The sequence below is a fragment of the Blastococcus sp. SYSU DS0753 genome, from assembly GCF_054051175.1.
The window spans coordinates 1-54,527 of record NZ_JBJHAT010000034.1; the positions used below are offsets into that span (position 1 = coordinate 1).

Annotated in this window: 61 protein-coding genes; 25 read left to right on the forward strand and 36 right to left on the reverse strand. The window is 75.0% G+C overall.

Annotation, left to right across the window (positions count from 1 at the left end; translation table 11 throughout):
- The first annotated feature begins 162 nt into the window (after positions 1–162).
- On the forward strand, positions 163–1,392 hold the full coding sequence (locus tag ACI799_RS19160; RefSeq protein ID WP_456589712.1) for an MFS transporter: 1,230 nt from the start codon (positions 163–165) through the stop codon (positions 1,390–1,392).
- 257 nt (positions 1,393–1,649) lie between these two features.
- On the opposite strand, the gene ACI799_RS19165 is transcribed toward ACI799_RS19160, so the two are convergent.
- Complete coding sequence (locus ACI799_RS19165; protein ID WP_456589713.1) at positions 1,650–2,483, reverse strand: ABC transporter permease; 834 nt, start codon at positions 2,481–2,483, stop codon at positions 1,650–1,652.
- On the reverse strand, positions 2,480–3,469 hold the full coding sequence (locus ACI799_RS19170) for an ATP-binding cassette domain-containing protein (protein ID WP_456613708.1): 990 nt from the start codon (positions 3,467–3,469) through the stop codon (positions 2,480–2,482). Before ACI799_RS19170 ends, ACI799_RS19165 begins: the two co-directional genes overlap by 4 nt.
- 235 nt (positions 3,470–3,704) lie before the next feature.
- Between ACI799_RS19170 and ACI799_RS19175 the strand changes: the two genes are divergently transcribed.
- Positions 3,705–4,844: a globin domain-containing protein gene (locus ACI799_RS19175; protein WP_456613709.1), complete on the forward strand. Its 1,140-nt coding sequence runs from the start codon at positions 3,705–3,707 to the stop codon at positions 4,842–4,844.
- A complete protein-coding gene (locus ACI799_RS19180; RefSeq protein ID WP_456589716.1) occupies positions 4,841–5,614 on the forward strand; it encodes a DivIVA domain-containing protein in 774 nt (257 codons plus the stop codon). Before ACI799_RS19175 ends, ACI799_RS19180 begins: the two co-directional genes overlap by 4 nt.
- A 40-nt stretch (positions 5,615–5,654) precedes the next feature.
- Here the strand turns inward: ACI799_RS19180 and ACI799_RS19185 are convergent, their stop codons facing one another.
- On the reverse strand, positions 5,655–6,548 hold the full coding sequence (locus ACI799_RS19185) for an ATP-grasp fold amidoligase family protein (RefSeq protein ID WP_456613710.1): 894 nt from the start codon (positions 6,546–6,548) through the stop codon (positions 5,655–5,657).
- A 206-nt stretch (positions 6,549–6,754) separates the two neighbouring features.
- On the opposite strand from ACI799_RS19185, the gene ACI799_RS19190 reads away from it, so the two are divergent.
- Complete coding sequence (locus ACI799_RS19190; RefSeq protein WP_456613711.1) at positions 6,755–7,840, forward strand: glycosyltransferase family protein; 1,086 nt, start codon at positions 6,755–6,757, stop codon at positions 7,838–7,840.
- Here ACI799_RS19190 and ACI799_RS19195 read toward each other — a convergent pair.
- The gene (locus ACI799_RS19195) at positions 7,837–8,400 is read right to left on the reverse strand and encodes a sugar O-acetyltransferase (protein ID WP_456589719.1); all 564 of its coding nucleotides are present in this window, start codon (positions 8,398–8,400) and stop codon (positions 7,837–7,839) included. The two genes, ACI799_RS19190 and ACI799_RS19195, sit on opposite strands and share 4 nt — an antisense overlap.
- Before the next feature lie 66 nt (positions 8,401–8,466).
- Between ACI799_RS19195 and ACI799_RS19200 the strand changes: the two genes are divergently transcribed.
- The 6 genes from ACI799_RS19200 (at position 8,467) to ACI799_RS19225 (ending at position 13,842) form a co-directional block, all read left to right on the forward strand.
- Positions 8,467–9,081: a DUF4178 domain-containing protein gene (locus ACI799_RS19200; RefSeq protein WP_456589720.1), complete on the forward strand. Its 615-nt coding sequence runs from the start codon at positions 8,467–8,469 to the stop codon at positions 9,079–9,081.
- Positions 9,078–9,587 carry a DUF2617 family protein gene (locus ACI799_RS19205; RefSeq protein ID WP_456589721.1) on the forward strand — a complete coding sequence of 170 codons (510 nt, stop codon included), beginning with the start codon at positions 9,078–9,080 and terminating at the stop codon, positions 9,585–9,587. Before ACI799_RS19200 ends, ACI799_RS19205 begins: the two co-directional genes overlap by 4 nt.
- A gap of 5 nt (positions 9,588–9,592) precedes the next feature.
- Complete coding sequence (locus ACI799_RS19210) at positions 9,593–9,991, forward strand: DUF4247 domain-containing protein (RefSeq protein WP_456589772.1); 399 nt, start codon at positions 9,593–9,595, stop codon at positions 9,989–9,991.
- Between the two features lie 49 nt (positions 9,992–10,040).
- Positions 10,041–10,505 carry a DUF350 domain-containing protein gene (locus ACI799_RS19215; protein WP_456613712.1) on the forward strand — a complete coding sequence of 155 codons (465 nt, stop codon included), beginning with the start codon at positions 10,041–10,043 and terminating at the stop codon, positions 10,503–10,505.
- A 4-nt stretch (positions 10,506–10,509) separates the two neighbouring features.
- Positions 10,510–12,087, forward strand: coding sequence for a polyamine aminopropyltransferase (locus tag ACI799_RS19220; RefSeq protein ID WP_456589723.1), 1,578 nt, complete (start codon positions 10,510–10,512; stop codon positions 12,085–12,087).
- 126 nt (positions 12,088–12,213) lie between these two features.
- Entirely contained in the window at positions 12,214–13,842 is a 1,629-nt protein-coding gene (locus ACI799_RS19225) for a peptide chain release factor 3 (protein WP_456600349.1), read from the forward strand.
- Between the two features lie 10 nt (positions 13,843–13,852).
- Here the strand turns inward: ACI799_RS19225 and ACI799_RS19230 are convergent, their stop codons facing one another.
- Positions 13,853–14,725 carry an alpha/beta fold hydrolase gene (locus ACI799_RS19230; protein WP_456613713.1) on the reverse strand — a complete coding sequence of 291 codons (873 nt, stop codon included), beginning with the start codon at positions 14,723–14,725 and terminating at the stop codon, positions 13,853–13,855.
- Positions 14,726–14,909: 184 nt separating this feature from the next.
- Here ACI799_RS19230 and ACI799_RS19235 point away from each other — a divergent pair, with 184 nt between their 5' ends.
- The 3 genes from ACI799_RS19235 to ACI799_RS19245 all read left to right on the forward strand — a co-directional run bounded on the left by ACI799_RS19235 (position 14,910) and on the right by ACI799_RS19245 (position 16,632).
- A complete protein-coding gene (locus tag ACI799_RS19235) occupies positions 14,910–15,383 on the forward strand; it encodes a hypothetical protein (protein ID WP_456589726.1) in 474 nt (157 codons plus the stop codon).
- Between the two features lie 72 nt (positions 15,384–15,455).
- Positions 15,456–16,220 (forward strand): SDR family oxidoreductase, encoded by a 765-nt coding sequence (locus tag ACI799_RS19240; protein ID WP_456589727.1) that lies wholly within the window; start codon positions 15,456–15,458, stop codon positions 16,218–16,220.
- Positions 16,221–16,269: 49 nt separating this feature from the next.
- Positions 16,270–16,632, forward strand: coding sequence for a DUF1330 domain-containing protein (locus ACI799_RS19245; protein ID WP_456589728.1), 363 nt, complete (start codon positions 16,270–16,272; stop codon positions 16,630–16,632).
- 12 nt (positions 16,633–16,644) lie between these two features.
- Here ACI799_RS19245 and ACI799_RS19250 read toward each other — a convergent pair whose 3' ends face one another.
- Genes ACI799_RS19250 through ACI799_RS19265 form a run of 4 tightly spaced genes read right to left on the reverse strand, consistent with a single transcriptional unit; the run spans position 16,645 to position 20,190 of the window.
- The gene (locus tag ACI799_RS19250) at positions 16,645–18,291 is read right to left on the reverse strand and encodes a thiamine pyrophosphate-binding protein (RefSeq protein WP_456613714.1); all 1,647 of its coding nucleotides are present in this window, start codon (positions 18,289–18,291) and stop codon (positions 16,645–16,647) included.
- A complete protein-coding gene (locus tag ACI799_RS19255; RefSeq protein WP_456613715.1) occupies positions 18,288–19,064 on the reverse strand; it encodes a cyclase family protein in 777 nt (258 codons plus the stop codon). Before ACI799_RS19255 ends, ACI799_RS19250 begins: the two co-directional genes overlap by 4 nt.
- A gap of 59 nt (positions 19,065–19,123) precedes the next feature.
- Entirely contained in the window at positions 19,124–19,306 is a 183-nt protein-coding gene (locus ACI799_RS19260) for a PspC domain-containing protein (protein WP_456589731.1), read from the reverse strand.
- A 50-nt stretch (positions 19,307–19,356) separates the two neighbouring features.
- Positions 19,357–20,190, reverse strand: coding sequence for an alpha/beta fold hydrolase (locus tag ACI799_RS19265; RefSeq protein WP_456600354.1), 834 nt, complete (start codon positions 20,188–20,190; stop codon positions 19,357–19,359).
- A gap of 104 nt (positions 20,191–20,294) precedes the next feature.
- Here ACI799_RS19265 and ACI799_RS19270 point away from each other — a divergent pair, with 104 nt between their 5' ends.
- Positions 20,295–20,489 carry a hypothetical protein gene (locus tag ACI799_RS19270; protein WP_456600355.1) on the forward strand — a complete coding sequence of 65 codons (195 nt, stop codon included), beginning with the start codon at positions 20,295–20,297 and terminating at the stop codon, positions 20,487–20,489.
- Positions 20,490–20,496: 7 nt separating this feature from the next.
- On the opposite strand, the gene ACI799_RS19275 is transcribed toward ACI799_RS19270, so the two are convergent.
- The gene (locus ACI799_RS19275) at positions 20,497–21,855 is read right to left on the reverse strand and encodes an alpha-amylase family protein (protein ID WP_456613716.1); all 1,359 of its coding nucleotides are present in this window, start codon (positions 21,853–21,855) and stop codon (positions 20,497–20,499) included.
- Between the two features lie 258 nt (positions 21,856–22,113).
- On the opposite strand from ACI799_RS19275, the gene ACI799_RS19280 reads away from it, so the two are divergent.
- Positions 22,114–22,317 (forward strand): cold-shock protein, encoded by a 204-nt coding sequence (locus ACI799_RS19280; protein WP_236826100.1) that lies wholly within the window; start codon positions 22,114–22,116, stop codon positions 22,315–22,317.
- A gap of 557 nt (positions 22,318–22,874) precedes the next feature.
- Here ACI799_RS19280 and ACI799_RS19285 read toward each other — a convergent pair.
- Together ACI799_RS19285 and ACI799_RS19290 are read right to left on the reverse strand one after the other, a co-directional pair.
- Entirely contained in the window at positions 22,875–23,669 is a 795-nt protein-coding gene (locus tag ACI799_RS19285) for an alpha/beta hydrolase (protein WP_456613717.1), read from the reverse strand.
- A 14-nt stretch (positions 23,670–23,683) separates the two neighbouring features.
- Complete coding sequence (locus tag ACI799_RS19290) at positions 23,684–24,124, reverse strand: NAD(P)H-dependent oxidoreductase (protein ID WP_456613718.1); 441 nt, start codon at positions 24,122–24,124, stop codon at positions 23,684–23,686.
- Positions 24,125–24,190: 66 nt separating this feature from the next.
- Here ACI799_RS19290 and ACI799_RS19295 point away from each other — a divergent pair, with 66 nt between their 5' ends.
- Positions 24,191–24,460: a YciI-like protein gene (locus tag ACI799_RS19295; protein WP_456589737.1), complete on the forward strand. Its 270-nt coding sequence runs from the start codon at positions 24,191–24,193 to the stop codon at positions 24,458–24,460.
- Between the two features lie 9 nt (positions 24,461–24,469).
- Here ACI799_RS19295 and mug read toward each other — a convergent pair whose 3' ends face one another.
- Genes mug through ACI799_RS19310 form a run of 3 tightly spaced genes read right to left on the reverse strand, consistent with a single transcriptional unit; the run spans position 24,470 to position 26,767 of the window.
- A complete protein-coding gene (mug, locus tag ACI799_RS19300; protein ID WP_456589738.1) occupies positions 24,470–25,021 on the reverse strand; it encodes a G/U mismatch-specific DNA glycosylase in 552 nt (183 codons plus the stop codon).
- A 34-nt stretch (positions 25,022–25,055) separates the two neighbouring features.
- Positions 25,056–25,709 (reverse strand): histidine phosphatase family protein, encoded by a 654-nt coding sequence (locus ACI799_RS19305; protein ID WP_456613719.1) that lies wholly within the window; start codon positions 25,707–25,709, stop codon positions 25,056–25,058.
- Positions 25,700–26,767, reverse strand: coding sequence for a phosphotransferase family protein (locus ACI799_RS19310; RefSeq protein WP_456589740.1), 1,068 nt, complete (start codon positions 26,765–26,767; stop codon positions 25,700–25,702). Before ACI799_RS19310 ends, ACI799_RS19305 begins: the two co-directional genes overlap by 10 nt.
- A 184-nt stretch (positions 26,768–26,951) precedes the next feature.
- Between ACI799_RS19310 and ACI799_RS19315 the strand changes: the two genes are divergently transcribed.
- Positions 26,952–27,410: an STAS domain-containing protein gene (locus ACI799_RS19315; protein ID WP_456589741.1), complete on the forward strand. Its 459-nt coding sequence runs from the start codon at positions 26,952–26,954 to the stop codon at positions 27,408–27,410.
- A 32-nt stretch (positions 27,411–27,442) separates the two neighbouring features.
- Here ACI799_RS19315 and ACI799_RS19320 read toward each other — a convergent pair whose 3' ends face one another.
- From ACI799_RS19320 to ACI799_RS19335, 4 genes are all read right to left on the reverse strand, one after another.
- Entirely contained in the window at positions 27,443–27,676 is a 234-nt protein-coding gene (locus ACI799_RS19320; protein ID WP_456589742.1) for a hypothetical protein, read from the reverse strand.
- Between the two features lie 25 nt (positions 27,677–27,701).
- On the reverse strand, positions 27,702–28,991 hold the full coding sequence (locus tag ACI799_RS19325) for a S8 family serine peptidase (RefSeq protein ID WP_456613720.1): 1,290 nt from the start codon (positions 28,989–28,991) through the stop codon (positions 27,702–27,704).
- Positions 28,992–29,125: 134 nt separating this feature from the next.
- Positions 29,126–29,521: a VOC family protein gene (locus tag ACI799_RS19330; protein WP_456613731.1), complete on the reverse strand. Its 396-nt coding sequence runs from the start codon at positions 29,519–29,521 to the stop codon at positions 29,126–29,128.
- Positions 29,522–29,663: 142 nt separating this feature from the next.
- Positions 29,664–30,128, reverse strand: a complete 465-nt coding sequence (locus tag ACI799_RS19335; protein WP_456589744.1) for a winged helix-turn-helix transcriptional regulator — start codon at positions 30,126–30,128, stop codon at positions 29,664–29,666.
- A gap of 152 nt (positions 30,129–30,280) precedes the next feature.
- Here ACI799_RS19335 and ACI799_RS19340 point away from each other — a divergent pair, with 152 nt between their 5' ends.
- Positions 30,281–30,424 (forward strand): hypothetical protein, encoded by a 144-nt coding sequence (locus tag ACI799_RS19340; RefSeq protein WP_456600363.1) that lies wholly within the window; start codon positions 30,281–30,283, stop codon positions 30,422–30,424.
- A 101-nt stretch (positions 30,425–30,525) separates the two neighbouring features.
- Here the strand turns inward: ACI799_RS19340 and ACI799_RS19345 are convergent, their stop codons facing one another.
- Both ACI799_RS19345 and ACI799_RS19350 read right to left on the reverse strand, forming a co-directional pair.
- Entirely contained in the window at positions 30,526–30,981 is a 456-nt protein-coding gene (locus tag ACI799_RS19345; protein WP_456589746.1) for a hypothetical protein, read from the reverse strand.
- A gap of 386 nt (positions 30,982–31,367) precedes the next feature.
- On the reverse strand, positions 31,368–32,399 hold the full coding sequence (locus tag ACI799_RS19350) for a potassium channel family protein (protein WP_456613721.1): 1,032 nt from the start codon (positions 32,397–32,399) through the stop codon (positions 31,368–31,370).
- A gap of 314 nt (positions 32,400–32,713) precedes the next feature.
- Here ACI799_RS19350 and ACI799_RS19355 point away from each other — a divergent pair, with 314 nt between their 5' ends.
- The 4 genes from ACI799_RS19355 to ACI799_RS19370 are packed head-to-tail and all read left to right on the forward strand — an operon-like array spanning position 32,714 to position 36,771.
- A complete protein-coding gene (locus ACI799_RS19355; RefSeq protein ID WP_456589749.1) occupies positions 32,714–33,391 on the forward strand; it encodes a response regulator in 678 nt (225 codons plus the stop codon).
- Entirely contained in the window at positions 33,388–34,806 is a 1,419-nt protein-coding gene (locus tag ACI799_RS19360; RefSeq protein WP_456589750.1) for an ATP-binding protein, read from the forward strand. Before ACI799_RS19355 ends, ACI799_RS19360 begins: the two co-directional genes overlap by 4 nt.
- The gene (locus ACI799_RS19365) at positions 34,803–35,390 is read left to right on the forward strand and encodes a GerMN domain-containing protein (protein WP_456613722.1); all 588 of its coding nucleotides are present in this window, start codon (positions 34,803–34,805) and stop codon (positions 35,388–35,390) included. Before ACI799_RS19360 ends, ACI799_RS19365 begins: the two co-directional genes overlap by 4 nt.
- A 4-nt stretch (positions 35,391–35,394) precedes the next feature.
- Entirely contained in the window at positions 35,395–36,771 is a 1,377-nt protein-coding gene (locus ACI799_RS19370; RefSeq protein ID WP_456613723.1) for a DUF2254 domain-containing protein, read from the forward strand.
- Between the two features lie 75 nt (positions 36,772–36,846).
- Here ACI799_RS19370 and ACI799_RS19375 read toward each other — a convergent pair whose 3' ends face one another.
- From ACI799_RS19375 to ACI799_RS19430, 12 genes are all read right to left on the reverse strand, one after another.
- On the reverse strand, positions 36,847–37,383 hold the full coding sequence (locus ACI799_RS19375) for a DUF421 domain-containing protein (RefSeq protein ID WP_456589753.1): 537 nt from the start codon (positions 37,381–37,383) through the stop codon (positions 36,847–36,849).
- 9 nt (positions 37,384–37,392) lie between these two features.
- Positions 37,393–38,649 (reverse strand): cation:proton antiporter domain-containing protein, encoded by a 1,257-nt coding sequence (locus ACI799_RS19380; RefSeq protein WP_456613724.1) that lies wholly within the window; start codon positions 38,647–38,649, stop codon positions 37,393–37,395.
- Between the two features lie 40 nt (positions 38,650–38,689).
- A complete protein-coding gene (locus ACI799_RS19385; RefSeq protein ID WP_456589755.1) occupies positions 38,690–39,097 on the reverse strand; it encodes a four-helix bundle copper-binding protein in 408 nt (135 codons plus the stop codon).
- A 161-nt stretch (positions 39,098–39,258) separates the two neighbouring features.
- Positions 39,259–40,101, reverse strand: coding sequence for a formate/nitrite transporter family protein (locus ACI799_RS19390; protein WP_456589756.1), 843 nt, complete (start codon positions 40,099–40,101; stop codon positions 39,259–39,261).
- A gap of 116 nt (positions 40,102–40,217) precedes the next feature.
- On the reverse strand, positions 40,218–41,330 hold the full coding sequence (locus tag ACI799_RS19395; RefSeq protein WP_456613725.1) for an L-dopachrome tautomerase-related protein: 1,113 nt from the start codon (positions 41,328–41,330) through the stop codon (positions 40,218–40,220).
- Positions 41,327–42,922, reverse strand: a complete 1,596-nt coding sequence (locus ACI799_RS19400) for an alpha/beta hydrolase fold domain-containing protein (RefSeq protein ID WP_456613726.1) — start codon at positions 42,920–42,922, stop codon at positions 41,327–41,329. The genes ACI799_RS19395 and ACI799_RS19400 overlap by 4 nt, the downstream gene beginning before the upstream one ends.
- A gap of 48 nt (positions 42,923–42,970) precedes the next feature.
- On the reverse strand, positions 42,971–43,960 hold the full coding sequence (locus ACI799_RS19405) for a ribonuclease Z (protein WP_456589759.1): 990 nt from the start codon (positions 43,958–43,960) through the stop codon (positions 42,971–42,973).
- A gap of 9 nt (positions 43,961–43,969) precedes the next feature.
- Complete coding sequence (locus tag ACI799_RS19410) at positions 43,970–44,125, reverse strand: hypothetical protein (RefSeq protein ID WP_456589760.1); 156 nt, start codon at positions 44,123–44,125, stop codon at positions 43,970–43,972.
- 86 nt (positions 44,126–44,211) lie between these two features.
- Entirely contained in the window at positions 44,212–45,075 is an 864-nt protein-coding gene (locus ACI799_RS19415; RefSeq protein WP_456589761.1) for a dioxygenase family protein, read from the reverse strand.
- A gap of 80 nt (positions 45,076–45,155) precedes the next feature.
- Positions 45,156–46,127 (reverse strand): zinc-binding dehydrogenase, encoded by a 972-nt coding sequence (locus ACI799_RS19420; protein ID WP_456613727.1) that lies wholly within the window; start codon positions 46,125–46,127, stop codon positions 45,156–45,158.
- Between the two features lie 11 nt (positions 46,128–46,138).
- Complete coding sequence (locus ACI799_RS19425; protein ID WP_456613728.1) at positions 46,139–46,975, reverse strand: citryl-CoA lyase; 837 nt, start codon at positions 46,973–46,975, stop codon at positions 46,139–46,141.
- Entirely contained in the window at positions 46,972–48,168 is a 1,197-nt protein-coding gene (locus ACI799_RS19430; protein ID WP_456589764.1) for a CaiB/BaiF CoA transferase family protein, read from the reverse strand. Before ACI799_RS19430 ends, ACI799_RS19425 begins: the two co-directional genes overlap by 4 nt.
- 232 nt (positions 48,169–48,400) lie before the next feature.
- Here ACI799_RS19430 and ACI799_RS19435 point away from each other — a divergent pair, with 232 nt between their 5' ends.
- From ACI799_RS19435 to pdxY, 3 genes are all read left to right on the forward strand, one after another.
- Positions 48,401–49,915 carry an amidohydrolase family protein gene (locus ACI799_RS19435; RefSeq protein WP_456613729.1) on the forward strand — a complete coding sequence of 505 codons (1,515 nt, stop codon included), beginning with the start codon at positions 48,401–48,403 and terminating at the stop codon, positions 49,913–49,915.
- Between the two features lie 119 nt (positions 49,916–50,034).
- On the forward strand, positions 50,035–50,859 hold the full coding sequence (locus tag ACI799_RS19440; protein ID WP_456589766.1) for an IclR family transcriptional regulator domain-containing protein: 825 nt from the start codon (positions 50,035–50,037) through the stop codon (positions 50,857–50,859).
- Positions 50,860–50,903: 44 nt separating this feature from the next.
- Complete coding sequence (gene pdxY / locus ACI799_RS19445; protein WP_456589767.1) at positions 50,904–51,755, forward strand: pyridoxal kinase PdxY; 852 nt, start codon at positions 50,904–50,906, stop codon at positions 51,753–51,755.
- Between the two features lie 36 nt (positions 51,756–51,791).
- Here the strand turns inward: pdxY and ACI799_RS19450 are convergent, their stop codons facing one another.
- The 3 genes from ACI799_RS19450 to ACI799_RS19460 all read right to left on the reverse strand — a co-directional run bounded on the left by ACI799_RS19450 (position 51,792) and on the right by ACI799_RS19460 (position 54,354).
- A complete protein-coding gene (locus ACI799_RS19450) occupies positions 51,792–51,968 on the reverse strand; it encodes a hypothetical protein (protein ID WP_456589768.1) in 177 nt (58 codons plus the stop codon).
- A 47-nt stretch (positions 51,969–52,015) separates the two neighbouring features.
- Positions 52,016–52,837 carry a hypothetical protein gene (locus tag ACI799_RS19455; RefSeq protein ID WP_456589769.1) on the reverse strand — a complete coding sequence of 274 codons (822 nt, stop codon included), beginning with the start codon at positions 52,835–52,837 and terminating at the stop codon, positions 52,016–52,018.
- 92 nt (positions 52,838–52,929) lie between these two features.
- Positions 52,930–54,354: an NADP-dependent succinic semialdehyde dehydrogenase gene (locus ACI799_RS19460; RefSeq protein WP_456613730.1), complete on the reverse strand. Its 1,425-nt coding sequence runs from the start codon at positions 54,352–54,354 to the stop codon at positions 52,930–52,932.
- Positions 54,355–54,527: the final 173 nt, after the last annotated feature.

Consider the following 54,527-nt stretch of genomic DNA (forward strand, 5'->3'; position numbering starts at 1 on the left):
CCCCCCCCCCCCCCCCCCCCCCCCCCCCCCCCCCCCCCGCCCCCCCCCCCCCCCCCCCCCCCCCCCCCCCCCCCCCCCCCCCCCCCCCCCCCCCCCCCCCCCCCCCCCCCCCCCGGGTGTCTCGTGCGTGTCGGGCCACCGCACGTGCGACGATCGCCTCTCGTGCGGGTGGGGACACGGGGCGAGCTGCCCCGCGAGGTCAGGGTCCTGGCGGTCATCGCCTTCGTCGTGGCGCTCGGCTTCGGCATCGTCGCCCCGGCGATCCCCCTGTTCGCCCGCAACTTCGGGGTCGGGACCACCGCCGTCGGGCTGGCGGTCAGCGCCTTCGCGTTCTTCCGCTTCGTCTCCGCCTTCAGCGGCGGCACCCTGGTCGAGCGGTTCGGCGAGCGGCTCGTGCTCGCCTCCGGGCTGGTGGTCGTCGCCGTCACCACCGGTCTCGCCGGGCTGGCCGGGTCCTTCCCGCTCTTCCTCGGGCTGCGGGCCGCCGGCGGGATCGGCAGCGCCATGTTCACCGTCGCGGCGCTCTCGCTGCTGCTGCGGGTGGCCCCGCCGTCGCACCGCGGGCGGGCCGCGGCCACCTGGCAGGGCGGCTTCATCCTCGGCGGCATCGCCGGGCCGGCCGCCGGCGGGCTGCTGGCGGAGCTCTCCCCCCGGCTGCCGTTCTTCCTCTACGCCGGGTTCCTGCTGGTGGCCGGTGCGGTGGGCGTCGCGCTGCTGCGCACCGCCGAGCCCGACCCGGCCGCGCCCCCGGCGGGTGACGCCGCCGGCCCCGACCTCGACGCCGGCCCGGTCCGGCTGGGCAGCGCGCTGCGCTCGCGGGTCTACCTGGCCGCGCTGCTGGCCAACTTCGGCGTCGGCTGGGTGCTGTTCGGCGTCCGCAACTCCCTGGTACCGCTCTACGTCACCGAGGAGCTGGGCCGGACCGTGGCCTGGGCGGGGGCCGGGCTGCTCGTCGGCTCGGTCGCGCAGGCGCTCGGCCTGCTCCGATCCGGCCGACTGGTGGACGGCTGGGGACGCCGGCCTTCGCTGATCGTGGGCGCGGCGCTGGCGACGGCGGCCATGGCGGTGCTGGTCCTGCCGCCCGTCCTCTGGGCCTTCCTGCTGTCCATGGCCGTCTTCGGGCTCGCCGCCTCGCTGCTCGCCAGCGCCCCGGCGGCCCTGGTCGGCGACCTGAGCGCCGGGCGGGGCGGCCGGGTCGTCGCGGTGTTCCAGATGTCGGCGGACCTGGGTGCCATCGCCGGGCCCCTGATCGCCGGCTGGCTCACCGACGTGGCCGGATTCCAGGTGGCGTTCGGCGTGAGCACCGCGGTGCTCGCGGCCGGGCTCCTCGGTGGGCTGGCCATCCCGAGGACCGCGCCCGCCCCGGCGCCGGCGGCGACGCCGGCCGCCTGACCCCGGATCCCGACGGCGGTGAGGACGAGCCGTTGATCCACCCCGGCCGCTTCGTCGCCGAGGTTCACCGGTTGCCGGCAGGCGCCGTCCGCTCCGCGCCTCCCGGCCCGGTGATCTCAGCATGACTCGTGCCCTGCCCACTCCTGTGGGCAGGGCACGAGTGATGCAGAGGGCACCTGCCCGAGCTCCCGGGCCGGGCTCACGAGCACCGGCGTGGACGGCGGGAACCGGGCGGGGTCGTCGGCGGGAACCGGGCGTCAGCGGCTGCGGTACAGCCGGGTGGTCAGCGGGAGGAAGACCGCGGCCAGCGCGGCGGCCACCGCCAGCGAGACGCCGATCGCGACGCCGTCCGGCGTGCCGTCCATCAGCGAGCGGCACGCCGTGGCCAGCACCGAGATCGGGTTGACGTCGACGAACGCCTGCAGCGGCCCGGGCAGGGTGGCCGGGTCGACGAACACGTTGGAGAGGAACGTCAGCGGGAAGATGCTCATGAACCCGGCGTTCATCACGGCGTTCGGGCTGCGCATCAGCAGGCCGAGCACCGAGAAGGCCCACGACAGCCCGAACGAGAAGACCACCACCAGGGCCAGCGCCGCCACGGCCCCCGCCACCCCCGCGTCCGGGCGGTAACCCAGCAGCACGCCGACGACGATGATCACCGTGCCCGCCACGACGTACCGGACGCTGTCCCCGAGCAGCGAGCCCAGCAGCGGCGCCGGCCGCCAGATCGGCAGCGACCGGAAGCGGTCGACGACGCCCTTGGTGAGGTCGGTGTTGAGCGAGACGCCGGAGTAGACCGTCGTGAAGAGCACCGACATGACCAGCAGGCCGGGCAGCGTGTAGTCCAGGTAGGCGCTGGTGGAGCCCGCGATGGCGCCGCCGAAGAGGTACGTGAACATCAGCAGGAACATCACCGGGGTCACGGTCACGTCGAGCAGCTGCTCGGGGACGTGCTTGACCTTGAGCATCCCCCGCCAGCCGAACGTGAGGGCCGCCGACAGCGGTCCGGGCCGCGGGGGCCGCTCGCGGCCGGCGATCGCCCGGCGGACGGCCGCGGCGTCGGCGTCGGTGGTCGTGGTCGCCGTGCTCATGACGTCCGCTCCTCGAGGGTCGGTGCCGCTCCGGGTGGGTCCTCGGCGCCGCGGCCGGTCAGGGCGAGGAAGACCTCGTCCAGGCTGGGCTGGTCGAGGGAGAAGTGGGCGATGCCGATGCCGGTCCGCGCCAGCTCGGCCACGCCGGCGGCGGCCCGGGCGGAGTCGGGGCAGGTGGCCGACAGCGCCGCCGGGTCCGGCTCCAGGGCGACCGAGCCGAGCGCGCTCTCGAGGACCGCGGCCGCCTCGGCGCGCCGGGCCGGGTCGAGCAGCCGCACGTGCAGAGCCCCGGTGCCGACCGACGCCTTCAGCTGGGCCGGGGTCCCCTCGGCGATCACCCGCCCCCGGTCGATCACCGCGATCCCGTCGGCGAGCTGGTCGGCCTCCTCCAGGTACTGCGTGCAGAGCAGGATCGTGGTCCCCTCGGCCACGAGCGCGCGGGCGATCTCCCACACCTGGTTGCGTGACCGCGGGTCCAGCCCGGTGGTCGGCTCGTCGAGGAACATCAGCCGCGGGGTGACCACGATGCTGGCCGCGATGTCCAGCCGGCGCCGCATCCCCCCGGAGTAGTGCTTCACCAGCTTGCCCGCGGCCGCGGCGATGCCGAAGGCCTCCAGCAGCTCGTCGGCCCGCGCCCGGGCCCCGGGGCGGGACAGCCCGAGGAGCCGGCCGAGCAGCACCAGGTTCTCCCGCCCGGTCAGCTCCTCGTCGACCGACGCGAGCTGCCCGGTCAGGCTCACCTGCGCGCGCACCGCGTCGGCCTCCGCGACGACGTCGTACCCGAGCACCCGGGCGCTGCCCGAGTCGGGGCGGACGAGCGTGGCCAGCATCCGGATGGTGGTCGTCTTTCCCGCCCCGTTGGGCCCCAGGACGCCGTAGATGCTCCCGGCCGGCACGGCGAGGTCCAGCCCGCCCACCGCCTGGGTCTCCCCGTAGGTCTTGACCAGCGCCGTCGCCTCCACGGCCAGCGGTGCGTGCTGCGGCATGGGTACCTCACCCTGGGTCGGTGTCGTCGTGGTGCAGACGGACTCTCCCCGGATATCTCATCGGCGGCGAACGACTTTTCCGCGGCCCCGCCGGCCGGCGGGCAGAAACCTCGCCGGTGCCCGTGTGACGCCGCGTGCACCGGGGAAGGGGACGGCGGAGCGCGCAGGCGTCGTCGCGCACCGGAGCCGATGCCGCGCCAGGTAGCCGGCCGGACCCCGCCGCGAGGAGGCACGCATGGACATCGCCGCGATGCGGGCGAGCTTCGCCAAGGCGGCGGCGACCGGCGACGAGGCACCGCTGTACTTCTACTCGCACCTGTTCCTGAGCCACCCCGAGACGCGGGCGATGTTCCCGGTGTCCATGGCCCACCAGCGCGACCGGTTCTTCCGCGCGCTTGGCGAGGTGGTGTCGCACGTCGACGACCTCGACGCGCTGGTCCCGATCCTCAAGCAGCTCGGCCACGACCACCGCAAGTTCGGCACGCTGCCGGCGCACTACCCCGCGGTGATGCCCAGCCTGCTCGCGACGCTCGAGCACTTCGACGACGAGTGGGACGAGCACCGCGCCCGCACCTGGACCGAGGCCTACGAGCTCGTCGCCTCGGTGATGATCCAGGGCGCCGAGGAGTCCGGCGACCAGCCGGCCACCTGGCGGGCCGAGGTCGTGTCCCACGAGCGCCGCGCCATCGACGTGGCGGTGCTCCAGGTGCGGCCCGAGGTGCCGGTCAACTACCTGGCCGGCCAGTCGCTGTCCCTGGAGATCGACCGCCGGCCGCGGCTGTGGCGGTACTACTCCCCCGCCAACGCCCCCCGGGACGACGGCACCCTGGAGCTGCACGTGAAGGCCCGCCCCGGCGGACCGGTCAGCACCGCGCTCGTCCGCAGCACCGAGGAGGGCGACCTGCTGCGGCTGGGCCCCCCGCTGGGCGACCTCACGCTGGCCGGCGACTCCGACCGCGACCTCCTGCTCGTCGCCGGCGGCATGGGGCTGGCGCCGCTGAAGGCCCTGGTCGACCAGGTGGCCCGGCAGGGGCCCGCCCGCCGGGTGGACCTGTTCGTCGGCGCCCGCACCGAGGACCAGCTCCACGACCGCGCCGCCCTGGACGAGCTGCGGGCGGCCCACCCGTGGCTCGGCGTGACCTACGCGGTGTCCGACGACGACCTGTCGGGCCTGGAGCAGGGGGACGTCGGTGACGTCGTCCTCCGGCACGGTCCGTGGCTCAGCCGGGAGGTGTTCGTGGCCGGCCCGGCGCCCATGGTGGAGGCGACCGTCAGCGGCCTCCTGCAGCACGGCGTGCCGCGGGAACGGGTGCGCAGCGAGGTGTTCGCCCCCAGCCGACCGGGGCCCAGTGCCGAGGGGAAGGTGACCGAATGACCACCACCGAGACGTCCGGGACCGGAGGGAACGCTCGGCGGCTCACGCCCGAGCAGATCCGGGGGGCGCGGTTCGCCGCGGGCACGATGCTGCACCCGGGGTACGACCAGGGGCAGGTCGACCGCTTCCAGGAGCTGGTGGCCGCGGAGGTGAGCACCCTGGTCGGCGAGCGGGAGCGGCTGCACAGGCAGGTGGCGGAGCTGCAGCAGCGCCTGGACGGCATCACCGTGCCCGAGCCCCCCAGCGAGCAGGCGGTCCGCATCCTCGCCAGCGCCCAGCAGACGGCGGACGAGTACGTCGCCGAGGCGGAGGACTTCAGCCGGCAGATGACCGCCGAGGCCCGCGACCAGTACGAGGAGCAGCTACGGCTGGCGCGCGAGAACGCCGGCGCGATCATGCAGGCGGCGCAGGAGGCGGCCGCCCGGCTCACCGGGGGCCCCACCGGGGACGGCGGCGGCGACGCCGCCGGGCAGCGGACCGCCGCCGAGCTCGAGGAGCAGGTGGCGTTCCTCAGGGCGTTCGCCCAGGCCTGCCGGGCGCAGCTGCGGGCCTACCTGGAGGCCCTGCTCACCGACGTCGAGACCGAGTGGGGCCGCGTCGACCCGGCGCTGGCCCCGGAGGCGCTCGCCGCCGCGGAGCCGGGCCGGCGACCGGGCCCCGCGCCGCAGCGCACCGCCTTCCACTCCAACAGCGCCGGGAGCACGGCGCGGTCGGAGGAGGACGCCGAGAGCCGGACGGCGCCCGCGGGCGCCCCCGCCTCCGGCTCCTGACCCGCCACTGCCCGGCCGGCGGGCCGCCCGCGGTGCGCGGTCACGGCGCGGGCGACGTGCCGCGGCGGCTCCTCCGGGGCGCACGGACGGCCGCTCGCGGCGGCAGGTCCCAGCAGGCGCCCAGCGCCCGGTCCACCACGGGGTGCAGCCGGTCCAGCCCGCCGCCGGGGTACGGGGTCAGCTCGCCGAACCAGAGCTCGCCGTCGACGTCGTAGAGGTCCACGCGCACGAAGTCGAACTCCCGGCCGAGCGCCTCCGCCACCGCCCGCATCGCCGGGTAGCTCGCCGGCGGCGGGTCGGCCGGTCCCAGGGTCATCCCCGGGTCGACGAACGGCAACGGCGACCACTCCGCGGTGTAGAGCCGGCGCCGATGCCCAGCGCTGAACCGGCCGGTGTCCACCTGCACCAGCCGCACCCGGCCACCGAACACCAGCAGCTTGTGGTCGGCGGGCGGGACGCCGGGGCGCCCGAGGAACTCCTCGACGAGCAGCAGGCGCCGGGCCCGGCTGTACACCCACTCCCCGCGGGTGGGGAACAGCGGCTCGTCCAGCCAGCCCGCGGTGGCCTCCCGCAGGGCAGCGACGTCGGGCCGTCCGGAGGCCAGCCGCACCCGCATGGTCCCGTGGTTGGGCTTGAGCACCCAGTGCTCGGGCAGCGGCACCCCGGCCAGGTCGGCGACGTCCGTGCCCGCCCAGAGGACGCGCGGCACCCGCACCTCCGGGCAGACGCGGGCCGCGTACGCCTTCATCGCCAGCTTGTCGCCGAGCTGCGCGATCAGCGGGCGGCGGTCGTGGACCACCCGCCAGTTCAGCTTCTCGGTGAAGGTGCGCGGCGGGCGGCGGGGGAACCGGCCGTGCGCCTCCCGGAAGAGCAGCGCCCGCTTCGCCGGCAACGGCAGCCTGCGGAACACCTCCCGGGGCAGCCTGTCCAGCACCCGACGCACCGCCCCTCGACCCGCCGCGCTCCGCCCGGCTCCCGGCTGCCCAGTCTGCCGAGCCGCCCGCGCCCCGGCGCCCTAGGGTCGGGGGTCGTGCGCACCGCAGGAGCCCCCCGCTGAACCCCGTCCCCCCAGCCGCACCGGCCACCCGGGTCGGGTTCGTCGCGAAGGACCCCTGGCACCCTGCGATCCGCCGCGAGCAGATGATCGCCCGGGAGCTGGTCCGCCGGGGCGGCGACGTCCGCTTCGTCCAGGCCCCGGCGGACGCCCACCGGGTGCGCACCGACCCGGGGAACTGGTGGCGGCACCTGCGCGCGGCGCGGTTCGCCGAGGTCTGCGACGGCGTCACCGTGACCGAGCGGTCCACGGTCCTGCCCGGCTCCCGGGGAGCCCTGTCCGAGCGGGTGGACGCCGCGCTCCTGCGCGCCTTCCTCCGCCGCTCGGGCTGGGCCGAGGACGTCACCGTCCTCATGCTGCCGTGGGACTGGCGGGCCACCCGCGGCCTCGGTGGCCGCGTGGTCTTCGACTGCACCGACGACTGGGCCCGGCTCCTCCCGCACGCCCGCAACGTCCCGGCCCAGCTGCGCCGGATCGCCGACGAGGCCGACGAGATCGTCGTGGTGAACCCGGTCCTCGCCGGGCTGTTCCCGGGGCGGCGCCCGGTCGTCGTGCCGAACGGCACCGACGAGGCGCTGCTGACCGCACCACGCTCCGCCCCCCGCGCGGAGCGGCACGCCGTCTACGTGGGCAGCATCGCGGAGCGCTTCGACGTCGAGCTGGTCCGGGCCGTGCTCACCGCGCTGCCCGACTGGACCCTCGCCGTGCACGGCCAGCTGGTGTTCCCCGAGCGCTCGGCCCCGGCCCGCGCCCGCTTCCTCGCGCTCGAGGGCGAGTTCCCCGGGCGCTTCACCTACCGAGGGCTGACGCCCCGCGACCGGCTGCCGGCCGTGCTGGACGCCGCCCGCGTCGCCTTGGTCCCCGACGTCGCGGCGCGGGCGCTGGGGCAGTCGTCGATGAAGACCTACGACTACTCCGCCCGGGGCCTGCCCGTGGTGGCCACCGCCGGGCACCTCGAGCACTCCGGGGAGGTGCCGCCGCACACGGCGGTCGTCTCCGGCGCCGACGAGATGGTCGAGGCGCTCCGCGCGGCCGCCACGGAACCACCGGGCCGGGCCGACGAGCGCCGGGCCTGGGCGGCGGGGCGCACCTGGGCCCGCCGGACCGACGACTGGCTGACCGCGGTGACCGGCCGGCCGGCCGGCACGGTCTCCCCGCCGGTTCCGGTCTAGGGCCGCTCCGCGCCGAGCGAGCGGACGACGCGCGCGGGGTTCCCGACGGCCACCACGTCCGGTGGCAGGTCACGGGTGACCACCGAGCCCGCTCCCACGACCGTGCGCGCGCCGACTGTGACGCCCGGCAGCACGATCACGCCACCGCCGAGCCAGACGTCGTCGCCCAGGGTGATCGGCGCCCCCTGCTGCCAGCCGGCCCGGCGGAGCCCGGCGTCCACGGGGTGGCCGGCGGTCAGCAGCTGGACCCCCGGGCCGAGCTGCACGTGGTTCCCGAGGGTGATGGGCCCGACGTCGAGGAAGACCCCGCCCCAGTTGACGAAGCAGAACGCGCCGACGGAGATGCGGTAGCCGTAGTCGCAGCGGAAGTCCGAGCGGATCGTCGTGCCGCCGCCCACCGACCCCAGCAGCTCGGTGAGCAGGGTGTGCCGGGTCACGCCGTCGGACTCGGCGTTGTAGCGGGCCAGCAGAGCCGCCGCCCGCCGGCCGTCGGTGGCGAGGTCGGGGTCGTCGGGCCGGTAGGGCCGGCCCGACAGCATCCGGTCCTTCATCCCGCCCATGCCCGCCACGCTAGCCAGCCCGCCGCGATAGGTTCGACCGGTCCGTACCGAGCCTGGAGGCCCGCGATGCCCGATGTCCTGCTCGTCCTCCTGGTCGTGGTCCTCGTGGCGCTCGCCGCGCTCGCCGTGGTGGTCCTCGTGCTGCGCCGGCGGAACCTCGCCCGGGCCGCCGCACCGCGGCCCCGCGTCGACCCCCTGGCCGACGAGCCCGACGTCTACGACCCGCACGCCATCGGCGTCGGTGACGTGATCACGTACGCGGGCGTCGACCACGTGGTCCGCGGCACGATCGTCCTCGAGGAGGGCGGGATGACCTGGCGCGAGCACCTGCTCGACGGGTCGACCGGCCGCCGCTGGCTCACCGTCGAGGACGACGAGGGCGAGCTGGAGATGACGCTGTGGATGCGGCGGGAGGGCACCAACCTCACCCCCGACGGCGACGTGATCCTCGACGACCGGGTGCACCGCCAGATCGAGCGGGGCCGGGCCGCCTACACCGCCGAGGGCACCACCGGCACCCCGCCGAGCGGCACCGTCGAGTACGCCGACTACGCCACGGCGGACAAGACCGGGCTGCTGGCCTTCGAGCGCTGGGCACCCACCCAGTCCTGGGAGGTCTCCACCGGCCGAGCCGTCAGCCGCGGGGAGCTCACCGTCTACCACCGCACCCCCGGCGCATGAGCCTGCACGTGCTGGACGTGGAGCCGCGCGACGTGTCCGCGACGGCGCTCGGCCTGGTGCTCGACGGGCCCCTGGCCGAGCCGCTCGCCCGGCTCCGGCTGGACGACGGTCGGGGTGGCTCCATCACGCTGGGGGTGCTCGGCGCCTCGCACGTGGTCACCGCCGCCGTCCCCGGCTCCCGGCTGACCGAGGAGGTCTCCTGCGACGCCGTCGGCGCCGGCGGCGACCCGCTGCCCCGGAGCACCCGGTCCGGCGGCTACGCGCTCACCTCCTCGGTCACCACCGTGAGCCGGGCCGAGCTGGACGTGAGCGCGCTGCGGCTGCGCGACCGGGCCGGCGCGGACCCGGCGTGGCTCTGCGGCGCCTTCCCCGGGGCGGCCGGCGCCCTGACCGCGCTCACCGCGCGGCCCCTGGCCGGGGGCGGGTGGGCGTGGCGGACCTGGCACCTCTACCCCGCCGGCGACACCGGCGAGGTCGTCACGACACAGACCAGGTGGACGCCGTGAGAAACATGTCCCGGATGGTGGCCCTCGCGTTGGCCGCCGTCCTGCTCCTGAGCAGCTGCGGGACCGGTACCCGCATCCGCGCCTTCCTCGACGACACCTACGAGCGGACCGAGATCGTCGGCAACGCCGCGGTCTACGCCTCGCCCGATCCGGTGGGCACCACGACCGCGGCCATCACCGAGGCCGTCCCCCCGGCGGAACGGCAGGCCGACGGCGGGAACGAGTACCTGCGCTACGACGACGACATCGTGATCGTCAGCCCCGCTGCGGACGGGAGCACCGTGCGCGTCGAGGACCTCGACGAGCGGTACCGCAGCGGCTTCTTCGCCTTCCTCGGGCCGGGCTTCCGGCCGGGCTCCCCCGTCGGCACGGGCGGCAGCGGCGGCCCCGGGGACGCCAAGTGACCCCCGCCCTGCACGTCCCCACTCCCCTCGAGACCAGGAGCGACCTCACGTGAGCACGACCTACCAGGCCGTGCAGTTCGGCCACGTCGACGCCGATCTGCTGATCCAGGGCGTCGTCGGGACGCTGCTGTTCTTCGTCATCGGGGTGGGCGTGCTCGCCCTCGGGTTCCTCGCGCTGGACCTCATCACCCCGGGCAACCTGCGCACGCAGGTCTACCTCGACCACAACCCGAACGCGGCGATCCTGCTCGGCGCCAACCACCTCGCGCTGGCGATCATCGTGGTGACGGCGATCATGACCAGCGCCGACAACCTGGGCCAGGGACTGGTGGACACGGCGGTCTACGGCCTGATCGGCGTGCTGCTGCAGGCCCTGGCGCTCCGGGTGCTGGACGCGGTCATCCCCGCCGACCTGCGCTCCCTGGTGAACCAGCCGCGGATGCGCGGATCGGCCTGGGCGGTCGCCGTCAGCCTGGTCGCGATCGGCGCGGTCAACGCCGCCGCGCTGTCCTGAGGCCGTGACGGCGTCCGCACGGGGCGTGCCGGCGGCAGGGCCGGCCGCGGCGGGCGGCGGAGTGCGCTCGCGCCCCCTGCTGCTGGCGGCCGTCGCGGTCTGCGCGGCGTGCGGGCTGATCTACGAGCTGGTGCTGCTCACGCTGTCGGCGAGCCTCACCGGCGGCGGGATCACCCAGACCTCCCTGATCGTGGCCGGGTTCGTCGCGGCGCTCGGCGCGGGCGCGCTGCTGGTGAAGCCGTTCCTCGGGCACGCCGCCGCGACGTTCGTCGCCGTGGAGATCCTGCTCGGCATCGTGGGTGGGCTGAGCGCGGTGACGCTCTACGTCTCGTTCTCCTTCTACGGGACCAGCAGCGCCGTCCTGGTGACCGGCACCGCCGTGATCGGGGTCCTCGTGGGTGCCGAGGTGCCGCTGCTCATGACGCTGCTGCAGTCCGGGCGCAGCGGCATCGACGCACGCGGTTCGGGCACGCTGCTCGCCGACCTCAACGCCGCCGACTACGCCGGCGCCCTGCTCGGCGGCCTGGCCTGGCCGTTCCTGCTGCTGCCCCTGGCCGGCCAGATCCGGGGCGCGGCCCTGACCGGGGTGCTCAACCTCCTGGCGGCCGCGGTCGTGGCCGCCTTCGTCCTCCGCGGGGAGCTCACCCCCCGTGCCCGCCGTACCGCCACGGCTGCGCTGCTCGCCGCGGCCGCCGTCCTCGGGGTGCTGCTCGTCCGGGCCGGTGACATCGAGACCACCTCCCGGCAGCGGCTCTACGCCGACCCCGTGGTGGCCGCGCAGCGCTCGGACTACCAGGAGATCGTGGTCACCGAGCGCGCCGACGACGTCCGGCTGTACCTGGACGGCGACCTGCAGTTCTCCAGCCGGGACGAGCACCGCTACACCGAGGCGCTCGTCCACCCGGTGCTCGCCCGCGACCCGGAGCGGGTGCTGATCCTCGGCGGCGGGGACGGCCTCGCCGCGCGCGAGGTGCTGCGCCACCCGACCGTCCGCGAGGTCGTGCAGGTGGAGCTCGACCCCGCGGTCGTCGACCTGGCGCGGACCCGGCTGGCCGACCTCAACGCCGGCGCGCTGGACGACCCGCGGGTCGACGTCGTGCTGGACGACGCCTTCCGCTGGCTGCGCTCCCCGGCCGCCGCGGGGTTCGACGCGGTGATCGTGGACATGCCCGACCCGGACACCCCGGTGCTCGGCCGGCTCTACTCGACCGAGTTCTACGGGCTCGTCGGCGCCGCCCTGGCGCCCGGCGGGCTGGTCTCGGTGCAGGCCGGCAGCCCCTACTCGACGCCGACCGCCTTCTGGCGCACCGTCTCGACCCTCGACGCCGCCGGGCTCGCGGCCACGCCGTACCACGTGCACGTGCCGAGCTTCGGCGATTGGGGGTTCGCCCTGGCGCAGCCCGGCGCGACCCCGCCCGGGCTCGCCCTCTCCCCCGGCGCCCCGCCGCTGCGGTTCCTCGACGACGCTGTCCTGGCGGCCTCCGGCGTCTTCCCGGCCGACCGGCGCCCGCAGCACCTGGAGCCCTCCACCCTCGACCGACCGCGGATCGTCGACGACATGCGCAGCGGCTACGTCGGCTGACGCATGTAGCGTTCTTCTCCTGGGCCGCCCTTCCGGGCCGCTCGTCCGGGTCGCCTGCCCGGACCCGCTGGACGCCGCCCGAGGGCCGGCCGCCGCGGACGCAGACCGAACGAGGAGAGTGCCACCGTGGCCGCCGTCACCGACGCAGCCGAACGACACGAGGCCGGCCGGGCCGCACAGTCGGCCCTCGCCGAGGCCACCCGCCGGCGCACGTTCGCCGTGATCAGCCACCCCGACGCCGGCAAGTCCACGCTCACCGAGGCCCTCGCCCTGCACGCCCGCGTCATCGGCCAGGCCGGTGCGGTGCACGGCAAGGCCGGCCGCCGCGGCACGGTGTCGGACTGGATGGACATGGAGAAGGCGCGCGGCATCTCCATCACGTCGGCGGCCCTGCAGTTCGAGTACCGCGACGCGGTGATCAACCTGCTCGACACGCCCGGGCACGCCGACTTCTCCGAGGACACCTACCGGGTGCTCACCGCCGTCGACGCCGCGGTCATGCTCATCGACGCCGCGAAGGGTCTCGAGACCCAGACGATGAAGCTCTTCGCCGTCTGCAAGCACCGCGGCATCCCGATCGTCACCGTGGTCAACAAGTGGGACCGCCCCGGCAAGGACGCCCTCGAGCTCATGGACGAGATCGCCGAGCGGACCGGACTCAGCCCCACGCCGCTCACCTGGCCGGTCGGCATCGCCGGTGACTTCCGCGGCGTGCTCGACCGCGGGGACGGCACCTTCCGCCGCTTCACCCGTACCGCCGGCGGCGCGACGATCGCGCCCGAGGAGCTGCTGAGCGCCGCCGACGCCGCGGCCCAGGAGGGCGACGTCTGGCAGCAGGCGCAGGAGGAGGCCGAGCTGCTCGAGGCCACCGGCGCCGAGCACGACCAGGACTCGTTCCTCTCCGGCGTCACCACGCCGGTGCTGTTCGCCTCCGCGGTCTCCAATTTCGGCGTCGGTGCGCTGCTGGACACGCTGGTCGACCTCGCCCCCGCGCCGTCGGGCCGGCCCGACGCCGAGGGCGTGGTCCGCGGCCTGGACGAGCCGTTCAGCGCCTTCGTCTTCAAGGTGCAGTCGGGCATGGACGCCGCGCACCGCGACCGGCTCGCCTACATCCGCGTCTGCAGCGGGGTGTTCGAACGCGGCATGGTCGTCACCCACGGCCGCACCGGGCGCCCGTTCACCACCAAGTACGCCCAGCACGTGTTCGGCCGGGAGCGGGAGAGCATCGAGACCGCCTACCCCGGTGACGTCGTCGGGCTGGTCAACGCCTCGGCCCTGGGCGTCGGCGACAGCCTGTACGTGGAGCGGCCCGTCACCTTCCCGCCGCTGACCACCTTCGCCCCGGAGCACTTCGCCGTCGTCCGCAGCCAGGACACCGCCAAGCACAAGCAGTTCCGCAAGGGCATCGAGCAGCTGGACTCCGAGGGCGTCGTCCAGGTGCTGCGCTCGGACCGCCGCGGCGACGGATCCCCGGTCCTGGCCGTCGTCGGGCCGATGCAGTTCGAGGTCGCCACCCACCGCATGGAGCACGAGTTCCACGCCCCCGTCGCCCTGGACCGGCTGCCCTACAGCCTGGCCATGCGAACCGACGAGGAGTCCCTTCCGCTGATCGCCTCCTCCGGCGGCGTCGAGGTGGTACGGCGGACCAGCGGCGAGCTGCTGGCGCTGTTCCCCGACAAGTGGGCGCTGCGGATGCTGCAGCAGCGGCACCCGCGGGTGACCCTCGAGCCGCTGGTGGCCGCCCAGCTGGCCTGAGCCCGGCCGCTCACGGCCGGAGCGCGTCGTAGACCTCCTCGGCCCGGTCGAAGACGAAGAAGTGCCCCTCCCCGGGCAGCCAGTGCGCCGAGCAGCGGGGCAGCATCGCGCTGAGCACCTGACCGAGGACGACGGGGACCTGCCAGTCCTGCGTGCCGTGCCACAGGTGCACCTGCTGGCGGACGGCCGACAGCGGGAACCCCCACGGCCGGAACAGCAGGGCCCGGTCCTCGGCCAGCACCGCGCTGCCGTTGCGCAGGCCCTCGGCGAACGTGTCGGCGAGGATGCGCCGGACGGCCGGGCGCCCGATCACCCGCCGGTCGGCCGCGTTGAGCCGCAGCTGCAGGTAGCGCGGGATCGTCCGCGGCCGCAGCCCGACCGGGGCGAGCACCGGGCGCAGCACGGCCGCCAGCCGGGCCGGACGGTGCACGGCCGCCCGCAGCTGCCGCGGAATCCAGCGCGGCCAGGGCCACGGCACGTCCGGCGGGGGTGCGCCGCCGAGGATCCCGACGGCCGACACGCGGTCCCCCAGCGCGTGCGCGCAGGCCAGCGCGTAGGCGGCGCCGCCGGAGAGGCTGAGCACCGCGCACCGCTCGATGCCGAGGTGGTCCAGCAGCTGGGCGACGTCGTCGGGCCAGTCGGCGACCCGGCGGCCGGGGTGCGGGTCCGAGCGCCCGAAGCCGGGACGGTCGGGGACGACGAACCGGACGCCCCACCGCCGGTAGTCCTCCGGGTCCTCGACGTGCCGCTCCAGCCGGGAGCTGGGCGACCCGTGGCAGCCCAGCACCGGCCGTCCCGCGGGGTCGCCGTACTCGGCGTACGCGAGCGTGCGGCCGTCACGGAGCCGGATGCTGCTCTCCCGGAGCTGGGGTGCGCTCTGCATGCCTGCGCCCCTACCCGGGCCGGGCGGATCCCCACCGTCCGGGCCGCCTCGCGCGCCCGCGCGCGAGGCTGGACCCGCCGCACCGCCCGGCTGTCGGTGGCGCGGCGGACCCCATGGGATGTCGGTGCGCACCCCGAACCCCGTGCGGAGGTGTGGCCGTGATCTCCGCGGGTAGCCGTCACGGATGCCAACGTCGAGGGAGCCGTCGGCCGCCAGCCTGATGGGACGGGGGGTGCTCGCCGGCATCGGCGGCACCGTCGTCATGACGGCCTTCCAGGAGTTCGTCGAGATGCCGTTGACCCGGCGGGGCGAGAGCTACGCGCCGGCCGACTTCGCCCAGAAGGTGCTGCCCGTCGACCCGGAGACCGCGCAGGGGCGTCGGCGGCTGAACTGGGTCACGCACTTCTCGCTGGGAGCGATGTGGGGTGCCGCCTACGGCGTCGCCGCGCTCCGGGGAGCCCGTGGCCAGCAAGCGGTGCACGCCGTCTTCGCGGCCGTCTACCCCGGTGACGTGCTGCTCAACTCCGCCCTGGGGCTTTACCACCCCACGCGGTGGTCGAGGCGTGACCTGGTGGTGGACGTGGTGGACAAGTACGTCCAGGCGCAGGCCACCGGGGCGGTCTTCGACCGGCTGCTCGATCCCGCCGGACGGCGCTGAGCCGAGACATTCGTGCGCCCGCGTCCCAGCCGTGCTGGTGCGCCCGGGCGCCCAGCGGATCCAGGAGGCCAGGTGGCCGGCACGGAAACGGCACGACAGCGGGTGGCGATGGTCACCGGGGCGAGCAGCGGGCTGGGGCGGGCGGTGGCGCTCCGGCTGGCGAAGGACGGGTACCGCGTGGCCCTCCTCGCGCGCGACGCCGGTGACCTCTCCGCCGTCGAGCGCGACGTGGAGCGAGCGGGTGGGACGGCTCTGAGTCGTGCGGTGGACCTCGCCGACGCGGCGGAGACCCAGACCGCCGTCGACGAGGTCGTCGCGGCCTGGGGATCGGTGGACGTCCTGGTCAACGCCGCCGGCACCGACGTCCCCGGGACCGTCGAGCAGACGACGGTCGAAGAGTGGGACCGTGTCCTCGCGGTCAACCTGCGCGCCCCCTTCGTGCTGAGCAAGGCCGTCTTCCCGCACCTGCGTGCTGCCGGCGGGGGCACGATCGTGAACATCTCGTCGGTCGCAGGGCTGCGCGGGTGGGCGAACGCGGCTGCCTACTGCTCCTCGAAGTTCGCCCTGACCGGCTTGACGCAGTCGCTGGCCGCCGAGGGGCGGGAGCACGGCATCCGGGCGTGCGTGCTCTACCCCGGCGCGATGGCGACGTCCTGGGGTGCGTGGGATCCGGCGGACCGCCGCACGACCGGCCGCGAGGGCGCGGAGAAGCCGGCCACCGAAGCTCTGCCGGCCGGTCACGTCGCCGACCTCGTCGCGTGGGTGGTCAGCGCCCCGGACCACCTGGTGCTCAACCAGGTCACGGTGACGCCGCTGCACGAGCAGGGCTGGCCGTGACCGCGGCGGCCGGCCACCGGCCACCGGCCGCGCTTGCTAGCTTGCAGGCATGGCGATCGACCCCCGCGGGACGGACCTGAAGCGCTACCTGCAGGAGGACCCCGGCGGGCCCGTCGTGATGCTCAACCTGCTCCGGTTCGCCGAGGGCGGCCGCGAGCTCTACGCGCAGTACGCCGATGCGCTGAACAGCACCTTCCTCCCCCGCTACGGCGGCGAGGTGCTCTACGCCGGCGACGGCTCGACCTCGCTGGTGGCCGAGGACGGGCAGTCCTGGGACGCGGTGCTGCTGGTCCGCTACCCCTCGCGCGAGGCGTTCAGCAAGATGGTGGCCGACCCCGAGTACCAGCGGGTGACGGAGCTACGCACCCGCGCCCTCACCGAGGCCGTGCTGCAGGCCACCACCGCCTGGTAGCCGGATCGTGCCTCAGTGGCCGCGGAACGCCTCCTCCAGCCACCACGACGGCTGCTCGCGGGTCACCTTGGCGTCGACGAGCAGCGGCGCCGTCCGGGGGCCGGCCAGCCAGGTGGCGACCCCCTCGAGGTCGGCGGTCCGCCGCACGGTGAGCGCCGCGTAGCCGTGCCCGCGGGCGATCGCGGCGAAGTCGGTCTCCGGGAAGCGGACGGTGTCCAGCGGGTGCCCGTGCGGGCCGAAGTGGTGCACCTCGGCGCCGTAGCCGGCGTCGTCGTAGACCACCACCACCATCGGCAGGCCCAGCCGGACGACGGTCTCCAGCTCGGCGGCCCCCATGAGCGCGCCGCCGTCGCCGAGCGCCGCCACCGGCAGCCGGTCGGGCCGGGCCAGCGCCGCGCCGATCGCCGTCGCCAGGCCCAGGCCGACGGACTGGAACGCCTGCGTGAAGCAGAAGCCCTGCTCGTCGGGGACGTCGAGGAACATGCTCGGGTAACCCATGAAGTTCCCGGAGTCGACGGCGACCACGCGCTCGGCGGGCAGCAGGTCGTCCAGCGCGACGGTGAGCGTGCGCGGGTCGATCCGCCCGCCGTTCCCGCCGTCGCCGTACGGCTCGTCCCGCCAGCGGCCGCGGGCGGCCACCGCGGCGCGCACCTCCGGCGTCCGGTAGCCGACGGCGACCGGCTCCCCCAGCCGGGCCGCGGCGGCCTCGGCGACGGCGCGCACGTCGCCGACCACGCCGAGGGCGACCGCCCGCTGGACCCCGATCGCGTCGGCGTCGAGGTCGACCTGGACGACGGTCGCGTCGTCGGCGATGAGCCGGCCGTGCCGCATCGTCCACATGTTGAGCTGGCACCCCCAGCCGATGACCAGGTCGGCGCTGGAGATCAGCTCGGCGGCCAGCGGGGTCGCGAACCCGCCGGAGACGTCCAGGTCCCACGCGTTGCCCCGGAACAGGCCCCGGGCCACCGCAGAGGTGGCGAGCAGCGCGCCGCAGCGCTCGGCGAGGGCCTCCAGCGCCGCGCGGGCACCCCGCGCGCCCCGGCCGGCCACGAACACCGGCCGCCGCGCCGCCCGCAGCGCCTCCGCCAGGCGGACCACCTCGGCGTCGGCGGGCACCGCGGGCGGCCGGTGCGGTGCCGGCGGCGCCTCGCCCTCCTCCGCCGCGAGGGACTGGACGTCCAGCGGGAGGTTGAGCACGACCGTGCGCCGCTCCAGCCGGGCGGCGTCCACCGCGGCCGCGGCGCACGCCACCGCGTCCGCCGCCGCGGTCACCCGCATCGGCGCCGCTCCGACGGCCGTGGCCAGGGCGAACTGGTCGACGAAGAAGTTCGACCGCGGCGAGGTGGCCTCGGCGGTGAGCACCACCAGCGGGGTCCGGCTCTTCGCGGCCTCGGTGATGCCGGTGAGCGCGTTGGTGAGCCCGCAGCCCTGATGCAGGCTGAGCACCGCCGGCCGGCCGGTGGTGCGGGCGTACGCGTCGGCCATCGTCGCCGCGCCGCCCTCGTGCCGGGCGGCCACGTACCGGGCCCCGGCGGCGACCATCGCGTTGGTCGCCACGAAGTTGCCCGAGCCGACGACGCCGAAGACCGTGTCGACCCCGCGCGCGACGAGCGTCTCCCCGACGGCCGCCGCGACCGTGCGCCCGGGAACCCGGGTCATCCCCGCTCGACCAGCGCCAGCACCCGCGACGGCGAGCCGGAGCCGGAGACGATCGGCAGGGGGGCCACCACGAGCAGGGCGCCGGTGGGCGGCAGCAGCGCGAGGTTCTGCAGCTGGGTGAGCCCGTACTTCCCGCTGCCCATCAGCGCCGCGTGGCAGGGGAACGGCGGGTCGAAGGAGTGCGCGGCGCCGGCGTCGGTGCCCACGGTCTCCACACCCAGCCCCAGCACCCGCGACTCCTCGGCCAGCCAGCGCGCGCACTCCACGGACAGGCCGGGGGTGTGCGGGCCGGTGTCGTCGGCGTTGAGGAACTCCTGCTGGGAGGCCGACCGGGCGTCCCAGCCGGTGCGGTAGAGCAGCCAGCCGCCCTCGGGCAGCGGCCCGTGCTCGGCCTCCCACGCGCGCACGTGCTCGACCTCGAGCAGGAAGTCGGGGTCCTCGGCCGCCTGCGCGGAGAAGTCGAGGACCACCGCCGGGGCGATCAGCCGGCGGGCGGGCACCGAGGCGACGTCGTCGCCGTCCCGCCCGGTGACCCAGTGGTTGGGCGCGTCGAAATGCGTGCCGGTGTGCTCACCGGTGCGGAAGTTGTTCCAGTACCAGGCCGGGCCCCGGTCGTCGTACCGGCTCAGCTCCTCCAGCTCGAACCTCGCCGTCTGGGCGAACTGCTCGGGCAGCTGGATGACCGGCGTCTCCGCCGACAGGGGCGCGGTGAGGTCGACGACCTCGACCCGCGCGCTGACCAGCGCCTCGGCGAGGCTCGGGAGGATCGGCATGGCGGTCCCTTCGCAGGCGTGCGGAACGGCCGTCAGCCAATCACAGCCGTCGCGGCGCGTCAGCGCTGCTTCGGGATCATGATCCAGAGCCCGATGTAGACGATCTCGCCGACCCCGAAGAGCCCGAAGAGCACGAAGGCGATCCGGACCAGTCCGGTGGAGACGCCGAACCGGTTGGCCAGGGCCGCGCAGACCCCGGCGATCATCTTCTGCGAACGTGGCCTGACCAGCGGTGATGTCATGACGGAAGGCCTACCCGACCCCGGGCGGCCGGACACGTCGGCGAGCACGTTCAGGCCTGCTGGACCAGGCGGAGCACCGCCTCGGCCACGACGTCCGGCCGGTCCGCGGGCACGAAGTGGCTGGCGTCGTCCACCCAGGTGAGGCGCGCGCCGGGGATGTCGTCGGCGAGCCGCTGCCCGTACCGCGACTTCATCTGGTGGTCCTGGCGGCCCCACACCACCTCGGCGGGCATCTCCAGCCGGGGCAGGAACGGGGCCACCGTCTGGGTGTACACCGAGTCCAGCGACCGCAGGTGGCGTGCGAGCTGCGCCGGGCCGCCCGGGCGGGCCCACGGCGCGACGAAGCGGTCGATGAACGGCGTGGCCCGCTGCTGGTGGACGAAGAGCGAGCGCAGCGCCGGGCGCAGCGCGCTCGCGAGCAGCGGCGGCGGGAGGAGCTGGAGGGCGGGCCAGGTGCCCTTCATCGCCCGCACCAGGGGAACCGGCCACCCGTCGTAGCAGACGCCGTTGACCACACCGAGCCCGGCGACCCGGTCGGTGGCGGTGGTCGCCAGGATCTGCGCCACGCCACCGCCCAGGTCGTGGCCGACGACCACCGCCCGGTCCACGCCGAGGGTGTCCAGCAGCCGCAGCAGCCGCGCCGCCTGGGCCGCGAGGTCGACCGGGTGGTCGCCGGAGGGGTCGGAGTCGCCGTAGCCGAGCATGTCGACGGCCAGCACCCGGGCCGAGGCGGACACCTCCGGGACGACGTCCCACCACAGCCGGGAGTTGGTGGGGATGCCGTGGACCAGCAGCACCGCCGGCCCCGAGCTCCCGGCTTCCCAGACCCCCAGCCGGTGATCACCGACCTGCACCGTGCGCGCCGCTCCGATGGGTAGCTCCATGAACGGTCACTGCCCACCTGCCCGTGTCCCTGCACGTGGCCTCGGCCTCGTCCGGTGGTGCCGGTGGTGGCTATCCGGGCGTGCGCGGGGTAGGGATCCCGGCCATGGATGCGATCACCTTCGGCAAGGCCGGCCTCAAGGGCTGGCGGGCGCGCGTGGCCGACACCGTGGCCGGGCCGGTGGCCCAGCGGACGTCGGTCACCGAGGACCAGGTGCGGGCAGCGGTCGGCGCGGTCTTCCTGGCCCTCGCTTCGCTGTACGTGGTGAAGGCGGTGAAGGACCTGGCGACCAGCCGCTGAGCCGGCGTCAGCCGGCCAGCACCGCCCACCCGTGCGCCGGCACCCGCACCCGGGCTCCGTCGGAGCCGGGTGCGGAGACGTCGGCCGCCCCCGACAGCACCGCGCCCGCCCGCGGCGCCGGCAGCTCGGCCGGGCCGTCGGCGACCGAGAGGGCCACGACGAGCCGCTCGCTGCCCGCCACCGCCTCGTAGACGACCGTCTCGTTGGTCAGGTGCAGCGTCCGCGTACGGGCAGCGTGCAGCCAGCGGTGCCGGCGGCGCACGCCGATGAGCTCCTGGTGCAGGTGGTAGACGGGCAGGCCGACCGGTGAGAGCTCGGCCGGCGAGCCCGGGAACGGCGGCCGGACGGCGTCGTCGCCGCCGGCCCGGTCCTCCTTGACACCGCGGAAGGCGTGCTCGTCGCCGGCGTAGACCGAGGGCGTCCCCCCGGTGGTGAGCAGCACGACCAGGGCGTGCGCGAGGTGGCGGTCGTCGCGCAGCCGGCTGGCGATGCGCGTGACGTCGTGGTTGCCGACGAAGGTGTAGGGCACGAAACCCTCGAGGAAGCCGCCGTGCCGGTCCAGCGCCGCATCCAGCTCGAAGAAGTTGCGGTCGTTCAGCGCGCTCCAGATCGCCTTCCACAGCTCGTACTGGGTCACCGAGTCGAGGGTCGACTCGTCGACGAACCGGCGGTAGTCGCCGTGGATGACCTCACCCATGAGGTAGGCCCCGGGATGCCGGGAGCGCACCCGCCCGGCCACCTCCGCCCAGAACGACGTCGGGACGGCGTACGCCGCGTCCAGCCGCCAGCCGTCGGCGCCGCGGTCCAGCCAGTGCGACATCACCTCGGTGACGTGGTCGGCAACGGCCGGCGACCCGTGGTCGAGCGCGACCAGGTGGCGGTGGCCCTCGAAGTCGTCGTGGTCGGGCTCCGTGCCCGGCGTCCACGCCTCCGGGCCGCCGGGCCAGCGCAACCGGAACCACCCCGCTGTGGCCGCGGCCGGACCCTCCGCCAGCACCCGCTGGAACGCCGGGTGGCCCCGGCCCACGTGGTTGAAGACGCCGTCCAGCAGCACCCGCAGGCCGCGGGACCGGCACTCCGCGACCAGGGCGTCGAAGTCGGCGTCGTCGCCGAGCCGGGGGTCGATGCGCAGGTGGTCGGTGGTGTCGTAGCCGTGGGTCTCCGCCGCGAACACCGGTCCCAGGACCAGGCCGGAGACGCCCAGCTGCAGTGCGTGGTCCAGCCAGGGGACCAGCCCGCGCAGCCGGTGGCGCAGCGGCTGGCCGGGTGTGGTCTCCCGCTCCGCCCCGACGAAGCCGAGCGGGTAGACGTGCCACCAGATCGCGTCGTGCACCCAGTCAGGTCCGCGGGTGCCCGGAGGAGTCATGCCGACGATGCTCGCGCATCGGTCCGCGACGTCCGCCGGCCGGGTCGCCCACCGGAGGGGCACCGCCGACCCGGCTGTTCCCGGGAGAGCCGCAGGAGGAGTAGTGTTCTCCTCGGTCGCTGTTGCGCCTCTGCTTTCGTTCTCGAACGTCCGCGGTCGTCTCTGCCTGACGTTCCTCTCGGTCCTGCCGGTCGGTGCGGCGGCCCCGCACCCGGTACGTACCTGTGCGGTCACCTCCCAGCACGGAAGAAGAACGACATGGCTCAGGGCACTGTGAAGTGGTTCAACGCGGAGAAGGGCTTCGGGTTCATCGCCCAGGACGGCGGCGGCGCCGACGTCTTCTGCCACTACTCCGCCATCACCGGGAGCGGCTACAAGTCCCTCGACGAGGGCCAGCAGGTCGAGTTCGACGTGACGCAGGGCCAGAAGGGCCCGCAGGCGGAGAACGTCCGCGCTCTCTGATCGACGCGTGAGGAGGGGGCCGCGGCGCTGCGCCGTGGCCCCCTTCGCATCGGTGCCGGGCGATCCGCGCACCGGCTCCGACGAGGGGCGCCGCAGGCGCCCGTCGACCACGACATCGAGGGAAACCCCATCGCCACACGCTGCGAGGACGTCCATCTCGGTTGCTCCTGCCGGGGGGACGAGACGATCCACGAGGAGAGCTCCCGCGCGCTCCGCGAGGCACGCGCCAGCTCCGAGGGTGCGGTCGAGTGCCCCGAGTGCGGCGGGCCGACGACTCCGCTGTGCATCGTGTCCTGGGGGAACTGCCGGGCCTGCCGCACCGCGCACTCCCGGTCGACCCACCCCCTGCGCTGGTGAGCCCGCAGCCCTCGGCTCCCTGAAGCTGCTGCATCGCAGGTGTTCCGACCCCGCCGTGCAGCCTCCCCGGCCGGACGTCGCCGCCCCACCTGCAGCGGTGGCGACGGCGTCCGGCCGGGGAACCAACCCGCACCGGCCGGCTCGGGGACAGTTCACCCGCCACCGTGCCGGGCGTCGTCCCCGACGGTCACCGGCACCGGTCAGCCGGCCGCCAGCCACTCGACGGCCTCGCGGGCCACGTCGGGCGGCACGGTGTGCGGCCCGTCGAACTCCCGGTAGGTGACGTCGTAGCCGTCGTCCTCCAGCGCGGGGACGATCCGGCGGCTGGTCCGGTCGATCGGCAGCACCTCGTCCGCCACGCCGTGGGACACGAACACCGCCGGGCGCCCCGAGCGCGGCGCGGACGGCACGAAGCCCGGCGAGAAGGCGACCACGTGCGAGAACAGGCCGCCGTTGGCCAGGCCGAGCCCGAGGGCGTAGGAGGCACCGTCGGAGAAGCCGGCCACGGCGATCCGCCCGGGATCGACCGGCAGGGTCGCGAACACCTCCTCCAGCGCGCGGTCGATGCGTTCGACGTCCGGGCCGAAGCCGCCGCCGACGGCGTCCCACGTCGAGGACTCCGAGGACGGTGCGAGCAGCACCAGCCCGTGCTCCTCGGCGAGCGGGCGCAACAGGTCCAGCCCCGCCGCCGCGTCGCCGCCGGCGCCGTGCAGGCTGAGGACCAGCGGCACCGGCTCCCCCGCGGGCAGGCCGGGGGGCACGTGCAGCAGCGCCCCATCGGTGCCGGCCAGCTCGCGGGTGCCGGCCCCGGGAGGCTCGTCGGGCGCCGCCGGCGGTTGTGCCGGCCGGGCGCCGAGCGAGGCGCCGTTCCCCGGCGCCGCCTCCTGCCCGCCCCGGCCCTCCGTCCCGGACCGCCGCTCGGCCCCGCAGGCCCCCAGCAGACCGCCGAGGGCCGCCGTGACGCCGGCCGCGAGCACGGTCCGCCGATCGGGCACCGGTCCGCCCCGCCTCAGAGACCGACCGCGACGGTCGCCGCGAGCTCCCGGCAGGCCTCCAGCTCCGCCGGGCCGGGCCCGCCGGTGAGGCTCAGCGGCGCGGCCACCTGCTTCCAGCGCAGGGCCCCGGTGATCCGCTCGATGCTGCGCAACGCGCCGGCGGTGTCGTCGTTGCCGTGCACGTAGACCCCGAACGGCAGGCCGGCCGTCGCCTCCAGGCAGGGGTAGTAGACGGTGTCGAAGAAGTGCTTGAGCGCCCCCGACATGTAACCGATGTTCGCCGGGGTGCCCAGCAGCACCCCGTCCGCGGCGAGCAGGTCGGCCGCCCCGGCCGAGAGCGCCGGCCGAAGGGTCAGCTCGACGTCGTCGACGAGGGCGGCGCCCTCCCGGACCGCTTCCAGCACTGCCTGCAGCGCCGGCGAGGGGGTGTGGTGGACGACGAGGAGACGGGCCATACCGGCATTCTCGATCCTGACCGACCCGAGGCACCACCGCCGCCCGCCGGGTGTGAGAGTGGTGGCGTGCATCTGGTGCTCGAGTACGTGCTCGCCGAGGACTACCTGGAACGTCGCACCGCCCTGCGGGCCGACCACCTGGCGTTGGCGCAGGCGGCGCACGAGCGCGGCGAGCTGCTGCTGGCCGGCGCGCTGCCCGACCCGTACGACCGTGCGCTGCTGGTGTGGACGGCGCCGCGCGAGGCGGTGGAGCGGTTCGTGGCGCAGGACCCCTACGTCGCGCACGGCCTCGTCTCGGCATGGTCGATCCGGCCGTGGAACGTGGTCGTGGGCTGACCCGGCAGGTCAGCCGGCCGCACCCTCCCCGTCCGGACGCAGCTGCCGGTACACGCGGGCCAGCTCGGGCAGTTGGACGTGGGCGTTGAGCCCGCTGGGGTTCGGCACCACCCAGGTCACGACGCCGCCCACGCGCTCGGGCTGACGGCCGGCGACCGCCTGGGGCCGGCCGAAGCCCTGCCGCCACGCCGTGATGCCCAGGACCGCGAGCACCCGCGGCCGGATGCGGGCCACCAGCCGCTCCAGCGCCTCCGCGCCGGCTCGCAGCTCCTCGACCGACAACTCCGCGGCGGTGCGGCTCGGGCGGTCGACGACGTTGGTCACCCCCAGCCCGTACCGGAGCAGCTCGCGGTCCTCCTCGGGGCGCAGCAGCCGGGGGGTGAACCCGGCGAGGTGGATCGCCGGCCAGAACCGGTTGCCCGGCCGGGCGAAGTGGTGGCCGGTCTCCGCCGACATCAGCGAGGGGTTGATCCCGCAGAAGAGCACGTCGAGTCCGGGCGCGACGACGTCGGGCACCGGTTTGGGGTACGGCTGCCCTGCGGCGGGCGGGAGGGCGGGCACGGCCCCATCCTGGTCGCTCGCGCGGCCCGCCCGGTCAGCGGTAGGTGAGCAGGTGCCGCCGGTCGCCGGTGACGTGCGCGTGGTCGTTGAACGCCAGCAGCGACAGGCCGGAACCACCCGCCACCACCGAGGTGATCCCGACGTTCACGGCGGCCCGGTTCAGCGCCACCACACCCCCGTCCCGGGCGCCCAGCAGGCCGGCCACCACAGCGGCGATCACCCCGGCGGAGCTGACGACGACCGCGTCACGCCCCCGGGGCAGGCCGGCGGCCAGCCCGCCGACGGCCGCGAGGGCCCCGCTGGAGAAGGCCGGCCAGCCGTCGGCGTCACCGGCGGCGATCCAGGACCGCAGCGCGCTGTCGAGCAGCCGCTGCACCTGCCGCGACCCCGAGTCGCCGACCGCTCCCACGTCCCCCGGGTAGCGCTTCAACAGGTCGAGGTGGTCGTACTCGTCGAGGCGGGGGTCGAACTGCTCGGGGGCTGCCCAGCCGGCCGCCGCTGCCAGCAGCGCCGCGGTGTCCCGCTGCCGGCGCAGGGTGCCGGAGACGACCACCGGGTCGCGCAGGTCGCGCCGGCGCAGCTCCTCCCCCACGCAGCCGGCCTGCTCGCGACCGAGCTCGCTGAGCACGTCGTAGTCCTCGGCGCCGAAGGAGGCCTGCCCGTGGCGGACGAGGCAGATCAGCGGCATCCGGCCAGCCGTTCCGCGCGCTGGAGCAGGACGGCGGCGGCGATGCCGAAGTGCGCGAAGCGCGGGTTGGTCGTGTGCCCGGAGCGGTACCGCGCCCAGATCTGCTGGATGATCACCGCGAGCCGGAACAGCCCGAACACCTCGTAGAAGGTCCAGTTCGCCGGCTGCAGCCCGGTCCGGGCCAGGTACCGCTCGACGAGCCGCTCACGGGTCGGCATCCCGGGCAGGGTGCTCGGCTGCGTGGCGACCAGCCCGAACTCCTCGTCGTCGTCGGCCGTCACCCAGTAGGCCAGGGAGGCACCGAGGTCCATGAGGGGGTCGCCGACGGTGGCCATCTCCCAGTCGAGGACGCCGGTGATGCGCGGCGTGCCGGAGAGGTCGAGCACCAGGTTGTCCAGCTTCCAGTCCCCGTGCAGCAGACTGGCCCGCACGTCCTGCGGCTGGTGCGCCGCGAGCCAGGCCATCAGCTCCTCGGCCGGCGGTACGTCGTCGGTGAGCGCGTCCCGGAACCGCCGCGACCAGCCCTCGACCTGCCGGCGGACGTAGCCGGGGCCCCTTCCCAGGTCGGCCAGGCCGGCCTGGTCCACGTCGATGGAGTGCAGGTCGGCCAGGGTGTCGTAGGCGGTCTCCCCCAGCACCCGCGCCTGCTCCGGCGAGATCTCCACGCCCTCGGGGAGCTTCCGCCCCAGCACGACGCCGCGCAGCCGCTCCATCACGTAGAAGTCGCTGCCGATCACCGCCGGGTCCTGGCAGAAGGCGTGGATCTCGGCGACGACGTCCAGGTGCGGGCGCAGCCGCTGCTGCACCCGCACCTCGCGGCCCATGTCGTGCGCCGAGGCGGCCTTGTGCCCGTGCGGCGGCCGGCGCAGGACGAGCTCCAGGTCGCCGTAGTCGAGGAGGTAGGTGAGGTTGCTGGCCCCGCCGGAGAACTGCCGGACGGCGGGCGCGGAGCGCCCCTCGACCACCGGCACGCGGGGCCTCAGCCAGGCGTGCACGGCATCGACGTCGAAGGCGTCCTCGGGGCGGACATCGCGCAGACCGCTCGTGTTCTCGCTCATCGCACCCATCCCACCACGGCCGCGGCGGCGGCCGTCCGGGGCGCCGCCGCCGCGGGTCGGCCGAGCCCGGGGCTGGTAGCGTCCCGGGCGGGTCGAAGCTCCGGCCCGAGCAGCGCCGTCACGGGCGCCGCGGCGCCCCGGAGCTCCCCGTTCCAGGCACCGGGGGCCCGGGTGGGAGTTCCCCATGGGTCCGCACGACATCGCACTCCCCGCCCCCGAGGGTGGCCCGTTCCTCCTGTCGGTCGACCCGTCCGCGGCCCGGGTGACGGTCCACGGGGAGCTGGACCGGGAGCACGCGCACCACGTCCTCGATGCCCTGGCGACGCTGTCCGTCGCGGACGGCACCCGCTGGACGCTCGACGCGGGCGGAGTGACCTTCTGCGACGCCGAGGGCCTGCGCGTGCTGCTGTCCGCACACTGCCTGGCGCGCGGTCGCGGCGCCCAGCTGGAGGTGCTGCCCAGCCCGTGCGTCCACCGGCTGGTGATCCTGGTGGGGCTCGACCAGTTGCTGGAGACGCCTCCTCCGCCACCGGCCGTCAGCGCCGACGTCGCGGAGACCCGGCGCACCCGCCGCTCGCTGGCCGCGGTGCGCGACCCCAACCGCCGGCGGTCGACCCCGGACCGGACGCCGTTCGTCAGCTGACCGGTGCGCCGCGGGTGGGCACACCGGGACCGTCACTGGACCGGCGCCTCCGGTGGCGGCAGCCGGTGCACGAGCCGCTCGTCGACCGACACGACACCGGCGACGCCGGTGAGCTCCCGGACGCTGCCGGGCGGCACGGAGCCGGTGATGATCCCGAGCCCGTCGAGCACCTGGTCCACCCGCATGCCGCGCGCCCGCAGCCCACGCACCACGCCGTCGAGCGCGGACAGGTGCCCGTCGTCCACGGTCACGCTGACCTGGGTCATGGCGCGCAGAGTACGCGGCGGCGACTCAGCGGGGGGCGACGGCGAGACCGCTACCGGCATCGGCCGAGGGCTGGAGCAGCCGTTCGCTCTCCTGCAGCAGGGTGGCCCACAGCTCCAGGCCGCGCCGGCCGGTGGCCTCCGCCCACAGAGCGGCGACGCCGGCGACGTGCGGGGCGGCCATGCTGGTGCCGCTGATCGTCCGGTAGCGCTCGGGCATGGGCCAGGCCGAGTACACGTCCACACCGGGACCGGCGACGTCGACCTGCCCGCCGCGGCCGGGCAGGCTGCGCGCGGAGAAGTACGCCGTCTCCAGCGACCGGTCCACCGCTCCGACGGCCAGGACCTCGACGCTGTTGGCCGGGGCGCCGACGAAACCCGGGTCACCCGCCCGCCGGTCGGCATTGTTGCCCGCTGCCGCGATGACCAGCGAGCCCCGCTGGAGCGCGCGACGCCCCGCCGCCGAGTACGGCGGGTGGGCAGCCGCGACATCGGCCCCCAGCGACATGGAGACGACCGGGCAGCGGCTGGTCACCGCCCAGTTGATCCCGGCCAGGATGCCCGCGTCGGTGCCGCTGCCGTCGTCCCCGAGGACCTTGCCGGCGAAGACCTCGGCCGCGTGGGCGATGCCGTAGCGCGGCCCGGCGGGCGGCGTCGCCGGCCCGCAGGCGGTGCCGATGCAGTGCGTGCCGTGGCCGTGCCGGTCCTGGGCGTCCTCCCCGGCGACGAACGACCGGGCGATCACCGCCCGGCCGGCGAAGTCGGGGTGCGCGAGGTCGAAGCCGGTGTCCAGCACGGCCACCCGGATGCCGCGGCCGGAGTACGGGGAGACGTCGGCCCGCACGGCCTGCACCCCCCAGGTGGCCTGCGCGGTGTCCTCGAAGCGCGCGGCCGGCCCGGCGGGGCGCTCGTCCGCCGCGAGCAGCCGGCCCGCCAGGTCGGCCACCCCGTCCCGGTAGCCCCGCGCGTAGCTGCCGGCGTCGGCGGGGAGCGCGTGGTGGACCAGCTCCGGCGACACGGAGAGGAACCGCCGGGCCGACGCGGCCTGCAGGTCGTCCAGCCGGGCGGGGCCGGCGACGACGGCGATGCCGAGCGCCGCGAAGACGGTGGCGCCCGCCTCGCGGAGGGTCTCCGGCGGCACGTCGCCGTCGGCGAAGTCCCGGGAGTCGGCGACGTCGCGCACCCCGGCCCGCGCCCAGTCGACGGGAACGTCGTCCTCCGGCGCGTCGGCGAACACGACGACCTGCCGGCCGGTGGTCCGCGGCGGCGGCAGGGCCGCCCCGGGCCGCACGCTGCCCTGGTTTCCCGGATCGGTCACTGCGCCTCCCCCGTCGGGACGTCACGGGGCGGCCGGGTGGCACAGCGCCCGCTCCTCGATCACCGGCCGTCGCGACCGGTCGACCCAGCGTGGCGGGAGGGAGCGGACCGGGCAACCCGGGGAGCGCCCGCCGGTCAGCCCTGGACGACCGCCGGGTCCATCCACATGACCTCCCAGACGTTGCCGTCGGGGTCGGCGAAGCTGGCGCCGTACATCGCGCCGTGGTCCTGGGCGGGCAGCCAGGGCTTGCCACCGGCCGCGATCGCGTCGGCGACCAGCCGGTCGACCTCCTCGCGGCTGTCGGCGGACAGGCAGGTCAGCACGGAGGTCGCCTGCGCCGGGTCGCCGACCTCGCCGGTGACGAAGTCGGCGAACCGCTCGCGGGTCAGCAGCATGACGTGGATGTTCTCCTCGATCGCGTAGGAGACGCAGCGGTCGTCGGAGAACTGGTCGTTGCGCCGGAAACCGAGCGCTCCGTAGAAGGCGTCGGCGCGGTCGCGGTCGGCCACGGGCAGGTTCACGAAGATCATGCGCACGGTGAGCTCCTCCGGTTCGGGGCGGCCCGCCGTCGTCCGCGGCGGGCTCGTCAGCTAGGACGGGGCCGCCGCCGGGAACTCATCGGTGCGGATGCCGGCGCCCCACCCCGGACCGCGCCCCACCCCGGACCGCGCCTCACCCCGGGGCGGCGGCCGCCCCGGCCGGCCGGGGCCGGACCTCGCGCGGCCCCCCGATCTCGTGACCGTCCCCGCAGACCACCGCGACCCGCACCGGCGCGCCGCACTCGCGGTGCTCCAGCGCCAGCGGGGCCGGCCCGTCGGCGAGGTAGCGGTCGCCCCACTCCATGAGGGCCACCAGGGTCGGGTACAGGTCGCGCCCCTTGTCGGTGAGCCGGTACTCGTGCCGCTGGCGCTCACCCTCGGCCCGGTACGGCTCCCGGCTGAGCACCCCCTCGCGCACCAGGGTGGCCAGCCGGTCGGTCAGGACCGCCTTGGGCGCCCCCAGGGCCTGCTGGAGGTCGGCGAACCGGCGGACACCCAGGAACGCCTCCCGCAGGACGAGCAGGCTCCACTTCTCCCCCACCACGGCGAGCGTGCCGGCGACGGAGCAGCGGGACCGGTCGAACGAGGCGTCGCTCACAGTGTGAGCATAACCATGCTGGGTTCACTTGCCGAACTTCGCGTCGAGGAGCAGAGTTCGTGGTGCGAACCCAGGAGGCGGACGGTCTCCGGCCGGCCCGCCCGGCCCCCTGCAGCGCTCGCACCACCACCGCTGCTCCGGAAGGACCCGCCATGACCAGCCTCCGCACCGTCCTCGCCCGCCGGCACGCCGTCCGCGCGCACCTGCGCGACGAGCGGGCGCTGGCCCGGGCGCTCGCCACGGCCCCGACGCTCGAGTCCGCCCACGAGATCGCCGCGCTGGGCGCCCGCCGCTGATCACACCGGCGCTCCCGCCGTCGCGGGGGCGCCGCCGGTGCACGGCCCGGTGAGGTGGCGGTCGCGCGACCTCACCGGGCCGCCTGCCGTGCGCCACGGGATCAGCCGCGTACCTCCACCCGGCTCGCGTCGAGGTACGGCTCCCCCTCCCACCCGGCGTAGGCGTCATCGGGCAGATCGGTCCCCAGCTCTTCCTCCAACGCCACCAGCTCGAACTCCGCCGCCGGCTCGGCGGCCAGCGCCACGCGCTCGCCGGGCCGGAGGTCGGGCAACTCCTCGTCCGCGATGACCAGGATCGGCTCGACGTCGTCGCCGGTCAGGGTGAAGGCCACCGGCGAGACGATCCGCTCCACCTCGCCGAGGAGCGTGACCTCCAGGCCGTCGTAGGCCTCGAGGTCCTCGCGGAAGGCGGCGGTGTACTCGCCGTCGTACGGGTCCTCGAGGTCGTCGGAGGCCCGGACGTCGACGTCGGCCGCCGTCGTGTCGTCCACGTCGTCCTCACCGCAGCCGCCGAGGACGCCCCCGGCGAGGGCGGCGGCCAGCAGGACGGTGGTCACGCGACGGCGGGACCCCAGGCCCCGGCGCATCACCGGGATCCCCCGTGCCGCGAGGCGGGATCGGCGGCGGGCGCCACGGAACTGGGCCAGCTGGTCGTCATGGCGGGTGTCCTCTCCGGCTCCGGTGCCGCCGCGGGGTTCCGCGGCGGAGCCTCCGGTTGCTGCCCCGCGCGGCACGCGCCCTCCCCCGTGCGGGCCGTTCGTCACCGCATCGCAAAACGCTGCGGGCGCAGCGCCGTGCCGGTGTTGCAGGGACGTCACACGGACCTCCCGCGGCCGGGGGGTGCGGAGGTCGTGGCGACGGGCTCCGGATCGGGCGGTCCAGAAATCGGAGCCCGGGCCGCGCCGTCGGGGTGCCCCGAGGCGGACACTGCATGGTCGGAGGGTCAGGCCAGCCCCGGGACGTCCCACTCCCACCCGGCGTCCTCGACCAACCGGCGCAGGCGGGCGCGACGCCCGGCGGCCCGATCGACGGCCCCCTGCCACGCGTGCGCGTCGACGAGGGGCACGCCCGCCGCGGCCAGCCGGTCGGTGCACGGTGGTGGCGGCGGTCCCCCGTCGTCCGGGACCACGGGGTGGTCGCTGCCCGCCGTGGACAGGTACCGGTCGATCACCCGGCGCACCGGGGCGACCGCCGCCACGGGTGGGCGCACCGGCGCGGCGACCGCGGACTCGAGCAGGAGCAGCGCGTCGTCGAGCCGGGCGATCGCGAGCGGAGCGGCGGCCTCGGGGCGGCGGCTGCGGAAGAAGTGCAGCACCGGGTAGGCCAGGTGCTGCTCCGCGAGCGACGCCAGCTGCGCGGGCAGCTGGAGGAGCTGCTGGGTCAGCACGGGGCTGAACCGGTCGCCGTCCCAGCACCCGAGCACCATCTCCTCGGCGGTCCCGCCCTGGGCATGCAGCTGGGTGGCCAGGGCGCGGCGGGAGACCACCGCCGACATCACCGAGAACAGGTAGGTGATGGCCAGGGTCATCAGCGCCAGCCCGCTGAACGCAGCGACGGCGGCGGCCACGCGCCAGGTCGGCGTGGTCGCGACGAAGTCACCGACCCCGAGCGTCGAGATCGCGGTGCCGGCGAAGTAGATGGTGTCCAGCACCGACGCCGGCCGGCGGGGATCGGCGTCCCCCACCGCCTCGGCGCCGAGGAACACCAGCGACCAGCCGGCCCAGAACAGGGTGACCCAGAGGACCACGGTGGTGACCATGAGCAGCGGCCCGGCTGCCGTGAGCTGCCTCGCCCGGCGCCCGTCGCTGCGCCGGTGCCGGCGCAGCAGCCGCCGCCACCCGCCGGTGAGCACCTGCCGGGTCAGCGGGCCGGCGCCCTCACCGATGGTGAGGGTCGTGGAGACCACGTCCCACGTCACCAGGGCGCTGACCAGCAGACCCGTGCCGACCGCGACGACGGACGCGCCGACGTTCACCGGCGACCGGCCGTCACGCCGAGGACCGGCCGGCTCCAGCCGGCCGGGCCGGGAACGGGCAGAGGGCGCTCCGTCCGCGGTGGCCGGGCGGACGGGGCCAGGGGAATCGGGAGCACGCTTCCTTCCTCACCGGCAGCACGGACGACCGGTTGTCCCGGTCCGGGTAACCAGCGGCGGGCCGGCCGACCCGGACGTCACGGAGTTGTCACCTTCGCGGCGCGGCAGCCGTGCTCCCCGCGAGCAGCACGGCCGGCTCCGTCACCCGGACGGGGCGGGGCGACTAGTTGCCCACCGCGCTGGGCAGACTGACCGGCATGTCCCGGTCGGTGCTGATCATCGAGGACGACCCCCGGATCCGGCGGATGCTGCAGATGACGCTGCAGCGCGAGGGCCTCGAGGTCACCGAGGCCGAGAGCGGCGAGGACGGGCTCGCACGGCTGGGCGAGCGGTCGTTCGACGTCATCCTGCTGGACCTGATGCTGCCCGGGAAGGACGGCTTCGAGGTGTGCCGCGAGATCCGGCGCTCCTCCAACACGCCCGTCATCATGGTCACGGCCCGGTCGGACAGCCACGACGTGGTCGCCGGCCTGGAGGCCGGTGCCGACGACTACGTCTCCAAGCCGTTCGTCGTCAAGGAGCTCTCCGCGCGCATCCGGGCCCTGGCCCGTCGTACCCGCGCCCCGGAACCGCGGGCACGGCTGACCGTCGGCGACGTGGAGATCTCGCCGGCGGAGGGCACGGTGGCACGGAACGGGCAGCTGCTGAACCTCACCCGCACGGAGTTCCGGCTCCTCTGCGAGCTCGCCGCCGAGCCCGGTCGGGTGCTCAGCCGCGAGGAGCTGCTCGAGCGCGTCTGGGGGTACGACTACTTCGGCGACTCCCGGCTGGTCGACGTCCACATCCGCCGGCTCCGGAAGAAGATCGAGCCCGACCCGGGGAACCCGACGCTGGTGACGACCGTCCGGGGCATGGGCTACCGGGTTCCCGGGTGACCGCCCTCGCCCCTCCTGAGCCCCCCGGGCGCACCCCGTGGGGCCCGCGCACCCTCCGGGCCCGGGCGACGGCGGCCTTCACCGCGGTGACCCTCGTGCTCTCCTCGGTCGTGGCGGTCGCGGTCTGGGTGGCGGTCTCGCAGTTCCTGCTCCTGCAGCGCGAGCGGGTCACGCTCGTGCAGACCGCCGACAACGCGGCCCAGGTCCAGCGCTCCCTGGCCACCGAGGGCCTGAGCGTCGCCCAGGTGCTCGCCCAGCTCCCGCGGGAGACGGGGTCGACGTCCCTGCTGGTCGACGCCGGTGCCTGGACCACCACGTCGTTGCTGGTGGGCCGCGACGACCTGCCGGAGGAGCTGCGCGCAGCGGCCGAGGCGGGTACGCCGGTCCGGCAGCGGATCGAGGTGCACGGCGAGACGGTGATGGCCGTCGCGGTGCCGCTCGCCGAGCTCGGATCCGCCTACATCGAGGTCTTCCCGCTGGTCGAGCTGGACAAGACCTACCGGGTGCTGGCCACCGTGCTGGCCGTGTCGGTGCTCGGCTCGGTGCCGCTCGCCCTGGTGGTCGGCTGGTGGGTCACCGGGCCGGCGCTGCGCCCGCTCGACCGCATCTCCGCCGCCGCGGCGGCCGTCGCCGCCGGGGCGCTCGACACCCGCATCGATCCGCAGGGCGACCCGTCGCTGGCGCCCATCGCCACCTCGTTCAACCAGACCGCCGAGGCGCTCGAGCAGCGGGTGCGCAGTGACGCCCGGTTCGCCGCCGACGTCAGCCACGAGCTCCGGAGCCCGCTGACCACGATGCTGGGGGCGCTGCACCTCGTCGAGGCCACCGCCGACCCCGCGGACGAGGAGCAGGCCGAGGCCCTGGGCCTCCTGCGCTCGGAGGTGGAGCGGTTCGAGCGCCTGGTCGCCGACCTGCTGGAGATCTCGCGCGCCGACGCCGGGAGCACCGACATCGCCGTCGAGCCCGTGCAGCTGTCCGCACTGGTCCGGGAGGTGGTCGGACGCCACCGGCTGGACGGCACGGTCACGGCGCTGCTGACCGTCGACCCCGACGCCGAGGAGGCGCTGGTGCACGCGGACAAGCGCCGGCTGGAACGCGTGCTGGGGAATCTCCTGGACAACGCCGACAAGCACGCCGGGGGCGTCACCGGGGTCGCGGTGACCCGCGCCGGCGACGTCCTCCGGGTGGCCGTCGACGACGCCGGTCCCGGCGTTCCCGAGGCCGAGCGCGACCGCATCTTCGAGCGGTTCGCCCGGGGGGCGGGCAGCGTCCGCACCCGCACGGAGGGAGCGGGCCTCGGCCTCGCCCTGGTCGCCCGGCACACACGGATGATGGGCGGCGCGGTGCACGTGGAGGGTCGTCCCGGCGGTGGGGCCCGGTTCGTCGTGGAGCTGCCCGTGGGAGCCGCCTCGTGAGAGCGCTCGCCGTCCTGCTCAGCGTGCTCGTGGCGCTGCTCACCGGTTGCGGCGTCGGGTCCCAGCCGCGGCCCGAACGCGTCGCCGTGCCCGCCGCGACGGCCGGCAGCCCGGCGCTGCCGACCGACGACGCCGGGCCGGAGGTCGTCGTCTACTTCGTGCACGGCGCCGAGCTGGCCCCGGTCCCGCGCGCGGCGCAGGCCGCGACCCCGGGGAGCATCCTGGCCCTGCTGGCGGCCGGCCCCACCCGGGCGGAGGTCATCGGCGGGCTGCGCACCGCACTGGCGCCGCAGTCCATCGCGGTGGACGAGGGCCTGCCCGGTGGCATGACGTCGGTGAGCGTGACCGAGGAGTTCGCCAGGATCACCGGCGGCAACCAGCTGCTCGCCGTCGCCCAGGTGGTCTGGACGCTGACCGAGCTGCCGGGCACCGGCCAGGTGCGTTTCCTGCTGGACGGCAGGCCGGTGGAGGTCCCCACCGACGGCGGGCTGTCCGACGGGCCGGTCGGCCGCGATCAGTACCGCTCGGTCGCCCCGTCCGGCAGCCCCGGTCCCTCCACCCCTGCGACCCCCGGCGAGGACTGACCCCGTGAGCGACCTCCACCCCGTCCAGCGCCAGTGGCGGTGGATGCGCCGCGCCCTGTGGCCGATCCCGCTGCTGGCGGTCGTGCTCGCCGTCGGGCTCGGTATCGCGATGCCGTTCCTCGACGGTTTCCTCGGCACGGGCGGCCCGGCGTCACCCCTGGGCTTCGTGTTCGGCGGTGGCCCGGCGGCCGCCCGGGACCTCCTGGCCGCGATCGCCGGCTCGCTCATCTCGGTGACCGGTGTGATCTTCTCGCTCACCGTCGTGGCGCTGCAGCTGGGCAGCAGCCAGTACTCGCCGCGGCTGCTGCAGACCTTCGCCACCGACCGCGTCGTCCAGTTCACCCTCGCTCAGCTCACCGGCACCTTCGTCTACGCGCTCACCGTGCTGCGCACCGTCCGGACGGCGGAGGCCGCGACCGGTGAGAACTCGTTCGTCCCCCGGGTGTCGATCACGCTGGCGTTCCTGTTCGCCTTGGGCAGCGTCGTGGCCCTGGTCGTCTTCCTCGGGCACCTGGCGCGCACGCTGCGGGTCGAGACCATGCTGCGCGACGTGCACGACGAGGCGACCCGGGCGATCCGGGGCGTGGACGACGACCGGCTCGAGCACGACACCGGCATCCCCGACGGGCCGGGCTCGGTGATCGAGGCAACCGGGAGCGGCTTCGTCGTCGACCTGGACGTCGATCAGCTCGTGCGGGCGGCCCGGAACGCCGACGCCGTCATCGGCCTCTCCCCCCGCATGGGCGACGCCGTCGTCGCCGGCACACCGCTGGCCGAGGTGTGGTCACCGGCCGGAGATCCGGCCGGCGACCTGGACCCCCTGGGCGACGCGGTCAACCGCGGCGTGCGGCTGTCCTACGAGCGCACCCCCGACCAGGACGCCGCCTACAGCCTCCGCAAGATCGTCGACATCGCGGGCCGGGCCCTCTCCCCGGGCATCAACGACCCGACGACCGCCGTCCACGCCCTGTCCCACGTCTCCGCGCTGCTCGCCGACCTCCTCCCGTGCCGCAGCACCGTGCGGTCGTGGCGCGACGACGACGGCACGGTGCGGCTGCTCGTGCCGCGGTGGACCGCCCAGGAGCTGCTCACCGTCGGCCTGGAGGAGCCCCTGCAGTACGCGTCGGGGCAGCCGGCCGTCCTGCGCCGGATCGCCGGCCTGCTGCAGGAGGTCGCGTGGCGGGTGCGCGGGGAGGACCTCGACGACGCCCTGCGCGCACTGCTCGACCGGTGCGTGGACTCGGCGCTGCAGAGCACCGCGATCGACAGCCGGGAGACGAACGCCTGGCGGTCGGCCGTCGAGGACGCGCTGGAGGGGCGCTGGTCGCCGGCCCGGCGGCTCAGCCCCCGACCGGGGCCGCCGGGTGGGCCGACCGGGTGACCGCCGGGTCGAGCGGCGTCTCCCACGCCGTGGCCGCCCGCCCGGCGCTGCGGCGCACGACGCCGCGGTGTCCCGTCAGGCCTGGGCAGCGCGGGATATCTCGTCGGCCCCCGCGATCCCCCCGAGGGCGGAGCCGCTGCCGTACTTCTTCGCCGGGATGACGCTCATCGAGCCGTCGCTCTCCAGCACGACCGCGGCCACGTCGGACAGGTCACCGGACCCCGAGGAGCGGACGGCCTGCCGGATCTCGTCGATGCCGACCCGTGACTCCCGCATCTGGTCCGGCAGCGGCTGCCCGTTGCGCAGCACCAGCGTCGGCCGGGAGGTGACCACGCCTCGGAGGGCCGGCCAGCGCACCGTCAGCCAGGCGACCACGAGCTGCAGCAGGGCGAGCAGCCCGAGCGCGACCGCACCCTCGGTCCAGGCGACGTCGCTGCTGAGCAGGATGGTGGCCAGCGTGGAGCCCAGCGCCACGGTGACCACCAGGTCGAAGGCGTTGAGCTTGGTCAGCGTCCGTTTCCCGCTGAACCGCAGGACCACCACCACGGTGACGTACGCCGCTGATCCCACCAGCAGCACTCGGAGGACACCGGACCATTCGTCGAACCACATGGGGTCCCCCTACCCCGCAGACCCCTGCGACGACTCAGCGCTCTGCGCACCGGCGTCCCGCTGCCCGCCGGTGGCGCCGCGGTACAGCCGCCGGCCGAGCGTGGCGGTCAGCCCGTGGGCGAGCGTGCTGGCCGCGACCACCAGCGAACCGGCCGCCAGCACGACCGGGTCGATCGCGAGCCGCTCCGACTCCAGCGTCAGGTAGAACAGGGCGGAGATCCCGATGGGACCGAACCAGCCCAGGTAGGCGGCGTCCGGCGGCGCCAGGCCCAGCCCACGGCGCAGCAGGTAGATCACCGGTGGCCGGCGCAGCAGCAGGATCAGCACCGCGAAGAGCACCCCGGACCAGCCCAGTTCCCGCCACTGCGCCCACGGCAGCAGCGCACCGAACGCCACGAAGAGCGGGAGGACGACGAACCGGTTCACCGCCTCGTCGATCCGGACGTCCGCCACCCGCTCCCGTCCCGTGCTCACCGCGTTGAAGGCGAGACCACAGATGAAGACGGCCAGGATCCCGTCGATGTGGATCAGGCCCCCGATGCCCAGGACGGCGAGGGCCAGCACCACCGTGAACACCAGTTCGGGGCCGGGGTCGGTGGCCCCGTGGTCGGCCCCCGCGCGCAGCGCCCGGCCGCCCAGCCAGCCGAGCAGGGCGCCGAGCAGGACGGCGCCGGCGACCTGCCAGAGCGACTCGAGCAGCGCCTCTCCCAACGAGAGGGGGCCGGCGAGCGCGACCGCCACCAGGACCAGCGGCAGGGCCAGGCCGTCGTTTGCACCGGACTCCAGGGAGAGCACCTGCCGGTCGCGCCCGGGCAGGTCCTCCTCCGCGGGCTTGCCGGTCACCACGTTGGAGGCCAGCACCGGGTCGGTCGGCGCCAGCGCGGCACCCAGCAGCGCGGCGACCCCGAGCCCGAGGCCCAAGGTGGCCGCGGCCAGCCCGGTGCTGACCAGGGCCATCACCGGCATCACCACGGCCAGCAGCAGCAGGACCGGCCGCCAGCGGGCCCGTGCCTCACGGGCCGGGTAGCGGAGCGCCACCGACATGACCGAGACGGCGAGCAGCATCCGGGTGGCGGTGTGCAGCCAGCCGTGGTCCTCGAGCAGGTCCGGCAGCGGCAGGAGGCCGAGCACGGCGGGGCCGAGGACGACGCCGATCGCGAGCGCCAGGAGCGGTTCGCTGATCGGCAGCCGGCGGATGCGGTCCGACCAGGCGGCGGCGACGAGCGCGAGTGCGCCCGCCGCCGCCAGCAGGACGTCGACGGTCACCGGGAACCCCCGGGAGAGGTGCGCGTCGCCCGCATGGTGGTCAGCCCAGGCTGGCGATGAGCTCCCGGCACGCCGTCTCGCAGCGGCGGCACGCCTCGGCGCAGACCCGGCAGTGCTCGTGCATCTCGGCGTGGCTCGCGCACTCGTCACCGCAGGCCTTGCACGCGGCAGCGCAGGCCTCGAGCACGGCCCGGGTCAGGTTGGCGTCGTAGCCGGTGTGCCGGGAGAGCACCCGGCCGGTGGTGTCGCAGATGTCGGCGCAGTCGGTGTTGCTGCGGATGCACTTCGTGAGCTCGGCGACGGAGTCCTCGCTCAGGCAGGCGTCGGCGCACGCGGTGCAGGCCTGGGCGCACTCGAAGCAGGCCTCGATGCACTCCAGGAGCTTCTGCTTGTCCACCCCGCCGAGGTCCTTGGGGTACGTGTCGAGCATCTGGGCGGCGACGGTCACGTCGGCCTCCTTCGCTGGGTCGTCGGCCCGGGCCGCGGTCGCGCCCCGGGGGCTCTCGCCGGCGGGAGCCCTACCCGCGCCCCGACGCCGGGCACACGTGCCGCCCGTGACGATCCCGTGACGGACCCGCTGGTGGGACCCGCGAACCCCCGGCCGGCCGGTCAGCCGCGTTCGGCGGGCTCGCCCTCCGGCGCCGTCTCCGAGGTGTCGCGCAGGAAGAGGTACCAGTAGGACGTCGCCACGAAGATGACCGCACCGACCAGGTTGCCCGCCCCGGCCAGCAGCCAGTTCAGCGCCGTGTCGTCCCAGCCGACGTCGGGGACGCCGGCGAAGATCGCCGCGGGCAGGAAGAACATGTTCGCCACGACGTGGTCGAACCCCATCGCCACGAAGGCCATGATCGGGAAGAAGATCGCCAGGATCTTGCCCGACACCGACGTCGCCGCCAGCGACATCCACACCGCGAGGCAGACCAGCCAGTTGCAGCCCACCGCGCGCAGGAAGGTCTGCCACGGCGACTCCCCCAGCGCCTTCCCCTCGGCGATGGAGGCGAGGCGTTCGTAGGTCAGCCCGGCGGTCCCGACGGCGTCGGCGTCCCCGATCACGCCGGTCTCGACGGCGAGGAAGAAGGCGACGAACAACGCGCCCAGCAGGTTGCCGAACAGGACGAGCGTGAGGTTGCGGACCACGTCGGTCACGGCGAGCTTGCCGTGCATGGCGCCCATCGGCACCAGCAGCATGTTCCCGGTGGCCAGGTCGGAGCCGGCGATCAGCACCAGCACGAGGCCGAGGGTGAAGGTGGCGCCGGTGAACAGGGTCGGCAGCGTGCCCCACGTCTCCGGGTCCAGGCCCGCGGAGACGGTGATCGCCACCAGGCCGCCGAAGGCGATGTAGGCCCCGGCGAGGAAGGCGCTGACCAGCACCCGGTCCCAGGTGCGGCCCACCTTCTTGGCGCCCATCGCGGTGGCGACCTGGGCCATCTCCTTCGGTTCACGTGCCGCCATCGTCACCCTCCGGTCGGTGGTCGCCGCTGAGGGCAGCCTCCCGCCCGGCAGGAGCCGCGGCAACCCGGGTCGCCGGGCCGCGGCAGGTCGGAGCAGCCGCTGCCGACCCGGATCGTTCAGCGCAGCCGTACGGGCCCGGCGTCGATCGGGGTGCGGAACAGGACGTAGGGCCTGCGTCGCTGGTCCTCACCACCGCGGTACGTGGACTGCCGGTGGAGCTGGTTGGCCGTCACGTAGAGGTGGCCGTCGGCGGCCACGCTCAGGGTGTCGGGCCACAGCAGCCGCGGGTCGTGCACCACGGTCTCCCACGACCCGTCGGGCAGCCGGCGGTGGATCGCGTCGTGCTCCCCGTCGGTGACGTAGAGCCGCCCCGCGTCGTCGGTCTCCAGGCCGTCGCTCACGCAGCCCTTGTCCCCCTCGTCCCGCACCGTGGCGGCCACCGCGTCGTCGTCCCGGCCACGGTCGACGAGGGCGTCCACCGCGACGCTGTACCAGCTGCGGCCGGCGAGCGGGCAGTAGTACAGCCGGCTGCCATCGGCGGCGAGGGCGATGCCGTCGGCGCCCATCGTGACCGGTGAGACCTCGCCGTCGGGCGAGCGCTCGGCGAACTCGACGCCCTCGACCACCATCCGCAGCTGCGGCGGGGTGCCGGCCTTCGTCGTCGGGTGCTCGTGCAGCCGCCGCCAGCTCTCCCCGGACGCCAAGTCGACGACGACGAGGCCGTTCGGGCCCTGGTCCGAGGAGTCGGTGATGAACGCGTACCCCGCCTCGCCCCGGTGCAGGTCGAACCGCACGTCGTTGAGGTACGTCGTCGGCAGCGCCACGTCGGTCGGGAAGAGGATCACCCGCTCGACGGTGTCGCTGGTCAGGTCGACGCAGACCAGTTTCGGCCCCCCGTGCTCGGTGGGCCGGAACATCGGGCTGCCGGTGTCCAGGAGCCACAGCCGGTCGGCCGGGTCGACGACGACGCTCTGCACCGAGACCAGGCGCTCGGGGTCGGCGTCGGAGCGGTTGTCGTTGAGCTCCTGCGACGGGTAGGCGACCGCCTGCCCGTCCCGGAGCTCGCCCACGGTGAACCCGACGTCGTCACCCCACTTCGGGTAGCAGACGAAGATCCGCCCGCCGTGCGAGACGGTGACGCCGGTGGGCATGGCGTCGTGGAAGAGGTGCACGACCTCCAGCTCGCCGACCGGCTCGTCGACCGCCAGCCGCAGCGCCGCCGTCGTCACGCCGTCCCGCCGCTGGTGGGTACCGCCCCCACCGCCGGCCGGGCCGCCCCGAAGGCGCGGACGAAGTGCCGCGCGGCCTCCTGCTGGGCCTGCTCGGCCTTGTCCAGCACGGCGGCGGCGCCGAAGAACTCGTGCATGACGCCCTGGTAGTGGCGGTGCGTGGTCGGCACGCCGGCGGCCTCCAGGTTCTGCGCGAACTGCTGTCCCTGGCTGCGCAGCACGTCCCGCTCGGCCGTGATCACCAGCGTCGGCGGCATCAGCGCGAGCTCGTCGCGGCCCCACCCCAGCAGGTCGACCCGCGGGTCCTTCGCCCCGTCGGGCTTCCCCTCGAACGCGTGCATCGCCATCCAGGAGAGCAGCGGCCGGTCCAGCGGCCGCGCGTCGGCGGCGTCCGCCATCGACTCACCGACCTGCTCGCCGGTGGTCAGCGGGTAGACGCAGACCGCCGCCGTCGGCACCGGCTCGCCTGCCCGGGCGAGCTGGAGGACGGTGGCAGCGGCCATCGTGCCGCCGATCGACTCCCCGCCGATGCCGATCCGGGTCGCATCGCCGCCGAGTTCGGCGGCGTGCTGCACCACCCACCGGTAGGCAGCCAGGACGTCGTCGTGCGCCGCGGGGAAGACCGCCTCGGGCGCCCGCCGGTAGTCCGGGCTGACCACCATCGCGCGGGCCTTGTTGGCGAGACCTCGGCAGGAGGCGTCGTAGGTGTCGATGTCGAACAGCACCCAGCCGCCGCCGTGGATCCACATGATCACGGGCAGGGGCTCGCTGCCGGAGTCGACGGGCTTGTAGACCCGCATGCGCTGCTGCCCGCCGGCGGCGTCGGGGATCACGATGTCCTCCACCGACCCGACCGGCTCCGGGCCCTCGAGGCCGTTGTCGGCCATGACCTTCGCGACCGCGTCGTCGGGGCCGGGCTGGGAGCGGGCCTGGTCGGGCTCGAGGATCTCGAACGGCAGCGGGCCGAGGGAGGAGTGCGCGTCGACGATCGCCTGGGCCTGCGGGTCGAGCAGGCCGGAGGCGTCGGTGGCCATCTCCTTCTGCTTGCCCGAGAGCAGGTCCCGGACGTGGTCCAGCGGCTTGGCGAGCATGCCGGCGATGCGCTCGGCGATGCCCTCGTCGGGGGCGTGCGGATGCGGCCGGGTGGGCGCCATCCGCTTGGCGGCCAGGAACTCCTCGCCCAGCTGCGCCATGCGCTCCGGGCCGGCCTTGCGGCGGAACTCCGGCAGCTCCTCGTCCTCCTCGTCGTGCACGTGGTGGCGGACGACGCCCATCAGCTTCGCCAGCGCCTGCTCGAACTCGTCCTCGCCGGGCTCGGTGCGGCCGAGGACGACGAGCAGCTCCTTGATCTCCTGGTGCTCGTGCTCGGCGTCGTCGTGCTCGTCGGTCATGCCCAGCTCGGGCCAGATCGGGTAGAGCACGGTCTCCTCGGCGAAGGCGTGCAGCGCCAGCTCGAAGGAGATCTGGTCGACCAGCACCCGGCGGTTGCCGCGGCCGGCCTCCAGGTGCTGGAACTGCCGCTCGACCACCGCGTGGTCGTCGGCGATGAGGTGGTCGATGTCGCCGGGCAGGGTCGGGTAGTCCAGGGCCACGGGGGCCTCCCACGTCTCTCCGTCATGTGCAACCGGTCGTACCGGCTCCTACCCGTGGCCGGTTGCGGGCACGCGTGCCGACGGGTCTTCCTGACCGCCGGCGCCGGGCCCGCCCGTGGCGGTCCCGGCCCGGGGCGGCACCGGCACGGTCTGCAGATCGGCCGCGACGACGACGTCCCCGCCGAACACCGCCCCGGCCTCGTCGGCGAAGCGGCGCGGGTCGTCGTACCGCTGGGAGAAGTGGGTCAGCACGAGCGTCCGCACCCCGCAGTCGGCGGCCACGGTGGCGGCCTGGCGGGCGGTGAGGTGGCCGTACTCGCGGGCCAGCCGCGCGTCGGCGTCGAGGAAGGTGGACTCGATGACCAGGAGGTCGGCGCCCTCGGCCAGCCCCCATACGGCGTCGCACAGCCGGGTGTCCATCACGAACGCGAACCGCTGCCCCGGCCGCGGCGCGCTGACCTCCTCGAGGTGCACCACCCGGCCGTTCCGCGCCAGCGAGCCGAGCCGCTGCAGCCGGCCCACGTCGGGGCCGGCGATGCCGTGCCGGGCGAGCCGGTCGGGCAGCATCCGGCGCCCGTCGGGCTCCACCAGGCGGTAGCCGTAGGTCTCGACCGGGTGGTCCAGCCGCCGGGCGACGAGCGTCCCGAAGCCGCCGGCCGCGACCGTCCCGTCGCCGGCCACGGGCAGCTCGGGGACATCGAGCACGTCGTGGAACACCGAGGCACGGCGCAGCCGGTCGAACCACGGCCGGCCGCCGGCCGGGAAGTGCACCGGGACCGGGTGCGCCACCCGGTCCAGGTTCATGCGCTGCAGCACGCCGGGGAGACCCAGGCAGTGGTCACCGTGGAAGTGCGAGACGCAGATGCGGGTGATCGCGCTGCTGGGCACCCCGGCGAGGAGCAGTTGCCGCTGCGTGCCCTCGCCGGGGTCGAACAGGAGACCCTCGCCGTCCCAGCGCAGCAGGTAGCCGTTGTGGTTGCGGTCGCGGGTCGGCGCCTGGCTCGAGGTGCCGAGGACGACGAGTTCACGCGCCGACACCGCGACTCCTCAGGACGGGTCGGCCGGCTCCTGGCCCATCGCCTCGTCGACGGAGGTCTCCCCGCCGGTGCGGCCGCCGCCGGGGCGGGCCGGGTCGTCACCCACGCTGGCGTGCGAACCCTCGTCGGTCGGCTCGGCCTGTCCCTGGGTCTTCGGGTCGGTCATCCCACGCTCCTTCCGTCGGTCCGGCGTCCGTGCTCCCATCGTGGCGGCGAACCGGCCCCGCCGCGATCCGGGACCGGCGGCGGCCCTCAGGACTGCCGCTGCAGCACGAAGTCGTAGCGCGACTCCAGCCACGGCACGTCGATCGAGCCGCCGTCGGGGGTGGCGCCCGGTTCCCGCTCCTCGAACGCCGTCACCAGCTCCTGCTTGGTCCCGAAGACGACGTCGCTGTCCAGGTACGGCGCACCCTCCTGGAACAGGTGGGTGATCAGCGGCTCGAAGCCCGGCACGTTGATCAGGAAGTGGATGTGCGCCGGCCGGAAGTGGCTGATGTCGGTCCGGGCGACCAGGTCGCCGACCGGGCCGTCCATCGGGATCGTGTAGCCCAGCGGCGCGATGGTGCGCACGCAGTACTCGCCGTTCTCCCCGGTCGTGTACTTCGCGCGCAGCCGGGCCTCGTCGACGTCGGGGAGCTGCGACTCGTAGGCGCCCTCGGTGTCGGCCTGCCACACGTCCAGGACCGCGCCGGCCACCGGCGCGCCGTCGAGGTCGGTCACCCGGCCGTGCAGGAACAGCGGCGTCCCGGGCAGGCCCTCGGACATGTCCTCGGCGTACCCGAGCTCGGGCGAGCCCTCGATGTGGAAGGGCCCCAGGACGGTGGCCGGGGTCGCGCGCGGGTCGAGGCGGTGGTTCATCTGGACGACCAGCATCGACAGCCCCACGACGTCGGAGGCGAGGATGAACTCCTCGCGCTTCTCGGTGCTGATCTTGCCGGTGGCGGTCAGCCACTGCACGGCGGCCATCCACTCGTCCTCGGTGAGCCGCACCTCGCGGGCGAAGTCGTGCAGGTGGCGCACGAGCGCCGTCATGACCTCGGCCAGCCGCGGGTCGCGGGCGGTGGCCCAGCGCTCGACGGCGAGGTCGGTGATGTTCTCCTCGGTGACCAGCTGCACGGTGTCCTCCTGCCGTCCGCGCGGCCGGGGCACCGGCCGCGCAACCTCGACCCCCGCGGCTCCCGCGGGGGCATGCTCGTTCAGGGCGTCAGCACCAACCGGACGCCGGGGTCGCCGGTCGCCTGCCGCTGCCACGCGGCGGCGACGTCCGCGAGCGGCACCTGCTCGTGGGCGACGGACAGCCGGCCCGCCGCCGCCTCCCGGGCGATGGCGGTGACCGCCTCCGCACGCTCGGCCGGGGTCAGCGCGTTGTTCGTGTAGCCGAGCACGGACGCCGACTTCCCCCGCAGCACCGCCGAGGAGAACTCCGCGGTGTCCCCGGAGGCGCCACCCAGGTTCACCAGCCGCCCGCCGGCGGAGAGCGCCCGGGAGGCCGCGGTGGCCGCCGGACCGAAGACGGGGTCGACGACGAGGTCCAGCCGCCCACCGGCCGCGTCGGCGAACCGGGCGGCGAGCGTGTCGACGTCGGCATCGAGGGCCACCACCGCGTCGGCGCCGGCGGCGAGCGCCCGCTCGCGGGCCGCCGCGGACCGGGCCGCCGCCACCACCCGCCCGGCACCGAGCAGCCGGGCCGCGCCGACCGCCGCCTGCCCGACGGCCCCGCCGGCGCCGAGCACGAGCACGTGCTCGCCCGGGCGCAGGCCCCCGCGCCAGGTCAGCGACATCCAGGCGGCCACGGCGGAGAGCCCCAGCGCGGCCAGCGCGGCGTCCGGGACGTCGGCGTCCACCGGAACCAGGTCGCCGGCCGCCACGGCGCAGCGCTCCGCGAGGCTGCCGTCGCCGGGCGCCATGCCCGCGGCGGTGCTGAACCAGACCCGGCTGCCGGGGACGGCGCCGGGCCCGTCCTCGACCACGCCCATGCCCTGCACCCCGGGCACGTAGGGCACCGCGGGCCGCCCGAAGTAGGAGGTGCCCGACGCGCAGAGCAGGTCGAGCGGGACCAGGGGCGCCGCGGTCACGCGGACCACGGTGCTGTCGGCCCCGGGCACCGGATCGGGGTGCTCGCGCAGCTGCGGGGCCTCCCCCGGGGCGTGCAGGACGGCGGCGCGCACGGCCGGTCCCCTCAGGCCCGCGGCCCGGCGCCGGGCAGCGGCGCGGGGACGAACGGGTCGGGGTCGACCGGCCGGTTGTTGAGGTCGACCGAGAGGAAGACGTCGTTGGCCACCGGGTGCCGGAGCTCCTCGGCGAGCTGCCCGATCAGCCCGGCGGTGCGGGCCAGGAGCGCGAACCCGCGCAGCAGCTCCATCGGCAGCCCCAGGTCGGCCAGGGCCGCGCCGCAGACGCCGGCGCCGTTGAGCGGGAGCCGCTTGCCGAGCACCTGCTCGTGGGTGCGGCCGATGGCGGCGAACAGGGAGAGGTGCGGGCCGACGAGACCTTCCTCGGCCGCGATCTCGAACAGCCGCGGGGTGCGCGGATCGCCCTGCTTGTGCACGTGGTGCCCCAGCCCGGGGACGAACCGGCCGGCCGCGCGCTGCGCGGTCACGGTCTCCAGGGCGAGCGCGTCCCAGCCGGCGTCGTCGGTGGGCAGGTCGCCGTCCACGGCGGTGAGGACGCCGTGCAGGAAGCGTCCGCAGTCCTCGGTGACGCCGAGGAACCGGGACCCGCCGCCGAGCAGCCCGGCGGCCAGGGCGCCCTGGATCGAGTCCGGTGCCGAGAGGTAGGTGAGCCGGGTGACGATCGCGGTGGGCGTGAACCCGTGATCGGCCAGCGCGGCGAGCACGGACTCGAACACGCGGGTCTCCCCCGGTGTGGGACGCCGCTGGGTGGCCAGCCAGAAGGCCAGCTCCCCGAAGCCCACGGTGCCCATGACGTCACGGGCCAGGTCGGTGCCCAGGAGGGTGATCGACTCGAGGCTGGAGGCGCCCAGCGCGGTCGGGTACGTGGGGCGCTTGTCGGTCACCGGGACTCCTCGGGCGCGGCCAGCCAGCGCCGGATCTCCGTGCCGTGCTCGTCCAGGCCCGGCGGGGGCAGCCGGTAGGCCGGCGGCGTCGCGGAGAAGGTGATCGGGTTGCGCACCGAGGGCACGGCGGCCGCGCCCTCGCCCACCCGGACGACCGGGTCGAGGCCGACCTCCTGGGCGAACGCCACCCCCTGGTCGATCGTGTTGATGGGTCCGCAGGGCACGCCCGCGCCGATGATGTCGCGGAACCACTCCTGCTTGCTCCGGGTGCGCAGCCGCTCGACCAGCAGCGGGCGCAGCTCGTCGCGGTTGGCGGTGCGGTCCTCGTTGCGGCTGAACCGGGGGTCGTCGGCGAGCTCCGGCACGCCGAGGACCTCCACCAGCCGGCGGAACTGGCCGTTGTTGCCGGCCGTGATGATCAGGTCGCCGTCGGCGCACGGCAGGGGCTCGTACGGGAACAGGCTCGGGTGGCTGTTGCCCATCCGGAAGGGCACCACGTTCCCGGCCACGTAGGCGCTCGTCTGGTTGACCAGGCCCGACAGCGCCGAGGAGAGCAGGTTGACCTCGATGTGCTGTCCCTCGCCGGTGGCGTGCCGGTGGTTGAGCGCCGACAGGACGCCGATCGTGGCGTGCAGGCCGGCCATGACGTCGAAGAGCGCGACCCCGGCCCGGTACGGCGAGCCGTCCGGGTCGCCGGTGAGGCTCATGAAGCCCGAGATCGCCTGGACGATGAGGTCGTAGCCCGGCAGCGACGCTCCCTCCGGGGCGCTGCCGAAGCCGCTGATCGAGGCGTAGAGCACGCCCGGGTTGGTCGCGGAGACCGTGTCGTAGTCCAGTCCGAAGCGCGCCAGGCCACCGGGCTTGAAGTTCTCCACCAGCACGTCGGCCCGGCGCGCGAGCTCCCGCGCGGCCTCGGCGTCCGCGGGGTCCTTGAGGTCGAGGGCGACCGAGCGCTTGTTGCGGTTCGCGCCCATGTAGTACGTCGACACGCCGTCCCGGACCGGCGGCTGCCAGGTGCGGGTGTCGTCGCCGTGCGGGCCCTCCACCTTGACCACCTCCGCGCCCAGGTCGGCCAGCAGCATGGTGGAGTACGGGCCGGCCAGGATGCGGGAGAAGTCCGCCACCAGCAGCCCGGCCAGGGGCCCCGCAGCCGGCGCCCCGGGGACCTCCGCGGCCGCAGTGTCAGCGCTCATCCGGGATGCACTCTCCTCGTCGCAGGCCTTGCCGGACACTCGTCCGCGTTCGACGCTCGCAGTCTCCGACGGCTCGCTGCGGGCTGTCAACCGGGGTCCAGCCGCTGCACGCCGAACTGCGCAGCCCGGTTGACAGCATCCGACGAGCGGGAGATGGTGACCCACGTCGCACAGGCCGTCCGTCTAGCGGACGCCGGTCCGGCGACGCGACGACGACGTCCAGGAGGAGACGATGACCCACTCCGAGCCCGCTCCGGCGGCCGGCCTGCCGGTGGTCCTGCGCGGCGGGACCGTCCTGACGATGGACGAGACCTGCACCGTCCTGCCCGAGGCGGACGTGCTGGTCGTGGACGACCGCATCGCCGCGGTCGGGCCGGCGCTCGAGGTACCCGAGGGGACGCAGGAGATCGATGCCCGGGGCGGCATCGTGATGCCGGGCATGATCGACACCCACCGGCACATGTGGCAGACCGCGATGCGCGGCTACGGCGCCGACTGGACGCTGACCCAGTACTTCGTCTGGTACTACCTCGAGCACGGGAAGAAGTTCCGCCCCCAGGACGTCGCGGCGGGCAACCGGCTCTCGGCGCTGGAGGCGCTCGAGGCCGGCGTCACCACGACCGTGGACTGGTCGCACGGCCTGCAGTCGGTCGACCACGCCGAGGCCGCCGTCGACGCGCTGCGCTCGGTGCCGGGCCGGTTCGTCCTGGCCTACGGCAACATCCAGGCCGCGCCGTGGGAGTGGACCGCCGACCCCGCCGTCCGGTCGTTCCTCACCCGGCAGCGCGACGCCGCCGACGACATGCTCGGCCTGCAGCTGGCCTTCGACGTGACCGGCGACCCCGCCTTCCCGGAGAAGGCCGCGTTCGAGGTGGCCCGGGAGCTCGGCCTCCCGGTGACGACGCACGCCGGCGTCTGGGGCGCCACCAACGACGACGGCATCCGGCTGATGCACGAGCACGGCTTCATGACGCCGGAGACGGTGTACGTGCACGCAGCCACCCTGACGCCGGACTCCTACCACCGCATCGCGGCCACCGGCGGTTCCATCTCGGTGTCCACGGAGTCGGAGCAGAGCGCCGGACAGGGCTACCCGCCCACCTGGCAGGTGCGCTCGCACGGCATCCCGGTGTCGCTGTCGATGGACACCAGCGTCTGGTGGAGCGGTGACCTGTTCTCGGCCATGCGCACCACGCTCGGCGCCGACCGCTCCCGCGAGCACTTCGAGGCCCACCTGAAGGGCGACACCGTCACCCACCTCCAGCTGCGCGCCCAGGACGTCGTCCAGTGGGCCACCCGGGGCGGCGCGCTGGCGCTGGGCCGCGACGACCTGGGCACCCTGGCGCCCGGGAAGAAGGCCGACGTCGTCCTGATCAAGAACGACGACTCCCCGGTCTCCTTCCCCCTGCTCAACCCGTTCGGCCACGTCGCCTTCCAGGCCCAGCGCGGTGACGTGCACACCGTGCTGGTCGACGGCCGGGTCGTGAAGCACGCCCACCGGCTGGTCGACGTCGACCTGGCCGCGGCACGCCGGGAGATCGACGCGACCGTGGAGCACCTGCGCGGCGCCATGGGCGAGGAGGCGTGGGCCGGCGGCATGTACCCCGACCTGCCCGACACGCAGATGCTGGACAACCCGTACCAGTACACCGAGTACAAGTCGCACGGAACGCACGCCGCCCGGGAGCAGGCCTTCGAGGAGCACCTGGCCACCGAGCGTCCGGCCGGGGCGGTCACCGAGCACTGAGGAAGCGTGCCCGCGGGCACACCATCGCGCGCCGAGGTCGCGCGATCTCGCACACTGCTCCCATCCGGGAGCGAGGGGATCGCGCGATCTCGGCACGGCGGACGACGGAGGGAACCGGGATGGCAGGGCGAGGCAGCGGGCCCGACTTCGTCGAGGCGCTCGCACGGGGTCTGGACGTGCTCGCCTGCTTCGACCGCGAGCACCCGACGATGACGCTGTCGGAGGTGGCCGCCGCCGCCGGGCTGGCCCGCCCCACCGCCCGGCGGCTGCTGCTGACGCTCGAGGAGCTGGGCTTCGTCCGGTCGTCGGCCGGCGGGTTCGCCCTCACCCCCAAGGTGCTGACCCTGGGGATGGCCTACGTCGGCGCCCTCGGCCTGTGGGACATCGCCCGCCCGCACCTGGAGGCGCTGGTCGCCCGCACCGGGGAGTCCTCGTCGATGGCCCAGCTCGACGGCTCCGACATCGTCTACGTCGCGCGGGTCGCGGTGCCCAAGCTGATCGCGCTGCGGGTCGACATCGGCACGCGCTTCCCGGCCACCCAGACGTCGCAGGGCAAGGTGCTGCTCGCCGCCCTGCCGCCCGACCAGCTGGTCGACACCCTCGCCCAGCCCAGCCGGGCCGGGCTGCCGCCGATGATCGGCCGCTCGCCCGAGCAGCTGCGGGCGGAGCTCACCGAGGTGCGCGCCCGCGGCTGGGCGCTCGCCGACGAGGAGCTCGCCCCGGGGGTCCGCTCGGTGGCCGTGCCCGTCCGCGACGGCGACGGCGTCGTCCGTGCGGCCATGAACGTGACCGTGCACGCCGCCGAGACCTCCACCGAGCGGCTGGTCGGCGAGCACCTGCCGCAGTTGCTCCGCACCGCCGGGGACATCAGCGCCGAGTGGGCGCTGTGGCAGTCCCGCCCGCACGTGCAGCTGCCCCCGGGTCGGGCGGCCGGCGCCGGCTGAACGCCCGTGAAGATCAGCGGGTCCGATGTGCCAGGGTCTGACCCGTGACCGCCGTCCTCTCCATCCAGTCGCACGTCACCTACGGCCACGTCGGGAACAGCTCCGCGGTCTTCCCGCTGCAGCGCCTGGGCATCGAGGTCTGGCCGGTGCACACCGTCCAGTTCTCCAACCACACCGGCTACGGCCAGTGGACGGGCCGGGTCTACGACGGCCAGTCGATCGAGGAGCTGGTGCAGGGGGTCGCCGACCGCGGCGTGCTCGGCAGCTGCGACGCGGTGTTGTCGGGCTACCTCGGCTCCGCGGACATCGGGCACGCCGTCGTCGGCACGGTGGCGCGGGTGCGCGCGGCCAACCCGGCCGCCGTGTACTGCTGCGATCCGGTGATCGGTGACGTCGGTCGCGGTGTTTTCGTGCGCCCGGGCATCGAGGAGTTCATGCGCGAGGTCGCCGTCCCGGCCGCGGACCTGGTGACGCCGAACCACTACGAGCTGGACCTGCTCTCCGGCACCCCGACCCGCTCGCTGACCTCGGTCAAGGACGCGGTCGCGGCGGTGCACGCGCTCGGGCCGCGGGTCGTGCTCACCACGTCGCTCGTCGCCGAGGACACCCCCGAGGACGCCGTCGACCTGCTCGCCTCCGAGGGCGGCCGGCACTTCCGCGTGCGCACCCCGCGGCTGGGGGTGTCGGTGAACGGCGCCGGCGACGCGATCGCCGCCCTCTTCCTGGCCCACTGGCTCGACACCCGCTCGGCGGGTGAGGCGCTGGGGCGGGCGGCGGCGTCGGTGTTCGGTCTGCTCCAGCGCACCGAGGACGCCGGTTCACGGGAGATCCTGCTGGTCGCCGCGCAGGACGAGTTCGTGACGCCGTCGCGCAGCTTCGCCGTCGAAGAGGTCTGACCGGCGCCCCCCGGACGAACCCGGGGGCGCCGCGGGTCAGGTCTTGCTCTTCCCCTGGGCGCTGGAGTGCTCGTGCCGGTCGTCCTTGTGGGTGTGGTGCTCGATCTGCTTGCTGGCCCCGGTGGTGACACCGGCCGCGCTGGGCGCCACACCCTGCTTCTTGGCCTCGCGGACGGCGGCGCGCTGGGCGTCCTGGTCGTTGTTCTTAGCCATGGATCGATGGCTACCCCGGCAGCGATCCCGGACACATGGAGCAGGGATCAGTGGCCGGCGAGCGTGGCCGCGATCCGGGTGATCGTGCCCTCCTCCACGGGCAGGTGCACCAGCACCGACGGCACCTCCCCGGCCTCCAGCCCGGTGTCGCCGAGCGCGGCCAGCAGGAGGTCGGCCTCCTCCGGCGGTACGGGCACCGTGCAGCCGGAAGCCTCGAGCGCCGCCCGGGCGAGGAACAGCGCACCGGCCAGGCTCTCGTCGGGTACCGGCACGGGCTCGGGGACGGCGGCCGACCGGGTGGCGGCCTCGGCCGCGCGGACCAGCGACAGCGGCAACCCCTCGGCCTCGACCTCGATCAGCGGGACGTCACGGAGCGCGGCGAGCACCAGGTGCTCGGCGTCGATGCGCAGCGGCGCGTCCCAGCCACCGGCCCGCACCACGTCGGCGACGTCGGCCGGGTCCTCCCCCAGGTCCTCGGCGAGCTCCGCCCACTCGGCCTGGCGGGTGGCGCGGGCCCGCTCCCCCGCCACCCGGCAGGTCTCCGCCACGAAGGGCAGCAGCACCTCGTCGTCGAACCGCTCGGCCACCAGCCGCCCGTCGGCGCCGATCATGTTGAGCGCGTCCTGGAAGCTGCCCGGCGCGGCGTCACCGAGGTCGACCCGGCCGTCCTCGTCATCCCCCAGCGGCTGCCCGGTGGCGGCCCGCTCGCCCACCGTCAGGCCGCTCGGGGCGACGCGGCCCGCGCGCCGCCGGTAGTGCGGGCGGTCGGAGAGGCCGACGGCCCAGGCGCAGGTCTCGGCGATGAGCGCGGCGCCGCGCTCGCGCAGCACCTCCCGGGTCAGCAGACCCATCCAGTCGACGTCGAACACGCCTCCACTGTGCCCCGGCACCTCCGTCGTCCGCCGTAGGACGAGGATCACCCGGTCGGTGGGGTCGCCGGCCGCGACGCCCACCGCGGGGCTCACTCGGCGGCGGCCCCGGCGGTGCTGCCCTTCGCCTGCTCGCTGCTCGGGCCACCGATCCACACCGTCTTGGCGTTCATGAACTCGTACATGCCCAGCTCGGTCAGCTCCCGGCCGTAGCCGCTCTGCTTGATCCCGCCGAAGGGCAGGTCGGGGTAGCTGGCGGTCATCCCGTTGATGAACGCCATGCCGGCGGCGATGTCGCGCACGAAGCGCGCCCGCTCGCCCTCGTCCTCGCTCCACAGGTTGGACCCGAGGCCGTAGACGTGGTCGTTGGCCAGCTCGATGGCCTCCTCCAGCGAGTCGACGGTGTACAGCGCGGCGACCGGCCCGAAGACCTCCTCGCTGTGCACCTTCATCTCGGGGGTGACGCCGGTGAGCAGCGTCGGCTCGTAGAACCACCCGGGGCGGTCCACCCGCTTGCCACCGACCACGACGGTGGCGCCCTTGCTGCGGGCGTCCTCGACGTACTCCTCGACGTCCTGCAGACCCGACTCGGTGGCCAGCGGGCCGATCTGGGTGTCGGCGTCCATCGGGTCCCCGACGGTGAGGGCGCCGATCTTTTCGGCGAACAGGCGGTTGAACTCCTCGGCGACGTCGCGGTGCACGAAGAACCGCTTCGCGGCAATGCAGCTCTGCCCGTTGTTCTGGTTGCGCGCGGTGGTGGCCACCTCGGCCGCGGTGTCCAGGTGGGCCGAGGGCATGACGATGAACGGGTCGGAACCGCCGAGCTCCAGCACCGTCTTCTTCAGGGCGTCGCCGGCGACGGCGGCGACGGACTGCCCGGCCGGTCCACTGCCGGTCAGCGTCGCGGCCAAGACGCGGTCGTCGCGCAGCACGCGCTCGACCGACCCCGAGCCGATGAGCAGGGTCTGGAAGACGTCGTCGGGGAAGCCCGCCTTGCGGAACAGCTCCTCCATGTACAGGGCGGTCTGCGGCACGTTGCTGGCGTGCTTGAGCAGTCCGACGTTGCCGGCCATGAGCGCGGGGGCGGCGAACCGCATCGCCTGCCACAACGGGAAGTTCCAGGGCATGACCGCCAGCACCACGCCCAGCGGCTGGTGGACCACGTACGCCTGCTGCGCCCCCACGGCGCCGGCGTCCTTTGGTTCGGGCTCGAGCAGCGCGGGGCCCCGCTCGGCGTACCAGCGCAGCGCCGACGCGCACTTGGCGACCTCGGCCTTCGCCGACGCCAGCGTCTTGCCCATCTCGGTGGTCATGAGCTCCGCGACGCCGTCGGCATCGGCGTCCAGCACGTCGGCGGCGGCCGACAACCAGCCGGCCCGTTCCTGCGGCGTGGTCAGCCGGTAGCGCGCGAAGGCCCGAGCCGCCCGGTCGATGGCGCCCTCGAGCGCCTCGTCCGACAACGCCTCGAACGTCTTCAGTGTCTCGCCGGTGGCCGGGTTGATCGTGGCGATGGCCATGGTGTTCTCCCTCCGGGGTGCGCCCGTCACCTGCCCGGGCGCACACGGACGAAACGGACCCCGGGTGATCCGGCGCCGGGGGGGGGGGGGGGGGGGGGGGGGGGGGGGGGGGGGGGGGGGGGGGGGGGGGGGGGGGGGGGGGGGGGGGGGGGGGGGGGGGGGGGGGGGGGGGG

What these genes read in the sequence shown, in the direction of transcription:
- ACI799_RS19260 (WP_456589731.1), bottom strand. Translation starts at nt 19,306, where the DNA reads ATGACATCACCGCTGGTCAGGCCACGTTCGCAGAAGATGATCGCCGGG.
- ACI799_RS19375 (WP_456589753.1), bottom strand. Translation starts at nt 37,383, where the DNA reads ATGTGGTTCGACGAATGGTCCGGTGTCCTCCGAGTGCTGCTGGTGGGA.
- ACI799_RS19190 (WP_456613711.1), top strand. Translation starts at nt 6,755, where the DNA reads ATGATCGCCCGGGAGCTGGTCCGCCGGGGCGGCGACGTCCGCTTCGTC.
- ACI799_RS19230 (WP_456613713.1), bottom strand. Translation starts at nt 14,725, where the DNA reads ATGCAGAGCGCACCCCAGCTCCGGGAGAGCAGCATCCGGCTCCGTGAC.
- ACI799_RS19255 (WP_456613715.1), bottom strand. Translation starts at nt 19,064, where the DNA reads ATGCCGATCCTCCCGAGCCTCGCCGAGGCGCTGGTCAGCGCGCGGGTC.
- ACI799_RS19205 (WP_456589721.1), top strand. Translation starts at nt 9,078, where the DNA reads ATGAGCCTGCACGTGCTGGACGTGGAGCCGCGCGACGTGTCCGCGACG.
- ACI799_RS19330 (WP_456613731.1), bottom strand. Translation starts at nt 29,521, where the DNA reads ATGATCTTCGTGAACCTGCCCGTGGCCGACCGCGACCGCGCCGACGCC.
- ACI799_RS19430 (WP_456589764.1), bottom strand. Translation starts at nt 48,168, where the DNA reads ATGAGCGCTGACACTGCGGCCGCGGAGGTCCCCGGGGCGCCGGCTGCG.
- ACI799_RS19410 (WP_456589760.1), bottom strand. Translation starts at nt 44,125, where the DNA reads ATGACCGACCCGAAGACCCAGGGACAGGCCGAGCCGACCGACGAGGGT.
- ACI799_RS19165 (WP_456589713.1), bottom strand. Translation starts at nt 2,483, where the DNA reads ATGAGCACGGCGACCACGACCACCGACGCCGACGCCGCGGCCGTCCGC.
- ACI799_RS19235 (WP_456589726.1), top strand. Translation starts at nt 14,910, where the DNA reads ATGCCAACGTCGAGGGAGCCGTCGGCCGCCAGCCTGATGGGACGGGGG.
- ACI799_RS19250 (WP_456613714.1), bottom strand. Translation starts at nt 18,291, where the DNA reads ATGACCCGGGTTCCCGGGCGCACGGTCGCGGCGGCCGTCGGGGAGACG.
- ACI799_RS19305 (WP_456613719.1), bottom strand. Translation starts at nt 25,709, where the DNA reads ATGCCGCTGATCTGCCTCGTCCGCCACGGGCAGGCCTCCTTCGGCGCC.
- ACI799_RS19440 (WP_456589766.1), top strand. Translation starts at nt 50,035, where the DNA reads ATGGCAGGGCGAGGCAGCGGGCCCGACTTCGTCGAGGCGCTCGCACGG.
- ACI799_RS19245 (WP_456589728.1), top strand. Translation starts at nt 16,270, where the DNA reads ATGGCGATCGACCCCCGCGGGACGGACCTGAAGCGCTACCTGCAGGAG.
- ACI799_RS19320 (WP_456589742.1), bottom strand. Translation starts at nt 27,676, where the DNA reads ATGACCCAGGTCAGCGTGACCGTGGACGACGGGCACCTGTCCGCGCTC.
- ACI799_RS19340 (WP_456600363.1), top strand. Translation starts at nt 30,281, where the DNA reads ATGACCAGCCTCCGCACCGTCCTCGCCCGCCGGCACGCCGTCCGCGCG.
- ACI799_RS19315 (WP_456589741.1), top strand. Translation starts at nt 26,952, where the DNA reads ATGGGTCCGCACGACATCGCACTCCCCGCCCCCGAGGGTGGCCCGTTC.
- ACI799_RS19310 (WP_456589740.1), bottom strand. Translation starts at nt 26,767, where the DNA reads ATGAGCGAGAACACGAGCGGTCTGCGCGATGTCCGCCCCGAGGACGCC.
- ACI799_RS19195 (WP_456589719.1), bottom strand. Translation starts at nt 8,400, where the DNA reads ATGGGCGGGATGAAGGACCGGATGCTGTCGGGCCGGCCCTACCGGCCC.
- ACI799_RS19280 (WP_236826100.1), top strand. Translation starts at nt 22,114, where the DNA reads ATGGCTCAGGGCACTGTGAAGTGGTTCAACGCGGAGAAGGGCTTCGGG.
- ACI799_RS19170 (WP_456613708.1), bottom strand. Translation starts at nt 3,469, where the DNA reads ATGCCGCAGCACGCACCGCTGGCCGTGGAGGCGACGGCGCTGGTCAAG.
- ACI799_RS19355 (WP_456589749.1), top strand. Translation starts at nt 32,714, where the DNA reads ATGTCCCGGTCGGTGCTGATCATCGAGGACGACCCCCGGATCCGGCGG.
- ACI799_RS19265 (WP_456600354.1), bottom strand. Translation starts at nt 20,190, where the DNA reads ATGGAGCTACCCATCGGAGCGGCGCGCACGGTGCAGGTCGGTGATCAC.
- ACI799_RS19390 (WP_456589756.1), bottom strand. Translation starts at nt 40,101, where the DNA reads ATGGCGGCACGTGAACCGAAGGAGATGGCCCAGGTCGCCACCGCGATG.
- ACI799_RS19270 (WP_456600355.1), top strand. Translation starts at nt 20,295, where the DNA reads ATGGATGCGATCACCTTCGGCAAGGCCGGCCTCAAGGGCTGGCGGGCG.
- ACI799_RS19450 (WP_456589768.1), bottom strand. Translation starts at nt 51,968, where the DNA reads ATGGCTAAGAACAACGACCAGGACGCCCAGCGCGCCGCCGTCCGCGAG.
- ACI799_RS19180 (WP_456589716.1), top strand. Translation starts at nt 4,841, where the DNA reads ATGACCACCACCGAGACGTCCGGGACCGGAGGGAACGCTCGGCGGCTC.
- ACI799_RS19210 (WP_456589772.1), top strand. Translation starts at nt 9,593, where the DNA reads ATGTCCCGGATGGTGGCCCTCGCGTTGGCCGCCGTCCTGCTCCTGAGC.
- ACI799_RS19275 (WP_456613716.1), bottom strand. Translation starts at nt 21,855, where the DNA reads ATGACTCCTCCGGGCACCCGCGGACCTGACTGGGTGCACGACGCGATC.
- ACI799_RS19435 (WP_456613729.1), top strand. Translation starts at nt 48,401, where the DNA reads ATGACCCACTCCGAGCCCGCTCCGGCGGCCGGCCTGCCGGTGGTCCTG.
- ACI799_RS19460 (WP_456613730.1), bottom strand. Translation starts at nt 54,354, where the DNA reads ATGGCCATCGCCACGATCAACCCGGCCACCGGCGAGACACTGAAGACG.
- ACI799_RS19290 (WP_456613718.1), bottom strand. Translation starts at nt 24,124, where the DNA reads ATGGCCCGTCTCCTCGTCGTCCACCACACCCCCTCGCCGGCGCTGCAG.
- ACI799_RS19200 (WP_456589720.1), top strand. Translation starts at nt 8,467, where the DNA reads ATGCCCGATGTCCTGCTCGTCCTCCTGGTCGTGGTCCTCGTGGCGCTC.
- ACI799_RS19175 (WP_456613709.1), top strand. Translation starts at nt 3,705, where the DNA reads ATGGACATCGCCGCGATGCGGGCGAGCTTCGCCAAGGCGGCGGCGACC.